Below are 48087 nucleotides of genomic sequence, written 5' to 3' on the forward strand. Positions count from 1 at the left end.
ACGTGCAGCCGGACGAACGCACAGAGAGGCCAGGACGATGCACCGCGTCTGCTTCACGCTCCAGGTCAAGCGCGACCGCATGGAGGAGTACGCCGAGCGCCACGCCGCGGTGTGGCCCGACATGCTGCAGGCGCTGCACGACACCGGCTGGCACAACTACTCCCTCTTCCTCCGCGACGACGGCCTGCTCGTGGGCTACCTCGAGACCCCCGACCTCGCGGCGGCCCAGGCGGGCATGGCCGCCACCGAGGTCAACGCCCGGTGGCAGGCCGAGATGGGTGAGCTCTTCGAGGAGCTCGACCTCCCGCCCGACCAGGGCTTCCTGCGGCTGACCGAGGTCTTCCACCTCGAGGACCAGCTCGCAGCCCACACCACGACGACACCAGTGACGGACCAGTGATGACTTCCTTCTCCCAGATCAGCGACCGGCTCGGCGAGCTCGCCATCGAGGTCCCGTCCTGGGCCTACGGCAACTCCGGCACCCGCTTCAAGGTGTTCGGCTCGCCCGGCACCCCCCGCAGCGTGGAGGAGAAGATCGCCGACGCCGCGGCCGTCCACCGCTTCACCGGCCTCGCGCCCACCGTCGCGCTCCACATCCCGTGGGACGCCGTCGACGACTACGGCGCGCTCGCGACGTACGCGAAGGAGCAGGGCGTCGCGCTCGGCACGATCAACTCCAACACCTTCCAGGACGACGACTACAAGCTCGGCGCCCTCACCCACACCGACCCGCGGGTCCGCCAGAAGGCGGTCGACCACCACCTCGAGTGCATCGAGGTGATGAACCAGACCGGCTCGCGCGACCTCAAGATCTGGCTGGCCGAGGGCACCAATTACCCCGGGCAGGGCGACATGCGGGCCCGCCAGGACCGGCTCGCCGAGGGCCTCCGCACGATCTACGACCAGCTCTCCGAGGACCAGCGGCTGGTGCTGGAGTACAAGTTCTTCGAGCCGGCGTTCTACCACACCGACGTCCCGGACTGGGGCACGTCCTACGCCCACGTGGCCGCCCTCGGCGACCGCGCGATGGTGTGCCTCGACACGGGCCACCACGCCCCCGGCACCAACATCGAGTTCATCGTGGCCCAGCTGCTGCGCCTCGGGAAGCTCGGCTCCTTCGACTTCAACAGCCGCTTCTACGCCGACGACGACCTCATCGTCGGTGCGGCCGACCCCTACCAGCTGTTCCGGATCATGGTGGAGGTGATCCGTGGTGGTGGCTACGGAGCCGGCAGCGACGTCGCGCTGATGCTCGACCAGTGCCACAACATCGAGGCCAAGATCCCCGGGCAGATCCGCTCGGTGCTCAACGTCCAGGAGATGACGGCCCGCGCGCTGCTCCTCGACACCGAGGCCCTCGACGCCGCGCGCGAGTCCGGCGACGTGCTGCTGGCCAACCAGGTCTTCATGGACGCCTTCTACACCGACGTGCGCGCCGACCTCGCCGCCTGGCGCGAGGAGCGCGGGCTGCCGGGCGACCCGATGCGCGCCTACCTCGACTCCGGCTACCAGCAGCAGATCGAGGCCGACCGCGTCGGCGGCTCGCAGCTCAGCTGGAACTGACCCTCCCACCCCTGCCTCGACCCGAAGGAACCTGCACCGTGAGTGACCTGAACCCCGCCGTCGACGCGCTCGTCCGGCGCTCGAACCGCTTGGGCTCCGACCCCCGCAACACCAACTACGCCGGCGGCAACACCTCTGCCAAGGGCACCGAGACCGACCCGGTCACCGGCGAGGACGTCGAGCTGCTCTGGGTCAAGGGCTCCGGCGGCGACCTCGGCACGCTGACCCCGTCGGGCCTGGCGGTCCTGCGCCTGGACCGGATGCGCGCGCTGGTCGACGTCTACCCCGGCATCGAGCGCGAGGACGAGATGGTCGCGGCGTTCGACTACTGCCTGCACGGCAAGGGCGGTGCCGCCCCGTCGATCGACACCGCGATGCACGGCCTCGTCGACGCCGCCCACGTCGACCACCTGCACCCCGACTCCGGCATCGCGATCGCCACCGCCGCCGACGGCCACGAGCTCACCACGACGATCTTCGGCGACCAGGTCGTCTGGGTGCCGTGGCGCCGTCCCGGCTTCCAGCTCGGCCTCGACATCGCCGAGATCAAGGAGAAGAACCCGCAGGCCCGCGGCTGCATCCTCGGCGGCCACGGCATCACCGCGTGGGGCGACACCAGCGAGGAGGCCGAGGCCAACAGCCTCTGGATCATCGAGACCGCGGCGTCCTACATCGCCGAGCACTCGAGGGCCGAGCCGTTCGGCCCCGCGCTCGAGGGGTACGCCGCCCTGCCGGAGGCCGAGCGGCGTGCCAAGGCCGCGGCCCTCGCACCGACGGTCCGCGGCATCGCATCGGCGGACCGGCCGATGGTCGGGCACGTCACCGACAGCGAGGAGGTCCTCGACTTCCTCGCGCATGCCGAGCACCCGCGACTGGCCGCCCTGGGCACCTCGTGCCCCGACCACTTCCTGCGCACCAAGGTCAAGCCGCTGGTCCTCGACCTGCCGGCGTCGGCCTCCATCGAGGACAGCATCGCCCGGCTCCAGGAGCTCGCGGTGGCCTACCGCGAGGACTACCAGGGCTACTACGACCGCAACGCCACGCCCGACAGCCCCGCGATCCGCGGCAAGGACCCGCTCATCGTGCTGGTGCCCGGCGTCGGCATGTTCAGCTTCGGCAAGGACAAGCAGACCGCCCGGGTGGCCGGCGAGTTCTACGTCAACGCGATCAACGTGATGCGCGGCGCCGAGGGGCTGTCGTCGTACGCCCCGATCGACGAGGCGGAGAAGTTCCGCATCGAGTACTGGGCGCTCGAGGAGGCCAAGCTGCAGCGGATGCCCGCGCCCAAGCCGCTCGCTACCCGGGTCGCGCTGGTCACCGGGGCGGCCTCCGGCATCGGCCTCGCGACGGCGCGCAAGCTCGCCGCCGAGGGTGCGGCCGTGGTCATCGCCGACCTGTCGCTGGAGAAGGCACAGGCGGCGGCCGCCGAGATCGGGTCCACCGACGTGGCCGTCGGGGTCCAGGTCGACGTCTCCGACGCCGCCGCGGTGCAGGCCGCGGTCGACGCGACCGTGCTGGCCTTCGGCGGCGTGGACCTCGTCGTCAACAACGCGGGCCTCTCGCTGTCGCGCTCGCTGCTCGAGACGACCGAGGCCGACTGGGACCTCCAGCACGACGTGATGGCCAAGGGCTCGTTCCTCGTCGCGCAGGCCGCGGCGAAGGCGATGATCGCGCAGGGGATGGGGGGCGACATCGTCTACATCTCCTCGAAGAACTCCATCTTCGCCGGCCCCAACAACGTCGCGTACGGCGCGGCCAAGGCCGACCAGGCCCACCAGGTGCGGTTGCTCGCGGCCGAGCTGGGCGAGCACGGCATCAAGGTCAACGGCGTCAACCCCGACGGCGTCGTGCAGGGCTCCGGCATCTTCGCCTCCGGCTGGGGCGCCAACCGCGCCGCCGTCTACGGCGTGGAGGAGCAGGACCTCGGCAAGTTCTACGCCCAGCGCACGATCCTCAAGCGCGAGGTGTTGCCGGACAACATCGCCAACGCCGTGTTCGTGCTCTGCTCCGCCGAGCTCAGCCACACGACCGGCCTGCACATCCCCGTCGACGCCGGCGTGGCCGCGGCGTTCCTCCGGTGACCGCGACCCTGCGCGTCGCGGCCGTCGACCTCGGCGCCACCAGCGGCCGGGTGATGGCCGCGCGCGTGGGGCCCGGGCAGCTGGAGCTGACCGAGGCGCACCGGTTCCCCAACGGCGGCGTCCCGGTCGGCGGGTCGCTGTTCTGGGACGTGCTCGGCATCCACCGCGAGGTGCTCACCGGCATCGCCGAGGTGGCCCGCACCGGCGACCTCCACGGCATCGGGATCGACTCGTGGGCGGTCGACTACGGACTGCTCGACCGCGACGGCGAGCTGCTGGGCAACCCCTACAGCCACCGCGACCCGCGCACCCGGGGCGTGCCCGAGCTCGTCGCCCGCACGGTGGGCGTCCGGGAGCAGTACGCCGTCAACGGCCTGCAGCAGCTGCCTTTCACCACCGTCTTCCAGCTCGTCGCCGCCCGCGGCACCGCTGCGCTGGAGTCGGCCCACACCCTCCTCCTGCTGCCCGACCTGCTGGCGTACTGGCTCACCGGCGAGGTCGGTGCCGAGCGCACCAACGCCTCGACCACCGGCCTGCTCGACGTCACGACGGGGGAGTGGGCCGGCGACCTCGCCACCCGCCTCGGTCTGCCGTGGTCGATCCTCCCCGCGCTCCGCGACGCCGGTTCGGTCGTCGGCCCGGTGCGGGCGCAGGTCGCCGCCGACCTCGGCATCGGCGACGTGCCGGTGGTCGCGGTCGGGTCGCACGACACGGCGTCCGCCGTCGTCGCCGTGCCGGCCTCCGAACCGGGCTTCGGCTACATCTCCTCGGGCACCTGGTCGCTGGTCGGCCTCGAGCTCGACGCCCCCGTGCTGTCGGAGGAGGCGCGCGCGGCCGACTTCACCAACGAGGGCGGCGTGGACGGCACCATCCGCTTCCTCAAGAACGTGATGGGCCTGTGGGTGCTCTCCGAGTGCGTGCGGGCGTGGAAGGACCGGGGCACCCCGGCCACCGACCTCGCCTCCCTCCTGGCGGGTGCGAGCACCGCTGCGCCGCTGCGCACCGTCGTCGACATCAACCACCCGTCGCTGCTCGGTCCGGGCAGCGCGACCGACCCGATGCCCGAGCGCGTCGTCGGCCTCGCGCGTGCCGCGGGGGAGCCCGTGCCGCAGACGCCCGGCGAGATCGCCCGGTGCGTCCTCGACAGCCTGGCGCTGGCCTACCGCCGTCACCTGCGCACCGCCGCGCGACTGGCCGGCCAGGACCTCGAGGTCGTGCACGTGGTCGGCGGCGGCTCCCACAACCACCTGCTCTGCCAGCTGACCGCCGACGCCCTCGGCGTCCCGGTGCTGGCCGGTCCCGCCGAGGCCGCCGCCCTCGGCAACGCGCTCGTGCAGGCCCGGGCCCTCGGCGCCGACCTGCCCGACCTCGCGGCCGTGCGCGCCCTCGTGCGCGAGACCCACGACGTACGCCGGCACGACCCCCGTGCCGGGCTCGACTGGGACGCCGCCGACCGGCGCGTCCCCACCCCCTGACCCGCACCGCCACCACCTAGGAGATCTCGTGGACCGCTCCCGGACGACCGCCCACCCATCCACGGCGATGACCCGTCGCACGCTGCTCGGCGCCGCCGCCGTGACGGCGGGCGTCGCGGCCGCCGCGCCGTCCGTCGCCGCGCCCGGGGGCGCCTCGGCCGCCACGCAGTGGCTGCCGAAGGACCTGGTCCGCCGGTTCGCCGAGCCCGGCACCGCGACCGCCGCGGGCTTCCGCTGGTGGTGGCCCCACGGCCTCGTCGACCCGGTCGAGGTCGCCCGCGAGGTCGACCAGGTGGCCGACGCCGGCTTCGGCGTGCTCGAGGTCGCCGACGTCACCCACAGCCTGCGCGCCCGCAACGTCACGATCGACGTCGCCGCCCACGGCTGGGGGACCCCGTCGTGGGTCGCCGGGGTCAAGGCCGCGCTGGCGCGCGCCGCGGAGCGCCGGGTCCGCATCGACATCACGGTCGGCCCGTCCTGGCCGGCGGCCGTCTCCACCATCACGCCCGACGACGACGCGGCGTGCACCGAGCTCGCCCACGGCCAGGCGCTCGTCGCCGCGGGTGCGACGTACGACGGGGTCGTCCCGGAGCCGGTGCTGCACGCCGAGGGTGCGGTCACGGAGCAGACGCTCGTCGCGCTGCAGGCCCACCGCTACACGCCGTCGACCAACACGCGGGTCCTGCCGCAGGTCGACCCCACCTCCTACGTCGACCTCCGCGACCGGGTCGTCGACGGCCGGCTCACCTGGACCGCGCCCGCCTCGCCCGCCGGCGGGTCGTGGGTCGTGCTGTCTTTCTGGCAGCGCGGGTCCGGCCAGGAGCCCGAGGCCGCGCCGCACACCGACCCGCGGTCCTACGTCGTCGACCACTTCAGCCCGCTCGGCTCGAAGGCCGTCGTCGACCTGTGGAACGACCGCATCCTCGACCGCGAGATGCGCGGCCTCCTCGGACGTGCGGGCGGCTACCTCTTCGAGGACTCGCTGGAGATCGAGACCGAGGCGACCATCTGGACGCCGCGGATGTTCGAGGAGTTCGAGGCACGGGCCGGCTACGACCTGCGTCCGTGGCTGCCGGTCGTGATGGAGCTCAAGGAGAAGTACCTCTACGACCTCGGTACCGGCGCCGGCGCCGCCACGACCGACAGCCTGCGCACCAATCAGGTCCGCGACGACTACAACCAGGTGCTGTCCGACCTCTACCGCGACCACCACCTGCTGCCGATCCAGGCGTTCGCCCGCTCGCTCGGCATGGGCCTGCGGGTCCAGCCCTACGGGCTCGAGACCGACACCGTCGAGCACGCGGCACTCCTCGACGTCCCCGAGACGGAGTCGCTCGGGTTCAAGAACCTCGACGACTACCGGGTGATGGCGGGCGGACGCGACATGGCCGGCCACACGATCCTGTCGTGCGAGGCGATCTGCTACAACGGCGCGGCCTACAACACGATGCTCGGCGGCAACAGCGCCAGCCCGACCCAGCAGAACCAGGCGCTGCTCACCCTCAACAGCATCTTCGCCGCAGGCGTCAACCAGGCGATGATCCACGGCTTCCCGTACGCCGACGCACCGGGCGCCACCTGGCCCGGGTTCGCCGCCTTCTCGCCCTACTACAACGGTGCGATCGGCTTCGGCGAGGCGTGGGGACCGCGCACCCCGCAGTGGCAGCACATGCCTGCCGTGGCGGCCTACCTCGCCCGCACGCAGCTCGTCCTGCAGACCGGCACTCCCCGCTACGACGTGGTGTTCCTGCGCCAGAAGGGCTGGACCTCCACCGGCATCGGCGCCTTCTGGGCGACCAACGACGGCATCCCGCTCGGCTGGACCCACTCGTTCGCCACCCCGGCCCTGCTCGACCTGCCGCGGGCCACCGTCCGCGACGGCCGGCTCGCGCCCGACGGCCCGGCCTACAAGGCGATGGTCGTCGGCACCGACCAGTTCCGCGGGCAGGTCGCCACGATCGCGGTCGAGACGGCGCGCCGGGTGCTCGAAATCGGTCGTGCAGGCCTGCCGATCGTGCTCCTGCGCGACTGGTCCGACCCGCGTCCGGTCGGCCTGCCGGAGGGCGACGCCGAGGTCGCGGAGATCCGGCGGCTGGTCGCCGAGATCACCGCGCTCCCGACCACGCGCACCGCCGCCACCGACGCCGACGTGCCGGTCGCCCTCGCCCAGCTCGGCGTCACGCCCGACGTCGACCACGAGCGGTCCACGGTCATGACCGTGCGCCGGGTGCTCGGCGACGTCGACCTCTACTACGTCGCCAACGCGCGCCACGCGGAGAACCGCCGCCTGACCCGGGTCACGCAGGACGTGTGGCTGACCACGACCTCGCGCCGTGCCGTGCCGGTCGTCCTCGACGCGTGGACCGGTGAGACCCGTCCCGTGGGTCTGTGGGAGCGCCGCGGCGACCAGGTACGGGTGCGCGTCGACCTCGCTCCCGGGCAGTCGACGGTGATCGCGTTCGCGGCCCCGCAGTCGGCCGAGGCCGCCGACCTGCACGCCGTGGCGACGTCGGCGCTCGACGTGCGCAAGGAGCCCGGGAAGCTCGTGCTGCGGGCCACGTCGGCCGGCGAGCAGACGGCGACGCTCGGCGACGGGCGCACCGTGCGCACCGTCGTCGACCGGGTGCGGCAGCCCATCGTGCCGTCGCGCTGGCGCCTCGAGGTCGAGGACTGGCAGCCGGGGGCGACCCCGACCGAGACCGTCAAGCCCGTGCGCACCCTCGAGCTCACCGCGCTGGTGCCGTGGAGCCAGGTCCCCGAGCTGCAGGACGTCTCCGGCATCGGCCGCTACACCACCGAGGTCGACCTCGGCCGCGACTGGGACGACCGCGACGGCGCGTGGCTGGAGCTGGGCGAGGTCACCGACACCTTCCGGGTGACGGTCAACGGGGTCGCCGTCGGTGGGTGCGACCCGCTGGTCCCGACCGTCGACCTCGGCGGCCTGCTGCGCCGCGGCACCAACACCATCGAGGTGGAGGTCGCCTCGACGCTGCTCAACCGGCTGCGCACCGTCACGCCCGCGGTCTACGGCGTCGCCCAGCGTCAGGCGTACGGCCTGCTCGGGCCGGTCCGCCTCGTCCCCTACGTGGACCAGCCGGTCCGGCGCTGAGCGACGACCCCCGTGGAAGGATGCGAGAGGTGAAGGTCGCCCTGCAGGTCACCTGCGTCAACGACGCGATGTTCCCCGACACGGGGAAGGCGGTCGTGCGGCTGCTGCGCCGGCTCGGGGTCGACGTCGACTTCCCGGCGGCGCAGACGTGCTGCGGCCAGCCGATGGTCAACACCGGCTACCTCGACGAGGCGGTGCCGGTCGTGCGCACCTTCGTCGACGCGTTCGCCGGCTACGACGCGATCGTCACGCCGTCGGGATCGTGCGCGGGCTCGGCGCGCCACCAGCACTCGATCGTCGCGGAGCGCTCGGGCGACGCGTCGCTGGTCGCGGCCGTGGCGGAGACCGGCCCGCGGACCCACGAGCTCACCGAGTTCCTCGTCGACGTGCTGGGCGTGACCGACGTGGGGGCCTACTTCCCGCACCGGGTCACCTACCACCCGACCTGCCACAGCCTGCGGATGCTCGGCGTCGGCGACCGGCCGACGCGGCTGCTGGAGGCGGTGCGCGGGATCGAGCTGGTCGAGCTGCCGCACGCGACCGAGTGCTGCGGCTTCGGCGGCACGTTCGCGGTCAAGAACGCCGACACCTCCGTCGCGATGGGCGCCGACAAGGCCCGCCACGTCCGCGACACCGGCGCCGAGGTGCTCGTCGCCGGGGACAGCTCGTGCCTGATGCACGTCGGCGGCATGCTCTCGCGCCAGCGGGCCGGCGTACGGGTGATGCACCTCGCCGAGGTCCTGGCCAGCACCGAGGAGGACGCACGATGACCGGGACCTTCGTCGGCATGCCGGCCTTCCCGACCGCGGCGCGCGCCGCGCTCGGCGACACCCAGCTGAGGCGCAACCTCGCCCACGCCACCCACACCATCCGCGACAAGCGCGCCCGCGTGGTCGCCGAGGTCGAGGACTGGGAGGAGCTGCGCGTCGCCGGCGCCGCGGTGAAGGAGGCCGCGCTGCGCGACCTCGCCACCCACCTCGAGACCCTCGAGGCCTCGCTGGTGCGTGCCGGCGCGACCGTCCACTGGGCGCGTGACGCCGAGGAGGCGTGCGCGATCGTGGCGCAGGTCGCCCGCGACCACGGCGCCGACGAGGTGGTCAAGGTCAAGTCGATGGCGACCGCCGAGATCGGCCTCAACGAGGCGCTCGAGGCCGAGGGCGTCGCCGCCTGGGAGACCGACCTGGCCGAGCTGATCGTCCAGCTCGGCGAGGACCTGCCCTCCCACATCCTCGTGCCGGCCATCCACCGCAACCGCGCGGAGGTGCGCGAGATCTTCCTGCGCCGGATGGGCGCGGTGGGCCGCCCGGCCCCGGACGACCTCACCGACGAGCCGGCCGTGCTGGCCGGCGCAGCGCGGGAGCACCTGCGGGAGAAGTTCCTGCGCGCGAAGGTCGCGGTCAGCGGCGCCAACTTCGCCGTCGCCGACACCGGCACGCTCGTCGTCGTCGAGTCCGAGGGCAACGGCCGGATGTGCCTGACCCTGCCCGAGGTGCTGGTCTCGGTCGTCGGCATCGAGAAGGTCGTCGCGACGTGGTCCGACCTCGACCCGATGCTGCGGCTGCTGCCGCGCTCGTCCACGGGCGAGCGGATGAACCCCTACACCTCGACGTGGTCGGGCGTGACGCCCGGCGACGGTCCGCAGGAGGTGCACGTCGTCCTGCTCGACAACGGACGCACCCGCGCGCTCGCCGACGACGTCGGCCGCCAGGCGCTGCGCTGCATCCGCTGCTCGGCCTGCCTCAACGTGTGCCCGGTCTACGAGCGGGTCGGCGGCCACGCCTACGGCTCGGTCTACCCCGGCCCGATCGGCGCGATCCTCAACCCGCTGCTCCACGGCGTCGAGGACGAGCAGACCGCCTCGCTGCCCTACGCCTCCTCGCTGTGCGGCGCCTGCTTCGAGGTCTGCCCGGTGCGCATCGACATCCCGTCGGTGCTGGTCGACCAGCGTGCCGCGGTCGTCGACTCGCACCGGGGCGACCGGGTGCCGAAGGCCGAGGCTGTGGCGATGAAGGCCGCCGCCTGGACCTTCTCGTCCGCGAAGCGGCTGGCCTGGGCCGAGCGCGCCTCCGGCCTCGGCGGCCGGGTGCTGGGCCGGTTCTCCCGTACGACGCTGCCGGGAGGCCGCGCTGCCGCCGGACGACTGCCCGGCCCGGGCGCTGCCTGGACCGGCGCCCGCGACCTGCCCGCACCGCCCGCCGAGTCCTTCCGCGCGTGGTGGGACCGCACCGATGGTGGCCGCACCGACGAGGGTCACGACGAGAGGGGGCCGGAATGAGCGCCCGCGACGACATCCTGCGGCGGGTCCGCTCGGCCCTGGACGGCGTGGCGCCGGTGACGGACCTGCCTCCCGCTCCGCGCGCGCCCGACCGTGGCGACCTCGTCGCGCTCTTCGCCGAACGGGTGGAGGACTACCGCGCCGTCGTCACCCGCTGCGCCGCCGACGAGGTGGCGGCCGTGGTGGCCGACGTGCTCGGGGCCGCGCGCGCCGTCGTACCTCCCGGTCTGGGGATCGACGTGGCCGGCTCGGTCGGCGACGACGGGCTGACCGCCGCAGAGCTCGACGCGCTCGACGCGGTCGTCACCCGCGCCGCCGTCGGCATCGCCGAGACCGGCACGATCGTGCTTGACCACCGCGACGACCAGGGCCGCCGCGCGATCACCCTCGTGCCCGACCTGCACGTCTGCGTCGTCGACGCGGGCCAGGTCGTGGCCGACGTGCCCGACGCGCTCGCCGTCCTCGACCCCGCGCGACCGCTGACCTGGATCAGCGGCCCGTCGGCGACCAGCGACATCGAGCTCGACCGGGTCGAGGGCGTCCACGGACCGCGGACGCTGCACGTCGTGCTGGTCGGGTGAGGACGGGCGTGCCGTGGCCGCGTTCGACCTGCGTCGCCTCGACCTGAACCTTGTCGTCCCGCTCCACGCGATCCTGGTGGAGAGGGGCGTGAGCCAGGCAGCGCGACGGGTCGGGCTCACCCAGCCCGCGGTCAGCAAGTCGCTGCAGAAGCTGCGGCAGCACTTCGGCGACGACCTGCTCGTGAGGAGCGGGCGCACGAGCGCCCTCACGCCCTTCGCCGCGACCCTCCTCCCCGAGGTCGAGGAGCTCGTACGCCGGCTGGGCGACGTACTGACCCAGCGCAACGACTTCGACCCCGCCCAGACGCGGCGGCACTTCACGCTCGGGGCGAGCGACTACTTCGTGGTGACCCGCGGGCGCGACCTCGTCAGCGCCCTCCGGGCGGCCGCGCCGCTGGCGTCCCTCGAGGTCGTCGAGCTGGCCGGGCCGCCGGTCCACGACCAGCTGGCGTCCGTCGACGCGCTGCTCCTGCCCGCGGGCCAGGACGACCACCTCCCGCCCACGGAGCACCTGCTGACGGACCGGTGGGCACTGGTGGCTGACCCGGCCGCGGCCGAGGAGGCGCGCGGGTGGAGCGTGGACGAGCTCACCGGACATGGGTTCGTCGCGACCTCCTTCCACGGGTTCGTCCCCGGCCAGCGGTTGCTGGCGCAGCTCGGTGTGCGGATCGACGTGCGGGTGACGGCGCCGACGTTCAGCGCGGTCCCCTTCCTCGTCGCAGGCACCGACCTGTTGGGTCTCGTCGGCGAGCGCCTCGCCCATCGCCTGGCAGGCGCGGCCGGCGTCACGGTGGTCGACGCGCCGTGGTCGGTGCCGCTGCTTCCGTACCAGCTGCACTGCGACCCGGTCCGTCGCAACGACCCGGGCGTGCGGTGGTTCCTCGAGCTCGTCGAGGACGTCGCCCGAGCCTGACGGCCCACATGACCGCGGGTGATGCGGTGCCACAACCACCAGTGGGGGTCGGGTGTCTTGTGACGCCCGCCACAGCATGTGAGTGTTCTGTCAGTGGTTGAAACGTTTCGATACACGGTCAGCCGCACCACGCGGTGGCCATCGCCACCCGACATCGACCGGGGTTGATGCGTTTCATCGACCCTCGCCGCAGTGGGTCCGCGAGCCCATTGCGTCGGTGCCGTGCGTCCGCGCGCGGCGGAGTGACCCCCTACCCCAAGGAGCACCATGAGTCCCACACCGTCGACCTCGAGGTCGACCTCCAGCGGCAGGCGGTCGGCCCTGGCCGCCGTCCTCACCGTCGCCCTCGGCATCTCGACCGCCGTCCTCGGCTCGATCGCCGGTCCCTCGGCCGCTGAGCCCACCGGTGGCTCCGTCACCGCCGCCCCGGTGCTGAGGTCCCCCGCCGTCAAGAAGACCTCGGCGTTCGCCGAGCAGCTCGAGAAGAAGTACGTCGATCCCGACCGCATCTACAGCACCGACGTGCGGTGGTGGCTGGGCGAGGCGTCCCACACCGACGAGACCCTCCTCGAGGAGATCCAGAACCTCTACGACGGTGGCTACCGCGGGGTCGAGCTCGCGATGCAGGGCGACAACGTCGCTCCGGACGCGATCTACGGCTACGGCAGCCCGATGTGGGCCCACAAGTGGGACCTCATGATGAACAAGCTGCTCGACCTCGGCATGGGGGTCTACCTCACGTCCGGCACCAACTGGGCGACGTCCAACGTCCCCGGCCTCGACCCTGACAGCCAGGCCGCGATGCAGAACCTGACGCTCGGCACCAGCACGGTGCCGGCCGGCCAAGCCATCTCCGTCCTTCCCACGCCGGCGGCCGGCGTGCAGAAGGCCGCGGCGAAGTTCGTCACGGCCTACGCCTACCGCGTCGTCGAGGGCGACACCCTCGACCCGGACAGCTTCGTCGACCTGTCGAAGCAGGTCACCCAGGGCGGGGACGCGTGGACCCAGAACCTCAGCTGGACCGCTCCCGCCGACGGCACCTACCGGGTCTTCGCGATGTGGACGCAGGGGACCTACCAGTCCTCGAGCCCCGCGGCGACCCCGAGCTACACCACCAACTACTTCGACGAGCGGGGTGTGGAGGCGCTCAAGGCCTTCTGGCAGACGCACTACCTCGCCGACCCGGCGCTGCGGGCCAAGATCCTCGAGGGTGACGTGCAGCTGTTCATGGACTCCCTCGAGATCCACCCGGGGGGCAGCAGCGAGTGGACGGCGAAGGTCGCGACCGCGCCCCAGTTCACCTTCTGGTCCGAGGACATGGCCGCCGAGTTCAAGAAGCGCAAGGGCTACGACATCACCCCGTGGCTCTTCCTCGTCAAGGGCGTCCAGTCCTTCTCCTTCGACGCCTACTTCGACCTCGACGACACCGGCAACTACCGGATCGCGGGGCAGGACGTGAAGCGCCAGCAGATCATCAGCGACTACCAGGACGTGCTGACCCAGCTCTACCGCGAGCGGATGCTCCGACCGCTGAAGGAGTGGCTGAACTCGGTCGGCATCGAGACCCGGGCCCAGATCTCCTACGGCAAGCCCCTGGAGATCTCCGAGCCGATCATGGACGTCGACTACCCCGAGGCCGAGAACTACAACCAGTACAACCAGCTCGACCTCTTTCGCCTCTGGACAGGCGGCGCCAAGCTGGAGAACAAGGTCCTCTCGACCGAGACCGGCGCCCAGATGCCGGTCTACTCCGCCACCCGGCAGGCCGACCTCACCGACGCCTACACCCAGTACGCGGCGGGCTTCCAACGGATCGTCTGGCACGTGTGGGGTGCGGGCTTCAGCTACGGCAACACCGCCTGGCCCGGTCACAACCCGACCGGCTTCCGCCAGCTCGGCTCGCGGAACCCCACGTCCGCGGACTACGACGAGTTCAACGCCCACCTCGGGCGGGTGCAGCAGCTGCTGCAGTCCGGCAAGGCACGTGCCGACGTCGGGTTCATCCGCCAGCAGTGGATCCACGGCATGAGCAAGAACGCCGGCATCGGGAGCGACAACGGGGTGATGAACTGGAACCTCGCGCACCAGGGCATCTCGTACCGCTCGACCCAGCTGCAGGACAACGGCTACACCTACGACTACTTCAGCCCGAAGTTCCTCTTCGACGACGACGTCCACTTCGACACGAAGACGAAGACGATCGAGAAGGCGGGCTACAAGGCGATCGTCCTCTACCAGGACTGGCTCGACATCGAGGGCGCCAAGCGCATCCTGGCGTGGGCCAAGCAGGGCTTGAAGGTCGTCGTGCTGGAGGACGCTGCCTCGCGCACGCCGTTCAACGACGGCAAGAACGGTGCGCTGAAGAAGGTCATGGACGAGCTCAGGACGCTGCCGACGGTGCGTCAGGCGACGGTCTACGACGACATCGACTACTTCAGCAACGCACCGGGCGGCTACGACGACAACGTCATGGAGAAGCTCCAGGACCTCGGCGTCCGGCCCTATACCGGATTCTCCGAGGAGAACCTGCAACTGCTCTCCCAGACCCGCCAGGACAACGCCGGCAACCAGTACACCTACGTGTACAACTTCGACGACGGGTCATACCACGCCAACAGCCTCAAGCCGAGCGTGCGCAACGCGGGCACCGGCCCGCACGCCTCGACCGACCTGGTCAAGCCCGGCACGTTCGTGCCCTACTCGATCGACCCGTGGACCGGTGCGGTCACCGAGCTCGCCGACTACCGGTGGGAGAACGGCTCGACGATCGTCTCGATCGAGCTCGACTACAACAACATCGCCTTGCTGGCGTTCGAGAAGGTCGACGCGGACCGGCTGCACGTCCTGTCGACCAACGCCGACTCCGCCTTCGCGACCCAGGACGGCGTGGCGGTCCGCACGACCCGCAGCGGAACGGTGACAGCTGCGCTGAGCAACGGCGAAGACGTCTCGGAGCAGGTCGAGGTGCCGCAGCCGTACGACATCAGGGACTGGGACCTCACGGTCCAGAAGTGGACCCCCCAACCCCGTGGCGGGTGACCTCGTCCGCACCGAGACCGTCGACGGTGTGACCACCACCAACAAGAGGACGTCGACCGTCACCACCCCGATCGACGTCAGCCTCGACACGCTGACGACCTGGGACCAGATCCCGGAGGTCGGGAGGAACGTCTCCGGCACGGGTCACTACGAGGCCACGTTCGACTGGGACGCCGACACGGCGTCCGGCGCCTACATCGACCTCGGTGACGGCTTCGTGGAGAGCATGGAGGTCTGGGTCAACGGCCAGAAGGTAGGCGGCGACGTGTCGACCAACCCGACCAAGGTGAGGCGTGACGTCGGCGGGGTGGGCAAGCCCACCATCGACGACGGCACGGGCACCCAGGTCCCGCTGGTCGGAGAGGACCTCTACACCGGCGGCGTCAGCTGGACCGACCCCGTCGCCGACATCAGCGACCTGCTGGTCGACGGTGAGAACGAGATCGTCATCGACTACGCCTCGTCGCTGTCGAACCTGCAGCTCAGCCGCGGCATCGGGACCGTGACGCCCCACTACCGCAACTGGTGGAACCTCAAGGTCGACTACTTCGCGTTCGGTCCGCAGCAGGCGAGGATCGTGCCGTTCGTTGACGTGGATTACGCGCCCGGCTCGGACCCGACGCCCGAGCCCACGACCAACCCCACCCCGACGAGCAGCCCGACGCCGACCTCGAGCCCGACGCCGACCGCACCGCCCACGACGGTGCCGACGCCCCCGGCGATGGAGCCGAAGGTGACGGTCAGGCGGACGGTGCGTGCCGGCGGTGCGATCAGGGTCCGTGGTCGCGACCTGTCGGTGCGCAAGGTCCGGATCACCCTGGGCGGCCGGAAGCTGGCCGTGACGAAGGTGGTCGACGGCCGGTTCGTGGTCCGGAAGGTCGTGCCGCAGGGGCTGCGGGGCCGCAAGGTCCTGCGCGTCCTCGACCGCGACGGTGAGGTCCTGTTCCGGACCACCGTGCGGATCAAGCGGGCGGCGGGCTGACCCCCACCCGCCCACCCGACGCAGGGGCCACGCCACCCGGCGTGGCCCCTGTGGCGTCGTCGACGTCAGCGCCGCCGGCGCGCCGTCGCCGACCGGGGCGGCGCGGAGCGCATGTGGGCGAGGACCGGGCGCAGCAGGTCGCCGAGCCGACCGGTCTGCGCGGGGGTGAGCGGGGCGAAGAGCTGGTCACGCAGCACCTCGACGTGACCCGGCAAGACGGTGGTGATCCGCTGCCGCCCCGCCTCGGTCACCGCGACGATGACGCTGCGCTCGTCGTCGGGGGACGGGGCGCGGGTGACGAGCCCGGCCTTCTCGAGCAGCCCGACCTGGTAGGTCAGCCCGCTGCGGCTGACGACCACCCCGTCCGCGAGGTCGGTCATCCGCTCGCTCCCGGCGGGGGAGTCGAGGGAGAGCCGGGCGAGCAGCTGGAACTGGACGTAGCTGAGGTCGCCGTCCTCCCGGAGCTGCTGCTCGACGGCGTGGCGGAGCAGCCCCGCCACGTCCATCAGCGCGAAGTACGCGCCGAGCTCGGTCGGGTCGAGGGCGTCGGGTGCGGGCATGCCCCCACCCTACAACTGCTTCGCATTCGAAAGAGTTGCTTCGAATGCGAAGCACCGCTACGGTTGAGGTACTTCGAATCCGAAGCACCCTGTCGAGAGGAACTCCCATGAAGGCCATCCGCTTCCACCAGTACGGCGACGCCGACGTCCTGCGCCTCGAGGACGTCGACCTGCCCGTCCCCGGCGCCGGCCAGGTGCGCGTCCGCGTCGCCGGCACGTCGTTCAACGGCGTCGACGCGAACATCCGCGCCGGCAACATGCAGGGACCGATGCCGCTGGAGCTCCCGCACGTCCCCGGGCTCGACGTCGCCGGCACGGTCGACGCGCTGGGCGAGGACGTCGAGGGCCTCGCCGTCGGTGACCGGGTCGTCGGCTTCCTGGCCTTCACCGTCGACGGCGCGGCCGCCGAGCACGTGGTGGTCGACGCGACGTCCCTGGCCGCGGCGCCCACGTCCGTCCCGCTCTCCGACGCCGCCGCGCTGCCGCTCGTCGGCCTCACCGCGTGGCAGGCGCTGGTCGAGCACGCCGGGCTGGCAGCCGGCCAGCGCATCCTCGTCAACGGCGCGAGCGGCGCGGTCGGCCTCTACGCCGTCCAGCTCGCGAGGTCGCTCGGCGCCCACGTCGTCGCCACCGGCTCGGTCGGCCAGCGCGCCCGGCTCCTCGAGCGGGGCGCCGACGAGGTCGTCGACCACACCGCCGCCGACGTGGCGGCGGTCGTCACGCAGCCCGTCGAGGTCCTGCTCAACCTCGCGCCGGTGGAGCCCGCGCAGCTCGCGGCGCTGGCCTCGCGCGTCGCCGACGGCGGCGTCGTGGTCAACACGACGGTCTGGATGCCCGCACCCTCCGACGAGGCGCGCGGCGTGCGGGGGATCGACCTCTACGTCCGCAGCGACGCCGACCAGCTGGCCGGCCTGGTCGGCCGCGTCGACCGCGGCGAGCTCGTCGTCGACGTCGCCGAGCGGGTCGCCCTCGCGGACCTGCCGTCGGTCCACGCCCGCGCGGCGACCGGCGGCCTGGCCGGCAAGGTGGTCGTGGTCGTCGACGACCGCGCCTGAGCGGGGGACGGCCCGGGCGCCCGCTTCTTGGGCCACCCGGGCCTTGGGCCGCCGGGTGCTCCGGAACACCACCGGGCCCCGCGCGAGGGGTACCCGGAGTGCCGGGAGGGGATACGCCCCTAGCGCCAGGCGTCGGACGCGCGCAGCGCGGTGAGCATGTCGTGCGCCGAGGGGGAGCGGCCCTTGGTGGGCGTGCCGTCCACGCTGGCGGCGGCGACGAGGTTGGTGGCGATGTCGCGCACCCGCACGTTGGCATCGGACGAGAAGGCCTTGAGCAGCGCGAACGCCGTCTCGGTCTCGACGCTGTAGAGCTGGGCCAGCACGCCCTTGGCCTGCTCGATGACCGCGCGGTGCTCGGTGAAGTCCTGGACCGTGGTGTCGACCTCCGCTGCCACGGCGTCGCGGCGGACGTCGGTGAGGTCGATGAGGTGGCCCTTCACGACGAGGGTGCCGTCGGCCTCGCGCTCCGGGTGCCCGGCCGCCATGACGACCCGTTCGTCACCCCGCGCGGTGCGGATGCGGTGGAGGAAGGTGATCGGCTTCTGCTGCTCCAGCAGCACCTCCCGCATCCTCCACCCGGCCTCACGGTCCTCGGGGTGGATGTGGCTCATCACGAGCTCCGTGGTCGGCACGACGGCGCCCGGGTCGAAGCCGTGGATCCGGTAGACCTCGTCGGACCAGGTCCACCGGTCGGTGTCGGGGTGGTAGGTGTAGAGCCCGACGACGGCATCGTGGGAGGCGCTGAACCTCCCGCCCGGGACGCGTTGATTCACGATCCGATTCTGGCCTGTCCGGCGTGACGGCTTCAACTGCTCGACGGGAGGGGGCGCGCGCCTAGGATGCGGCGCATGGGCGACAACCCGACGCGGCCGACCGCCACCCGGTCGCCGAGCATGGCCCAGGTGGCCGCGCGGGCCGGCGTGTCGCACCAGACCGTCTCCCGCGTCCTCAACGACGCCTCCCTGGTCAAGGAGGAGACCCGGCTCCGCGTCCTCGCCGCCATCGAGGAGCTGGGCTACCGGCGCAACTACGCGGCACGGATCCTGGCCACCAACCGCTCGCGTCGCATCGGCATGATCACCGCCCACCTCGGCCTCCACGGGCCCAGCATGATCGCGCTCGGTGTGCAGGAGGCCGGGTACGCCGAGGGCTACGACGTCTCGCTCGTCGGGCTGCCCGAGCTCTCCCGCGCGATGCTCGACAACGCGGTCGACCGGCTCAGCGACCAGGCGGTCGAGGCGATCGTGGTGGCCGTGGCCCACCGCGACGCCGCGGAGATGGTCCGCTCGCTGCGCCTCGCCGTCCCCGTCGTCACCGTGCAGGGCGTCGTCGCCGGTACGCCGCTGGCGGCCGGGATCGACCAGGAGCTCGGCGCGGAGCTGGCCGTGGGCCACCTCCTCGACCTCGGCCACCGCCACGTCGCCCACCTCGCCGGACCGTCCGACTGGGTCGAGGCCGAGCAGCGCCGGGCCGGCTGGCGGCGCGCCCACGAGCTGCGCGGGCTGCTGCCAGGCCCCGAGCTCCAGGGCGACTGGTCGCCCGAGAGCGGCCACCGCGCGGGCCTGCGGGTGGCCGACGACCCCCACGTCACCGCCGTCTTCGCCGGCAACGACCCGATGGCCCTCGGCCTGCTCAACGCACTGCACGCCCGGGGGCGCCGGGTGCCCGACGACGTGAGCGTGGTCGGGTTCGACGACGTGCCGGAGGCGGCGTACTACTGGCCGGCGCTCACCACGGTCTCCCAGGACTTCGCCGCGCTCGGGCGGGGTGCCCTGACGCTGGCGCTCGCCGCCGTCCGCGGCGACCACGAGGCCACGCTCGACCCGGTCGTCCCCACCCTGACCGTGCGCGCCTCCACCGCCGCCCCGCGCGACTAGACCGGCGGCCAGCCCGGTCCGCCCGTCCGCCCGGGCCGACGGGTGAACGCTCACATTTCTGCCGTTGACTTCCGTTGAGGGGGTTGACGGCGCGGAATGTTAGCGCTCACACTCATGCCACGTGACAACGGTCACACGGGCTCGACGGCCCCTTTGATGTGGAGGAAAGACAGTGGTGAAGAAGACCCTGGTCGCCGCGGTGGCGATCTCGTTGAGCACCTTCGCTCTCACCAGCTGCGGCAGCGACGACGCCGCCTCTGGCTCGGACGGCAGCGATGACGTCAAGATCACGATGGGCTTCGCCCAGGTCGGCGCGGAGAGCGGCTGGCGCACGGCGAACACGAAGTCCATCCAGGAGTCGGCGGCGGACGCGGGCATCGACCTGAAGTTCACCGACGCCCAGGGCAAGCAGGAGAACCAGATCCAGGCGATCCGCTCCTACATCCAGCAGAAGGTCGACGTCATCGCCTTCAGCCCCGTCGTCGAGACCGGGTTCGACGCCGTGCTCCAGGAGGCCAAGGCCGCCAACATCCCGGTCATCCTCACCGACCGCGCCGTCGACGCCGACCCGTCGCTCTACAAGACCTTCCTCGGCTCCGACTTCGTGGTGGAGGGCGAGAAGGCCGGCCAGTGGCTGGTGGACAACGCGAAGGACTCCGACGTCAACGGCGACGGCACCATCAACGTCGTCCAGCTCGAGGGCACCACCGGTGCCGCCCCGGCCATCGACCGGGCCGAGGGCTTCGCCGACAAGATCAAGGCCGACGACTCGATCGAGGTCACCGCCTCCCAGACCGGCGACTTCACCCGCGACGGTGGCAAGCAGGTCATGGAGTCGTTCCTGCAGTCCGACGACTCCATCGACGTCGTCTTCGCGCACAACGACGACATGGGCCTGGGCGCGATCGAGGCGATCGAGGCCGCCGGCCTCGAGCCCGGCAAGGACATCAAGATCATCACGATCGACGCCGTGAAGGACGGGATGACCGCCCTGTCCGAGGGCAAGATCAACTACATCGTCGAGTGCAACCCGCTGCTCGGCCCGCAGCTGATGGACCTCGCCCAGCAGGTCATCGACGGCGAGGAGGTCCCCGCCCGGGTGCTGACCGAGGAGTCGGCCTTCGACCAGGCGCAGGCCAAGGACGTCCTGGCGGACCGCCAGTACTGACCCGGAGTGCGGCCCGTGCCCGTCGGCGCGGGCCGCACGCCTGCCCCCGCACCGCACGAGAGGAACGAGATGACCCAGATGACCGAGCCGGGGACGCGCACCGCGCCTGAGGCGGACCGGCGACCGGTGATCGAGATGCGCGACATCTCCATCACCTTCGGCGCGGTCCGCGCGCTCGACGGCGTCTCGCTCCGCCTCTTCCCGGGCGAGGTGCACGCGCTGATGGGCGAGAACGGCGCCGGCAAGTCGACGCTCATCAAGGCCCTCACAGGGGTCTACGGCATCGACTCCGGCGTCATCGTGATCGGCGGTGAGCAGCACGAGTTCGCCACCCCCGCCGCCTCGCAGGCCGCCGGGATCAGCACGGTCTACCAGGAGGTCAACCTGGTCCCGAACCTCACCGTCGCGGAGAACATGATGCTGGGGCGCGAGCCCCGCCGCCTCGGCGCGATCAATGTCCGCGAGATGAACCGCCGCGCGCGGCGCACCCTGCTCCACCTCGGCATCGACGTCGACCCGCGCACCGTCCTCGACGAGCACCCGATCGCGGTCCAGCAGCTCGTGGCCATCGCCCGGGCCGTCGACGTCGAGGCGAAGGTGCTCATCCTCGACGAACCGACCTCGAGCCTCGACGCCGACGAGGTGGAGAAGCTCTTCACCGTCATGCGGCGCCTGCGCGACGAGGGGGTGGCCATCGTGTTCGTCTCCCACTTCCTCGACCAGGTCTACGAGATCTCCGACCGGATGACGATCCTGCGCAACGGCCGCCTCGTCGAGGAGCGGATGGTGGCCGACACCCCGCAGATCGAGCTGGTGCGGCTGATGATCGGCCGCGAGCTCGAGGTCCTCGACCGCCTCGACCGTGCCGCCCCACAGACCGACGCGGAGTCGGGGACGCCCGTGCTGAAGGCTGTCGGCCTGGGCCGCAAGAACACCCTGGAGGCGACCGACCTCGCGCTCTACGAGGGCGAGGTCGTGGGCATCGCCGGCCTCCTCGGCTCCGGTCGCACCGAGCTGGCCCGCCTGCTCTTCGGCGCCGACACCGCGGACACCGGCGAGCTGGAGGTCCGCTCGCACAAGCGGCGCCTGCGCAGCCCGCGCCACGCCATCGACCGCCGGATCGCCTTCTCCAGCGAGGACCGCAAGGCCGAGGGCGTGGTGGGCGACCTGACCGTCGCCGACAACATGCTGCTCGCGCTGCAGGCCTCGCGCGGCTGGCTCCGGCCGATCCCCCAGGCGGTGCGCACCCGGCTGGTCGCGGAGTGGATCGAGGCCCTCGACATCCGCCCAGCGGACCCGAACGCCCTGATGCGCAACCTCTCGGGCGGCAACCAGCAGAAGGTGCTGCTCGCCCGGTGGCTGATCACCGAGCCCGAGGTGCTGATCCTCGACGAGCCCACCCGCGGCATCGACATCGGCGCCAAGGCGCAGATCCAGGCCAAGGTCGCCGAGCTCGCGGCGCAGGGCCTCTCGGTGGTCTTCATCTCCGCCGAGCTCGAGGAGGTGCTGCGGCTGAGCGACCGGCTGGTCGTGATGCGCGACCGCCGCAAGATCGACGAGCGGACCAACGACGACGTCAGCGTCCGCGACGTCCTGGAGATCATCGCGGGCGAGGCCCGCGTGGAGGGGGACCCCGATGCCTGAGCCCGTGAGCCACCTCCAGCGCGTGCTGCGCCACCCGCTGCTCTGGCCGGTCCTGGCCCTGCTGGTGCTGCTGGCGGTCAACGTCGCGGTGAAGCCGTCGTTCCTCGGCGTGCGGATGCAGGACGGCCACCTCTACGGCAACGTCGTCGACATCGCCCGCAACAGCGCGCCCGTCATGCTGGTCGCGCTCGGCATGACCCTGGTGATCGCCACCCGCGGCATCGACCTGTCGGTCGGCGCGATCGCGGCCATCGCCGCGGCGGTCGCCTGCACGCGCATCATCGGCGCGGGCGACGAGTCCGCACTGAGCACGGCGGTGATGGCGACGACCTACGCCGTCGTGGTCTGCATCGTGCTCGGCGCCTGGAACGGCCTGCTGGTCTCGGTGCTCGGCATCCAGCCGATCATCGCGACGCTGATCCTGATGGTCGCCGGGCGCGGCATCTCGATGGCCGTCACCGACGGCCAGATCACCACCGTCAACAACCCGTTCTTCTCCGACCTCGCCTCGGGCTACGTCCTGACGCTGCCGCTGGCCTTCCTGCTCGCGGTCGCGATGGTCCTGCTCACCGCGCTGCTCACCCGGCGCACGGCGCTCGGCATGCTGATCGAGGCCGTCGGCATCAACCCCGAGGCCAGCCGGCTCGCCGGGGTGCGCTCGCGCACGATCATCTGGACGGTCTACGCCTTCTCCGGGCTGTGCGCCGGCATCGCCGGACTGGTCATCGCGGCCAACACCAACTCGGTCAACGCCAACAGCCTCGGCCTGTGGATCGAGCTCGACGCGATCCTCGCGGTGGTCATCGGTGGCACGTCGCTGATGGGCGGCCGGTTCTCCCTGGCCGGCACCTTCGTGGGCGCGCTGTTCATCGCCACCCTGGCCCGCACGATCCCCAACATCGGGATCCCCTCGGAGGTCAACTACCTCTTCAAGGCGGTCGTCGTGATCGCCGTGTGCCTGCTCCAGTCGCCGAAGGCGCGCGGCCTGCTGCGCGTGCGCCGGCAGTCCAGCCCGACCCTCGCGAACGGAGCCACTTCATGAGCGCCGTCACCGCCCCCACCACCTCCTCGGCGTGGGACCGCGTCCGGACCTACCGCCCGCCGCAGCGCTACCTGCCGATCATCGCGACGGCGGCCCTGTTCGTCGGCCTCCTCGGCGTCGGCGGCCTGCGCTACGACGGCCTGACCGACCCCCAGGTCTTCCTGAGCCTGCTCATCGACAACAGCTTCCTCATCGTCCTCGGGGTGGGGATGACCTTCGTGATCCTCACCGGCGGCATCGACCTCTCGGTCGGCTCGGTGGTGGCGCTCTCGACGATGATCGCGGCGAAGACGCTGCAGATGGGCTGGCCCCCGGTCGCCTCGATCGTCGCGGTGCTGGCGACCGGCACGCTGCTCGGGCTGCTGATGGGGCTGCTGATCCACTACTTCGACATCCAGCCCTTCATCGCGACGCTGGCCGGGCTCTTCCTGGCCCGCGGCCTGACGTACCTCATCAGCGTGGAGTCGATCTCCATCAAGGACGAGACGTTCATGCAGCTCGCCTTCAAGACGATCTACCTCGGCGACTACTACATCCGCTGGTCCACGGTCGTCGCGCTGGCGACGGTCGTGGTGGCCGCGTTCGTCCTGGCCCGCACCCGGTTCGGGCGCACCGTCTACGCCATCGGCGGCAACGAGGCGTCGGCGATGCTGATGGGCCTGCGGGTCGCCGCGACCAAGGTCGGGGTCTACGTCATCAGCGGCTTCTGCGCCGCGCTGGCCGGCCTGCTGTTCGCGCTCTACATCCTCTCCGGCAACAGCCTGCACGCCATCGGCATGGAGCTCGACGCCATCGCCGCGGTGGTCATCGGCGGCACGTTGCTGACCGGTGGACGCGGCTACGTCGTCGGCTCGCTGCTCGGAGTGCTGGTGCTCGGGATCATCAAGACGTTGATCTCCTTCGACGGCACGCTCAGCTCGTACTGGATCCGCATCATCACCGGCGTGCTGCTGCTGGCGTTCGTCGTCGTGCAGCGCTTCGCGACCAGGCGCAAGGCATGATCGAGGCCGCGGCGGGCGCCCGCCGCGTGCCGGTGATGGCCGACGTGGCGCGCCTCGCCGGGGTCTCCCACCAGACCGTCTCGCGGGTGGTCAACGGGCAGGACAACCTGCGCCCGGCGACCCGAGCCAAGGTCGAGGAGGCGATCCGCCAGCTGGGCTACCGCCCCAACACCGCGGCCCGCGCGCTGGTCACCCGCAGGTCGGCCACGATCGGCGTGATCGGCTCCAAGAGCGGCTACTGGGGACCCTCCACCGTGCACCGCACGATCCAGGCCGCGGGTCGCGAGGCGGGCTACTTCGTCAGCTCGGTCAACCTGCAGAGCCTCACCCGCGAGGAGCTCGTCGACGCCGTCGAGCACCTGCGCAACCAGGGCGTCGAGGGCATCGTGCTCATCTCCGCCACCGACGAGGCCCTCGAGGTGGCCCGCGCCCAGGAGCAGTGGGGCGTGCCGGTGGTCGTGGTCGAGGGCGACCCGGCGCGCACGCACTGGACCGTCGGCGTCGACCAGGTCGCCGGCGCCGAGGCCGGCACCCGCCACCTCGTCGAGCTCGGCCACAGCGACATCGTCCACCTCGCCGGGCCCCAGGAGTGGACCGAGGGCCGCGCCCGCCTCCAGGGCTGGCGCAACGCGATGTACGCCGCCGGCCTGCGGCCCTCCGAGCACGTGACCGGCGACTGGTCGGCCGCCAGCGGCTTCGAGCTGGGTCGCCGCATCGCCGAGCGCGAGGACGTGACCGCCGTCTTCGCCGCCAACGACCAGATGGCGCTCGGCCTGCTGCGCGCGCTGAGCGAGGCCGGCCGCGGGGTGCCCGGCGGCGAGCGCGGCGTGAGCGTCGTCGGGTTCGACGACATCCCCGAGGCGGCCTACCTGATCCCGCCGCTGACGACCGTCCGCCAGGACTTCGAGGCCGTCGGGCGCCGCGCGATCGAGATCCTGCGCGCCGCCCTCGCCGGCACCCCCGAGCCCGCCCGGCTCGTCGAGCCCGAGCTGGTGGTGCGCGCCAGCACCGCCCCGCCCGTCGAGAGGAACCCCTGAGCCATGACCGACCAGCGACCGGCCGAGGACGAGCACTACGTCGTCGGCGTCGACTACGGCACCCTGTCCGGGCGCGCCGTGGTGGTCCGCGTGTCCGACGGCGCCGAGCTCGGCGCGGCGGTCCACCCCTACCCCCACGCCGTCATCGAGCGGGCGCTGCCTGCCGACCTGGCCGGCGAGGAGCGCCCCCTGCCCCCGGAGTGGGCGCTGCAGGTCCCCGAGGACTACCGCGAGGTGCTGCGCGTCGCGGTGCCCGGGGCGCTCGCGGCGGCCGGCGTCGACCCGGCCCGCGTCATCGGGATCGCCACCGACTTCACCGCCTGCACGATGGTGCCGACGCTGGCCGACGGCACGCCCCTCAACGAGGTCGACGGTCTCGCCGACCGCCCGCACGCCTACGTGAAGCTGTGGAAGCACCACGCCGCGCAGCCGCACGCCGACCGGATCAACGACCTCGCCCGCGTCCGCGGTGAGGCCTGGCTGCCGCGCTACGGCGGGCTCATCTCCTCGGAGTGGGAGTTCGCCAAGGGGCTGCAGCTGTTCGAGGAGGACCACGAGCTCTACGAGCGGATGGAGCACTGGGTCGAGGCGGCCGACTGGATCGTGTGGCAGCTGTGCGGGACCTACGTCCGCAATGCCTGCACGGCCGGCTACAAGGGCCAGCTCCAGGTGCTCGACGGCGGGGAGGCGACCTACCCGTCGCCGGAGTTCCTCACCGCGCTCTCGCCCGGCTTCGGCGACTTCGTCACCGACAAGCTCGAGCACCGCATCGGCGCGCTCGGGGCCCGTGCCGGCACGCTGACCGCACAGGCCGCCGCGTGGACCGGGCTGCCCGAGGGCATCGCGGTCGCGGTCGGCAACGTCGACGCCCACGTCACCGCGCCCGCCGCGCAGGCGGTCGGCTCGGGACAGATGGTGGCCATCATGGGCACCTCGACCTGCCACGTGATGAACGCCGAGGTGCTCCGCGAGGTGCCCGGCATGTGCGGCGTGGTCGACGGCGGCATCGTCGACGGGCTCTGGGGCTACGAGGCCGGGCAGAGCGGCGTCGGCGACATCTTCGGCTGGTTCGTCGAGCACGGCGTGCCGGCCTACGTCCGCGACGCCGCCGCCGAGGCGGGGGAGTCGGTGCACGAGCACCTGACCCGGCTGGCCGCGCAGCAGGAGGTCGGCGAGCACGGCCTGGTAGCGCTCGACTGGCACTCCGGCAACCGGTCGGTGCTCGTCGACCACGAGCTGTCGGGGCTGGTCGTCGGCCAGACCCTCGCCACCCGGCCCGAGGACGTCTACCGCGCGCTGCTGGAGGCGACCGCCTTCGGCACCCGCGTGATCGTGGAGACCTTCCGCGACAGCGGCGTCCCGGTCGAGGAGTTCATCGTGGCCGGCGGTCTCGCGAAGAACGCGCTCCTGATGCAGGTCTACGCCGACGTCACGCGGCTGCCGCTGTCCATCATCGACTCCGAGCAGGGCCCGGCCCTCGGCTCGGCGATCCACGCGGCCGTCGCCGCCGGCGCCTACGACGACGTGCCCGCCGCCGCCAAGCAGATGGGCAAGGTGCGGCGCCACGTCTACCTGCCCGACGAGGACCGCGCGACGGCGTACGACGCGCTCTTCGAGCACTACGTCGCGCTGCACGACCACTTCGGCCGCGCCACCTCGACGATGCGGCGGCTCAAGGCGATCCGTCGCGACGCCGTCGCCCGCCGCTCCCGCACCGCCCGCACAGAAGGAAGCCCCTCATGAGCATGACCTCCGCACCCGTTCCCGAGGTCTGGTTCCTCACCGGCAGCCAGGGGCTCTACGGCCCCGAGACGCTCGACCAGGTGGCGGCCCAGTCGCAGGCGATCGCCGCGCGGCTAGCCGACGTCGGTGACCTCCCCGTCGAGGTGGTGTGGAAGCCGGTGCTGCTCGACGCGGCCTCGATCCACCGCCAGATGCTCGACGCGAACTCCGACCCCGCGTGCGTCGGGGTGGTCGCCTGGATGCACACGTTCTCACCGGCGAAGATGTGGATCGCGGGCCTCGACGCGCTGCGCAAGCCGCTGCTGCACCTGCACACGCAGGCGGGCATGGAGCTGCCGTGGTCGACCATCGACATGGACTTCATGAACCTCAACCAGGCCGCGCACGGCGACCGGGAGTTCGGCTACATCCAGTCCCGGCTCGGGGTCGCCCGCAAGACCGTCGCCGGTCACGTCGAGTCGCCCGCCGTGGCGCAGCGCGTCGCGCTCTGGGCGCGCGCCGCGCTCGGCCGCCACGAGCTCTCGCACCTCAGGCTGGCGCGCTTCGGCGACAACATGCGCGACGTCGCGGTCACCGAGGGCGACAAGGTCGAGGCCCAGCTGCGGTTCGGCGTCTCGGTCAACACCTACGGCGTCAACGACCTCGTCGCCGTCGTGGACCAAGTGGCCGACGCCGACGTCGACAAGCTCGTGCAGGAGTACGCCGACACCTACGCCGTCGCTCCCGAGCTGCTGCCCGGCGCGGAGCGGGAGGACTCGCTGCGCGTGGGCGCGCGGATCGAGCTCGGGCTGCGGGCCTTCCTCACCGCGGGCGGGTTCGGGGCGTTCACCACGAACTTCGAGGACCTCGGCGGGCTGCGCCAGCTGCCGGGCCTCGCGGTCCAGCGGCTGATGGCCGACGGCTACGGCTTCGGCGGCGAGGGGGACTGGAAGACCTCGGTGCTGCTGCGGGCGGCCAAGACGATGGCCGTCGGGCTGCCGGGCGGAACGTCGTTCATGGAGGACTACACCTACCACCTGGTCCCGGGGGAGGAGAAGATCCTCGGCGCCCACATGCTCGAGGTCTGCCCGACCATCACCACGCAGCGGCCCTCGCTCGAGGTGCACCCGCTGTCGATCGGCGGCCGGGAGGACCCGGTGCGGCTGCGCTTCACCGCCGACCCCGGTCCGGCCGTGGTCGCCGGGCTGTCCGACCTCGGCGACCGGTTCCGGCTGACCGTCAACGAGATCGACGTCGTGGAGCCCGACGCCGACCTGCCGCTGCTGCCGGTCGCGTGCGCGGTCTGGCAGCCCCACCCGTCGCTCTCGACGTCGGCGGAGGCGTGGCTGATGGCCGGAGCGCCGCACCACACCGTGCTGTCGAAGGCGATCGGCACCGAGGTGCTGGAGGACTTCGCCGAGATGACCGGCACCGAGCTCGTCGTCATCGACGCCGACACGACCCCGCGCGCGTTCCGGCGCGAGCTGCGGTGGAACGCGGCGTACCACCGGCTCGCGGAGCGTCTGTGATGGCCCGCCCCGCCGGACGGTCCGGCCTGGTGGACCCCGACCTCGCCCGCGAGGTGCTCCGGGCCAACCTCGTCATCCCGCGCGAGGGCCTGGCCACCCTGACCTGGGGCAACGTCAGCGGCCTGGACCGCGCGCGCGGCATCTACCTCATCAAGCCCTCCGGCGTGCCCTACGACGAGCTCGCCGTCGAGCACCTGGTGCCGGTCGAGGTCGAGACCGGGCGCGTGCTCGCCGGTGACCTCCGACCCTCGACCGACAGCGAGACCCACCGGCTGCTCTACCTCTCCGACCCCGGGCTCGGTGGGGTCGCGCACACCCACTCGACCTACGCCGTGTCGTTCGCGCAGGCGGGGCGTGCGGTCCCGATGCTCGGCACCACCCACGCCGACACGTTCAACGGTCCCGTGCCCCTGACCCGCGAGCTCACGGCCGCGGAGTGCGCCACCGACTACGAGCTCAACACCGGCCGGGTGCTGGTCGAGGCGATGCGAGCGGGACGCGGTCCGCTCGACGTGCCGGGCGCGCTCGTGGCCGGGCACGGCCCGTTCACCTGGGGCACCGACGCCGGCACGGCCGTCGAGCACTCCGTGGTGCTGGAGGCGGTCGCGGAGATGGCGCTGCACACGCTCGCGCTCAACCCCGCCGCTGCGTCGCCCGACCACCTCTTCGAGCGCCACTTCACCCGCAAGCACGGGCCGGGCGCGTACTACGGCAACCCGGACCGAGAGGTGGCTGGTGCCGGTGCCTAGGCTCGACGGCATGGAGACGCGACCCTTCCCCCGCACCCCGTTCACCGCCTCCGTGGTGGGCCTCGGCACGTGGCAGCTCGGCGCCGACTGGGGCGACGTCAGCGAGGACGACGCGCGCGCCGTCCTCGAGGCCTCGCTCGAGGCGGGCGTCACGTTCTACGACACCGCCGACGTCTACGGCGACGGCCGCAGCGAGACGGTCGTCGGCCGCTTCCTCGCAGACCACCCCGACGCCGGGATCACCGTCGCCACCAAGATGGGGCGACGAGCCGACCAGGTCCCCGAGAACTACGTCGAGGCCCACTTCCGCGACTGGCTCGACCGCTCGCGCCGCAACCTCGGCGTGGACACGATCGACCTGGTCCAGCTGCACTGCCCGCCGAGCGAGGTGATCGACGACGACGCGACCTACGACGTCCTCGACCGGCTCGTCGACGAGGGCGTCATCGCCTCCTACGGCGTGAGCGTGGAGACCTGCGCCCAGGCGCTGAGCGCGATCACCCGGCCCCACCTCGCGAGCGTCCAGATCATCCTCAACGCCTTCCGGACGAAGCCGCTCGACGAGGTGCTGCCCGCAGCCGAGGCCGCCGGGGTGGGCATCATCGCCCGCGTCCCGCTCGCCTCGGGCCTGCTGTCGGGCAAGTACGACCTCGACACGACCTTCGCGGCCGACGACCACCGCACCTACAACCGCGACGGCTCGGCCTTCGACGTCGGCGAGACGTTCTCGGGGGTGGACTACGCGACCGGCGTGGAGGCGGCCCGGGAGTTCTCCGCGCTCGTCGCCTCCGAGCTCGGCCCGGACGTGACGCCGGCCCAGGCGGCGATCGCGTGGATCTGGCAGCAGCCGGGCGTCACGACGGTCATCCCCGGCGCGCGCAACACCGACCAGGCCACCACCAACGCCGCGGCCGGCGCGGTGGGCACGCTCCCGCAGTCGTTCCTCGACGGGGTGCGCGACCTCTACGACCGCCGGATCCGCGCGCAGGTCCACGGTCGCTGGTAGTCGCCTACGGTGACCCCATGGACCTCCAGCGCCTCGTCGTCGCCGCCGAGGGCGCCTGGGAGGGACGGCCGGGTCGGCGTGGGCGACCGCCCGCGCACTTCCGGATCGAGACCTACCTCGCGCACGGCGGGCCCCAGGGCACCGTCGTGCGCGGGCGGGTGCTCGACAACCCGCTGGAGCGCGAGGCCGAGGAGGACGAGGGCGCACGGGCGGCCGCGCGCCGCACGCTCGGCACGTTCCTGACCAACGAGCTGCCCGACGTCCCGCTGCGGGTCACGGTCGCCGGGACCACCGTGGAGACGCGGACCGACCGCGACGGCTACTTCGTGGTGCGGGTCCCGACCGACCCGGCAGCGCTGGTGAGCCCGTGGACCGACGGCACGATCGAGCTCGCCGAGGCCTACCGCGGGATCGAGCCGCCGCGCAGCGCGCCCGTGCGGGTGCGCGTGCCCGACGCGTCCGCGCGGTTCGGCGTCGTCACCGACATCGACGACACGATCCTCGTGACCGGCGTGCAGCGGGTGCGGCAGATGCTCGTGCAGACCTTCACCGGCTCCGCGCTGACCCGGATGCCGTTCCCCGGCGCCGTCGCGCTCTACCGCGACCTCGCCGCCGGGGTGAACCCGGTCTTCTACGTCTCCTCCAGCCCGTGGAACCTCCACTCGTTCCTGCTGGGGTTCCTGCGCCACCGCGGCTTCCCGCTCGGGCCGGTCCTGCTGCGCGACCTGCTCGGCACCCGCGCCGGGCGCGAGCAGAAGCACCAGCGGATCCGCGAGGTGCTCGCGATGCACCCCGACCTGTCGTTCGTGCTGCTCGGCGACTCCGGCGAGAACGACCCCCGCGTGTACGCCGACATCGTGCGCGAGCACCCCGGCCGGATCCTCGCCGTCTACATCCGCGAGGTGCGCCTCGACCCCGGCGACGGCCGGGTCGAGCAGGTGTCGGACGCCTGGGACCACGACGTCCCGTTCGTGCTCGCCGCCGACTCCGACGCGATGCGCGCCCACGCGGCGGGGCTCGGTCTGCTCTGACCCGTCGGCCCGGCTACCGTTCGCCGGTGAGCACCACCATCCTCGTCGAGCACCCGTGGCTCACGACCGTGGCTCTCGCGGCGCTGGTGGTCCTCGGTCCCGTGGTCGGCCACCTGCTCGTCGCTCGTCCCCGCCTCAGCGGGTGGCTGGGCGTGGCAGCGCTCCTGCCCATCGCCGTGCTGACGCTGGCGCCGACGAGCCGGTCGCTCGCGGTCGGGTGCGCCATCGAGTGGAGCCTCCCGACGCTCGGCGCCGTCGAGCTGATGGCCAACGTGGTGCTCTTCGTGCCCGCGGTCCTCCTCCTCGCGGTGGCGACCGGGCGTCCCGTGCTCGTGCTCCTTGCCGCGAGCCTGGCCTCAGGGCTGGTCGAGCTGGTCCAGGCGCTCGTCCCCGCGCTCGGTCGCTCGTGCTCGACGAACGACTGGCTCTCCAACACGCTCGGCGCGGCGCTGGGGGCTGCCCTCGCAACCCTCGCCCTCGCGGTCGCCCGGAGGTCGGCCCGGGACCCGCTGGGGGGTCGGAGATGACCAGGTCGTGTCGGTGCGCAGTCCGTACGTCGTCACCGGTGGGACGTGCTGCTCAGGGCCGATCGGCGGTTCCGGGAAGGACGCTGCGCGCGGCATCCACCGCCCTGGCCAGCAGCGGGCGCTCGTCGCTGTCGCCTCCGTCGGCCCACTTCGGGTCCTGGGGGAGCGGACCCATCGGGTCGGCCTCCTCGGGCGGGGCAGTCCGCTCGGCCAACGCGCGCGCGAACGCCTCCTCGATGCCGACCGTCTCGTGGCCCTCGGGCAGCAAGGCGGCCACGAAGGCGTCGTCGGCGGCCACCATGTCGTGGTGCAGGCTCTCCACGAGGGCCTCGACGGTGGGGCGGGGGACGTCGGTCAGCCCGGCGACGAGGGTGCCGACCAGGGCGGTGGGCAGCAGCGGCACCTGGACCTGGGGGCGTTCGAGTCCCGCGTGGGCGGTGAAGGCGTCGAGCAGCGCCCCGTAGCGCATCCGGTCGGGTCCACCGATGTCGAAGTGACGCGAAGGACCCTCGTAGTCGAGCGCGCCGACCAGCGCCTCCAACGCGTCGACCACCGCGATGGGTTGCACCTCCGAGTCCATCCACGTCGGGATGGTGTGGACGGGGAGTCGCTCGCTGACCTGGCGGGCGATCTCGAACGACGTGGAGCCACTGCCGATCAGCACGGCCGCGCGCAGGGCGACCACCGTGGCCGGGGTGTCGGTGAGGATGCGCTCGACGTCGCGGCGCGAGGTGATGTGCTCGGACAGCTCCGCGTCGGGGACGTCGGGGACCATGCCCGAGAGGTAGACGACGCGGTCGATGCCGTGCGCGCGGATCGCGTCCGCGAAGTGCGTGGCTGCCCGGCGGTCGGTCTCGGCGAAGTCCTCCCCGCCCATGCCGTGGATCAGGTACACGATGGCGTCCACCCCGGCGCACGCGGCATGCACGTCGTCGGCGTCGAGGGCGTCCATCACGACGGTCTCGGTGCGGTCCGACCACCACGGCTGCTCGCGATCGGGGCTGCTCGTCGTCGTCCGGACCCGGTGGCCGCGATCCAGCAGCGTCGGCACCAGCCGGCTGCCGACGTACCCGGTGGAGCCGGTCACCAGCACAAGAGTCATGAGGTCATCCTGCCCGCAGCACCCACAGGGCCCGGGCGAACGTCACCGTCGGCTCGACTCGACGCTCTCCGTGGGACGGGCGGTACCCGACGTCCAGCGGAACTGGTCGAGGAGGTCTCGCAGCAGGGGCACCTGCTCGACGACGAGCAGGGCGCCGACTCCCAGCGCGGTCCCGACGACGTTGAAGGCGAGGTCGTTCAGGTCGGCGATGTGCCCACCGCCCAACGTGCGCGCCGTGACGTACTGCGTCAGCTCGATGCCCAGGCTCACCGCAGCTCCCGCGGCCAGCACCCGCGTCCACCTCGAGGCCGGCGAGGCCAGCGCGATCAGGATCCCGAGCGGGACGAAGACACCGACGTTCATGACCGCGTCCGCGACCTCGTACCCCACCAGCGGTGTGAGGTTCACCTGCTCGTCCCACGCGGCGCCGCTCGCCGGCTTGTCGAGGAAGAGCGGGAAGACCGTGTTGGCCACCACCCCTGCGGCGTACACGCTCAACGCGACCGCCACGGCGCCCCGCGCCGCCGACAGCAGCCGGCGGTCGCGCAGGCGCCACAGCAACAGGGCCAGGACGACGGCGGCGAGCGGGACGACGACCGGCAGGACCGGGACTCGGGCGAACAACGGGGACTGCTCCGCATCTTCTCGACAGCGTTGGACAGGCGGGACGCACCCGCGTCGGCCACCGGGAACACGATGGTCCCGCACCACGCCGGGCGCCTCCGCCTCAGGTACCGCTCCGCACGTCCTCAGGATGAGACGAACCGCAGGTGTGCGCGGCGTCTGGGATCCGCTCCTCGGCAGGTACGCACACGCACCGCGGCGGACCCAGACGCTCGTCATGGCGCTGGCAGAGCTGCCGGCGTGCGCACGTGCGGCGGTCCTGGCCTGTCCGGCAGCCGGGGCGGGGCAACATCCGCCGCACCTGCGTGCTCACCGGCTTTTTCCTCGACGCGCACGACCCATCGGCCGGGGCGCCGGGTTGCTGACCCGTTCGGCTACTCCCAGGCGGAGGAGCCCGCGCTGGTGCAGGCCTGACGAAGCGCGTCGAAGGCCTGGTCCATCGCCTGCTGGAGCTCCGGCCTCGGTCTGTCCCGGCCGTCCAGCGCGATCGCGTCGGCTGCCTCGGCCATCGGGCGGAGCACCTCTGCGGCACTCGGCTCCGCGACGTCCATCATCCCGTGCAGCTCGGACGCGAGGCTGCGGTTCTGGTCGACGGCGGTCAGGGAGCCCGAGCGGAAGGCGTCCTGCGCGTGGTCGCACAGCTGGACGACGTTGGCCGCGACGGCGGTCGCAGTGGGAGCCGGCGAGGTGCTCGCCGAGGTCGTCCCGGACGACGGAGCCGGGTCACCAGGAACGTCGTCCTGACCGCAACCAGCCAGGGCCAGCACGATCAGGGCGACGCCGAGGACGACCGAGGGGAACCGCAGCCTGGTGCTCACGGTGGCGACCCTAGGGCACCAGACGCCGCTCCGCTCAGGTCCAGTAGAGCTCGACGCCGTCGGTGATGGCGTCGGTCATGGCGGCGCCTTGTCCGGGGGTCAGCCTGGTGGTGCCGCGGTGGTCGACGAGGAGGGTCTGGCCGTGGGCGGTGGTCACACGTGCAGATGCGACAGGTCGGCATCCGGGCCCGCGGGCGGGGTACCGGGACGCATGGACACCCAGAGCCAGTTCGAGACGATCCACGACGGCGACCTCGGCGCCCCGGTCCTCGACGTCGTGCAGGAGGCGGTGGACGCCGCCTCGATCACCTACGCCCGGACGCCCGGGACCGACGTGGAGCAGACCCTGCGTGCCGAGCTCAGGAGCCGCGGCGTCCGGGCGCGATCGGAGGCCACGGTGCACGCGCTCGCCGACCGGATCCGCGCCGGTGGCGAGGTCAGCGTCGGGCACCACGACGGCTCGGTCGGCCTTCGCGACCCCGACACCACCGTGGCGGCGGCCGACCTGCCGCCCGGTGCGGTGCGCCGCGTCGGGTCGTGGGCGGTCGGCAACCGCGACGGCGAGCTGTTCGCGGTCTCGCGGAGGTGCCGGCACCAGCTGGCGGACCTGTCCGAGGGCACGATCGACGCCGACGGCTGCCTGGTCTGCCCGTGGCACCAGGCGCGCTACGACGTCACCAACGGCGAGATGGTCACCGGCCCGCGGGGCTTCTTCGGCTACCACGGACCGACCCCCGGGTACACCGAGCTCGTCCGCGGCTACGCGCGCGTCCTCCGCCTCCGGGTGGCCGACGTCGTGCGCCGTGGGGCCGACCTCGTCGTCGTGCGCCGCGGCTGAGGCGGGGCGTCAGGTCCCGCAGAAGGTGCGGTAGCGGCCGAAGGAGTCCGGTGCGGGCTCGGCGTACCGCTCCTGCCCGGGCCGCGACTCGAACGGCGAGGTGACCGCCTCCAGGAGCCGCTCGAACGGACCCAGGTCACCTGCCGTGGCCGCGTCGAGCGCCTCCTCGACGAGGTGGTTGCGAGGCACGTGGACGGGGTTGACCGCGTCCATCGCGGACGGGTCGGGCGACAGCGCGAGCCACCGCGTCGTCCAGGCGTCGATGCCGGCGAGGTCGAGGAACAGGCCCCGGGACGGCTCGGCGTCCCCGCGTGCCGCGTGGGCGAGGTGGCGGAAGAACGACGTGTGGTCCACGTGGTCGGCGGCCATCAGCGCCACGAGTTCGGTGGTCAGCGACGTCGCCGTGGCGTCGTCGACGTCGGCGGGCAGACCGAGCTTGGCCCGCATCCCGCGCGACCAGGCCGCGGAGTAGAGGTCGGGGAAGGCGTTGATCGAGCGGGTCGCCACGGCGACCGCCTCCTCCTCGCTGTCGGCGAGCAGGGGCAGCAGCGCCTCGGCCAGGCGCGCCAGGTTCCACTGGAGCACGAGCGGCTGGTTGCCGTAGGCGTAGCGGCCGTCGGTGTCGATGCTGCTGTAGACGGTGGCCGGGTCGAACGCCTCCATGAACGCGCACGGGCCGTAGTCGATCGTCTCGCCCGAGATGGTCGTGTTGTCGGTGTTCATCACCCCGTGCACGAAGCCGACGAGCATCCACTGCGCGACCAGCGAGGCCTGCGCCGCGACGACCGCGTCGAGCAGCGCGAGGTGCGGGTGCTCCGCGGAGGCGGCGTCGGGGTGGTGGCGCTCGATCGCGTGGTCGGCGAGCCGGCGCAGCAGGTCGAGGTCGCCGGTGGACCGGGCGTACTGGAAGGTGCCGACGCGCAGGTGGCTGCTCGCCACCCGGGCCAGCACCGCCCCGGGCAGGACGGTCTCGCGCTGGACCGCGCGGCCGGTGGCCACGACGCCGAGCGCGCGTGTGGTCGGGATGCCGAGGGCGTGCGTCGACGCGCTGACCACGTGCTCGCGCAGCATCGGCCCGACCGCCGCCCAGCCGTCACCGCCGCGGGAGAACGGCGTACGGCCGGACCCCTTGAGGTGCAGGTCGCGCACCCGGCCGTCCCGGTCGGCGAGCTCGCCGAGCAGCAGGGCGCGCCCGTCGCCGAGGCGAGGGCTGTAGCCGCCGAACTGGTGGCCGGCGTAGGCCTGCGCGCACGGCTCGGCTCCCTCGGGGAGGGCGGTGCCGGTCAGCAGCCCGATGCCGTCAGGGGTGCGCAGCCAGTCGGGGTCGAGGCCCAGCGACTCGGCCAGCGCCTCGTCGAGCGAGAGCAGGTGCGGCTCGGGCGTCTCCGCGGCCTGCCACGGCACCGCCAGCTCCGGCAGCTCGCGCGCGAAGCGGTGACCGAGCACGGGCAGGGTGGGCGTCGCGGCGCGGGAGTGGCTCACCCCTTCGACGATACGCCGGGGGAACAGGCCGTGGCGCTCGCGCAGGCACCGTCGTAGGGTCGGCCCATGGCCGACGACGTGGACCCGGGCGAGGTCGCCGGGACGGACATCTTCGACAGGGCGGACGGGCCGCAGCTGGTGTGCCGCGTGTGCGGCTCCCTGGTCTCCGCGCAGGACGACTACCGCCTCGCGCACGTCGACTGGCACGAGGCGTCCAACGGGGCGTGAGCCCGTCCTCAGGCGCCCTGGCCGAGCGGCTCGATCCTCCCGGCCCTGACCAGCTCCTCCAGGGCCACGCGGCACCCGGACTGCCACTGCCCCGAGCCGTCGTCGAACGACACCACCGCTTCGCCGTCGCAGCGCGTCGTCGACTCCTCGTGGTGGGAGCAGCGTCCGTCGGCGCCGGGCGATCCCGGTGCGTGCAGCGCGGGGTCGAAGACCTGGGACGGTGACGGGTGGGCTGCCATCACCACACCCTCCCACCCGCCGGGCCCGGTCTCCAGCGCCCGAGGGGTGGTGCCTTCACCACCGGGGGAGGGCCCGCTCGCTAGTGTGAGCGTTCACATGCTCGTCGCGACCGACCCGGAGGCTGACGCGTGACCCCTGAGGACCAGGTCCTGACCATCGGCCGCGCCCCCGGCCCCGTCGTGGAGGTGCTGACGCTCGGGGCGACGGTGCACCGCCTGGTCGTCGAGTGCGGCGACGGCGAGCGGCGCAACGTCGTCCTCGGGCACCCCGACCTCGCCGAGCGACGGGCCAGCGACGCCTACCTCGGCGGCACGATCGGCAGGTACGCCAACCGCATCGCGGCCGGCCGGTTCACCCTCGACGGCCGCGAGGTGCAGGTGGGCACCCACGACCGCGGCAACAGCCTGCACGGCGGCCCGGACGGCTTCGACGCGCGCGTGTGGGACGTCGTGTCGCACACCCCCGACGAGGTGGTGCTGTCGCTGGTCAGCCCCGACGGCGACCAGGGGTTCCCGGGCGAGGTCACCGCCACCGTGCGTTACCGCGCGGGCGCCGAGGTGGTGAGCGTGGAGATGGAGGCGACGACCGACGCCCCCACCGTCGTCAACCTCACCAACCACACCTACTTCCAGCTCGACGGTGAGGGTGCCGGGACGGTCGACGACCACCTGCTGACCGTCGAGGCCGATGCGTACACACCCGTCGACGCCACCGGCATCCCGCTGGGCGACCACGCACCCGTCGACGGCACCCCGTTCGACCTCCGCATCCCGACGCGCATCGGCGGCGCCGTGCGTAGCGACCACCCGCAGGTCGTCGGGTCACGCGGCATCGACCACGACTTCGTCGTGCGGGGCAGCGGCCTGCGGCCCGCGGCCGTGCTCGCCTCGCCTCGCACCCGCACGTGCGTCGAGCTGTGGACCGACCAGCCGGGCGTGCAGGTCTACACCGGCAACTTCCTCGACGGCTCGCGCCTCGGCACCAGCGGCGGGAGGTACCGCCAGGGTGACGGGGTCGCGCTCGAGCCGCAGCTCCATCCCGACTCGCCGAACCGGCCGGGGTGGCCGTCGGCGGTGCTCCGCCCCGGGGAGACCTACCGGGCCCGGATGGAGTGGCGCTTCGGCACCAGCCCGGCCGAGCCGGGGGAGGAGGCGTGAGCGGCGTGCGCACCAACTGGGCCGGCAACATCGCCTACAGCACCGGCGACGTGCGGGTCCCGGCCTCGCTGGAGGAGCTGCAGGAGGTCGTCGCGGGCGCGACGCGGGTGCGGGCCGCCGGGTCCGGCCACTCCTTCAACGACCTCGTCGACACCGACGGCACCCTCGTGTCCACGCGTGGCCTGCCGCGTGAGGTGGAGGTCGACGCCGAGGCGCGCGAGGCGGTGGTCGGCGCGGGGATGACCTACGCCGAGGTCGGCCCGCTCCTGCACGCGCAGGGCTGGGCGCTGCCCAACACCGGCTCGCTGCCGCACATCAGCGTCGGCGGGGCGACGGCCACCGGCACCCACGGGTCGGGCGTCGGCAACGGCTGCCTGGCCACGTCGGTCAGCGGCGTGGAGCTCGTCATGGCCGACGGCGAGGTGCTGCGGCTGCGCGCGGGCGACGACGACCTCCGCGGTGCCGCGCTGGCCCTCGGGAGCCTCGGCGTGGTGTCCCGGGTCTGGCTGCGGCTCGAGCCGACCTACGACGTCGCGCAGGACGTGCTGCTCGACGTCCCCACGAGCGTGGTCGCCGAGGACGGGGTGGCGCTGATGTCGTCGGCCCACAGCATCAGCCTGTTCACCACCTTCGGCACGCCCGGCCGGCTCGACTCGGTCTGGCGCAAGGCGCGGGTCGACCGGCCCGCGACCGGCACCTGGGGCGGCCGGGTGGCGACGGTGCCGGTGCACCCGATCCCGCGGCTGCCCGCCGACGCCGCCACGCCGCAGCTCGGCGTGCCGGGCCCGTGGCACGAGCGGCTGCCCCACTTCCGCGCCGACCACGTGCCCAGCGTCGGCGACGAGCTGCAGAGCGAGATGTTCGTCGCGCTGGAGGACCTGTCGCGGGCCTGGCCCGCGGTGGAGGCGGTGGCTCCGCGGCTGGCCGGGGCGCTCCAGGTCATGGAGGTCCGCACGATCGCGGCCGACGACCTGTGGCTGAGCCCGTTCCGCGACCGCGCGTCCGTGGCCTTCCACGTGACCTGGGTGAGCGACCTCGACGTCGTACGCCCCGCGCTGGCGGCCCTGGAGGCCGCGCTGGCCCCGTTCGACCCCCGCCCGCACTGGGCCAAGGTGTCCTCGGGCCCGGACCGGGAGCGGTTCGTCGAGGCGAGTCCGGGGGTCCGCGACTTCCGCGCGCTGGCCGACCGGCTCGACCCCGACCGGTGCTTCGTGAACCCGTTCGTCGAGCGGCTCGGGGTGCGCTGAGGTCAGCCGGCCAGGCGGTTCAGGACCGTCGTCATGTCGTCCTCGGTGTCGTTGCCGACCTTCTCGAACACGACCTTCATGACCGGGTCGGCGAGCTTGGCCGCGCCCTTCATCTCGATGTGCGCCTCGTAGGTCACCCGGCTGCCCGCGCCGTCGGGGTTCGGGACGACGGTGATGGTGTCGGTGGAGGTCGCCGTGTCGTTGCGGCCGACCAGCACGATGGTGTCGGCGCTCAGCTGCTCGAGCGTGTAGGTCAGCTCGGTGCTCACCCCCCCGATCTTCGAGGTGTTGTGCCAGGTCGACCCGACGACGACCGGGCCGGAGTCGTTGCGGGTGCACGACACCGTGCCGGGGTCCCACTCCTCGGCGTTCGAGAAGTCCTTGAGGTAGTCGAGGACGACGGCAGGGTCGGGGCGGACGTCGAAGGTGCGGCTCACGGTGGTCATGCGCTCGACAGTAGCCTCGGGCCCATGGCACCCCGCACCGCGACGAACGCCGATGTCGGCCTCGACGAGCTCCTCGAATTCGTGCGCCCGCGCCACCACATGGTGCTGATGACGCGCCGGAAGGACGGCTCCCCGCAGGCGTCGCCGGTCAGCGGCGGCGTCGACGACAGCGGCCGCATCGTGATCGCCACCTACCCGCAGCGCGCGAAGACCAGGAACGCGCGCACGCGGCCCGACGTCTCGGTGCTCGTGCTCTCCGACGACTGGGACGACGCCTGGGTGCAGGTCGACGGGACGTGCGAGGTGCTGGACGCCGTCGACGGCGACGAGGCGCTCGACGCCTTCGTCGAGTACTTCCGGAACATCGCCGGCGAGCACTCGGACTGGGAGGAGTACCGCGCCGCCATGGTGAAGCAGGGCAAGTCGCTGCTGCGGGTCACGCCCACCCGCTGGAGCACGGTGTCGACCGGTGGCTTCCCGCCCGAGCTCGCCTGACCGCGTGACGACGTCTCCCCGCCGGCTGGTCCAGCTGGTCGTCGGGTGCGTGGTGCTTGGCGTCGGCGTCTCGATGCTGCTCACCGCCGACCTCGGCTCCGACGGCTACTCCACCCTCGTCAACGGCATCGCGCTGAGCACCGGCACCGGCTTCCTGCTGTGCAACACCCTCGTCAGCCTCGCCTTCCTCGCGCTGGCCGCGACCCGGCGGGTCCTGCCCGGCGTCGGCACGGTCGTGCAGGTGGTCGTCGTCGGCGTCACCGTCGACCTGCTGCTCCGGGTGCTGGAGCCGCCGGACGGACTGGCGTGGCGCGCCGTGCTCCTGGTGGCGGCGTTCCCCGTGCTGGCGGCCGGCATCGCGGCCTATCTCGGGAGCCACACCGGCGCCGGACCGGCCGAGGCCGCCGCGCTCGCGTGGGACCCGCCGCTGCCCTTCCGCTGGAGCTACAGCGCCGTGCAGGGCGGGGGCGCGCTCGTGGGGTGGCTGCTCGGGGCCACCGTCGGCGTCGGGACGATCGCGGTGATCGTCGCGCTCGGGCCGTGCGTCGACCTCGCCAGCAGGGCGCTGCGGGTCGACGTGCACCAGGGCTAGGCGGTCGCGACCGCCGGCGCCGTCTCGTCGCCCACCAGCGCCTCGACCGCGACCATCAGCGCCGTGAGGTTGAACGGCTTGCGCAGGAAGTGGGGCTGGATGTCCGCGACCTCGGCGTCCGTGCCCATCTGGTGGTCGCCCGACATCAGCAGCGCCTTGGTGCGGGGGGTGCGCTGGCGCAGCGCGTGCAGCACCTCGGCCCCCGTGGCGTGCGGCATGTGCTGGTCGACCACGAGCAGGTCGAAGTGCTCCGCTGTCAGGAAGGCGATCGCCTCCGCGCCGTCGCGAGCCGTGCTCACGTCGTGCCCGGCACGCGCGAGGACGAAGCTCACGAACTCGCGGATGTCGTCGTCGTCGTCGGTGACGAGGATGCGCGTCATGCCGCCATTGTGGGTGCCCGCGGGCGCGCGTGGTGCTGGGGAGCGTATGCGTCTGCTCAAGAACTGCCGCAGAACCAAGGCACTGCCCGCGGGAGACGAAGGTCTCCCATGGGCACGGAACAGGCTTCCCGAGGCGCCGGTTGGGCCGGAGGTACACCCCGCACACCCCGGCACCACAGAGGAGCACCACCATGCGCAGCGTCGGACACGACACCTTCGGAGCACCCGAGCAGGTCCTCACCACCCGTGAGGTCCCCACCCCGGAGGCGGGCGCCGGGCAGGTGCTGGTGCGCACGATCCTCTCCCCGATCCACAACCACGACCTGGTGACGGTGACCGGCAGCTACGGTGTGCGCCCGTCCCTCCCGGCCGTGGGGGGCACCGAGGCCGTCGGCGTCGTCGAGGCCGTCGGAGAGGGCGTCGACGAGGCCCTCCTGGGCCGGCGCGTGTCCGTCGCCGGCACGCCCGGCACCTGGGCCGAGCACTTCGTCGCCGACGCGGCCGCGCTGGTGCCGGTGCCCGACGCGATGTCCGACGAGGCGGCCGCCCAGCTGATCGCCATGCCGTTCAGCGCGATCAGCCTGGTGGAGTTCCTCGACGTCGAGCCCGGTGACTGGATCGTGCAGACCGCCGCCAACGGAGCGGTGGGCAAGGTCGTCGCGGTGCTCGCCGAGGCCCGCGGCCTCCACCTGGTCAACCTCGTGCGCCGCAGCGAGGCGGTCGCCGAGCTCGCCGCGCTCGGCCTCGACAACGTCGTCGCCACCGACACCGAGGACTGGGTGGAGCAGGCCCGGGCGCTCATCGGCGAGGGCGGCGCACGCGCCGCGATCGACTCGGTGGGCGGCGACGTCGCGGGCGGGCTCGCCGAGCTGCTCGGCGAGGAGGGCCTGCTGGTCACCTTCGGTGCCGCGAGCAACCAGCCCCTCGTGCTCAGCAGCGGACCGGTCATCTTCAAGCACCTCACCGTCAAGGGCTTCTGGGGCGCCAGGGTCAGCAGCCGGATGTCGGCCGACGACCGCACGCGGCTGTTCGGCGAGCTCATCGGCCTCGTGCTCGACGGCTCCCTGTCGCTGACCCCCGGCGGCACCTACGGCCTCGACGACCCGGCCGGTGCCGTCACGGCCTCGCAGTCCGCGGGCCGCGCGGGCAAGATCCTGTTCCGTCCCTGAGGCCCTGACGAACGGGTGAGTCGCGCATCACGTACCGAGCGGTAACAAACGCCGGACGGGGTCGGGCGGGCGCTCCTAGCCTGCTCGCATGCGTGCCTTCCTCCTCCTGGTGCTCCTGCTCGTCCCGACCGTCTCGGCGTGCTCCGACGGAGGCGCGGCGTCCCCGGCCACGGCCGTGGACGCCGCCCACCAGGAGGACGAGGGGACGGCGGCCTGGCGGGCCGCCGTCGCCGCCGAGCTCGGCACCGACACCTTCGACCTCGCCGCCCTCCAGGCCGCGGCGGGCGTGGACTGCCAGCGCACCGACGCCGGGGCGTGGACCGTGCAGCTCGCCCTGAGCGGTGACACCGCCACCTCGGCGGTCACCCGCATCGGCCTCGAGCACGCGTGCCCCGACGTGGTGGCGGCGTTCGACGCGGGCGTCGCCGCCGTCGAGGCCGCCCCGGACCCGCTCGCGCTCGTGTGCGCGCCGGGCGTCGAGATCCCGGCGGAGGCCGAGATGCAGGTCGACCTGGTCTGCGCTCGACGCTGAGGGTCAGCTGTCGGGCCGGTCGACCGCTGGGTCGTTCGCGGGGTCGTTCACCGGGTCGGTGTCGGGGCTGGTCTGCGGGTCGCCCTGGGTGCCGGGCTGTGGCGTGGACGTGCTCATGGTTCCTCCTCCTCAGCCGCGGAGCGGGCTCTGGTCGATGCGTGCCACGAGGTCGCGGGGGTCGTCGAAGACCCACGAGGCGCCGGCCGAGGTGAGCCGCTCGGCCCCCACGCCACCGCTGCGCAGGCCGATGCAGCGGGCGCCGGCGGCCTCCGCGGCGAGGGCGTCCCACACCGCGTCGCCCACGACGATCGCCGTGCCGCCGCCGGCGCGCCGGACGGCCTCCTGCACGCTCTCGGGGCCGGGCTTGCTGGCGACGTCGTCCGAGCCGGTGATAACGGTGCCGATCCGACCCCGGGAGTCGACGAGCTCGAGCAGGTCGTCGACCAGGTCGGCCTCCGACGAGCTCGACAGCGCGACGCGGTGGCCGCGGTCGGCGATCGCGGTGACCAGCTCGGCGGCGCCGTCGAGGGCGTAGATGCTGCGCAGCGCCGCGCGGAAGTGCTTGTCGTGCAGCGCGCGGACGTCGTCGCCGACCGCAGCCTCCGCGCTCGCCCCGGCCACGTGCGCCACGAGCCGGTCACCGCCCATCCCGATCGCCTCGTGGATGCGCAGGGCGCCCACCGGGCGCCCGACGTCGCGGAAGGCGCACTGCCACGCCACGACGTGGTGGTAGACGGAGTCCACGAGAGTGCCGTCGAGGTCGAGGACGACGACGGGGAGCTCGCGCTGGGGGGTGCTCTCGGACGTGGGGCTGCTCACGCGGAGCCGTACCCCCGTCCCGAACCGGGCATGCGCCCGCCCTGCTGGGTGTGGTGACCCGGCAGGGCGCGGAGGACCATCGAGGGCGACGGCGGGACCACACGGGGCCGCCGACGACGATCTACCGACAGGACCGCCATGGAGCTGCTGCCCCAGAGCAAGGAGGCCCTGGACGAGTACGTCACGCTCTCGGTCGAGGACGTGGAGGGACTGCTGCGGGTCATCGAGGGATGGGCCGTGCGGAGCGTCCCTGAGTGCGTCGCGCTGAGCGTCACGCTGCTCGACGAGGACCTCACCTTCACCCTGGTCGACGACCCGGCCCGCACAGCGACCCGCGCGTCAGCGGCCGCACCCGCGAGCGCCGCCGAGCCGGAGGCGCCGGCGTACGCGCTCGACGAGGGCGAGTGGGCCGACATGGCGCGCGAGCGCGCCTTCGAGGGCATCCAGAGCACGGTGTCGCTCCCGGTGGTGCAGCAGGGACGGGCCGTGCTCACCATCGACCTCTACGCCTCGACCGCGCACGCCTTCCACGACCGCATCGACGGGCTCGTCTCGGCGCTGGGCGCCTGGCAGGCCGGCGCCGTGACCAACGCCGACCTCGGCTTCGAGACGCTCCGGCGCGCCGAGGAGGCGCCCGAGCGGTTGCGCGAGCAGCGCATCGTCGACGTCGCGACCGGGCTGCTCGCGGCGCGGACGGACGTCTCCACGCCGGAGGCGCACGACGCCCTGGTGCGGGCCGCGGAGGCCGCCGAGGTCTCCGAGGTGCAGGCCGCGAAGGTGACGAGGTCGATCCTGTCCTGAGGCCGGTCCTGACACCTGTCCAACCCCTGTCCGCCCTCTGTCCGAGGTTTGTCCAAAGTTTGTCCGGGGTTGGGCGCATACGGGGTCACCCTGCGGGGTACCACCGCGTCATGGAACGACAGACCCCGACCGCACTCCGCCACATCAAGGTGGCCGTCCTCGACGAGAGCGAGCTCGTCGTGCACGGCATGCGTGCCATGCTCGAGCCGCACTCCGCGGTCATCTCGGTGGTGCCCCACCGCATGGACGCCCCGAGCCCGATCTGCGACCTCACCCTCTACGAGCCCTCCGCCCATCGCGGCTCCCCGGGCGGGCGCGGCATCCCGCAGCGCTTCCCGAGCCGCATGGTCGCCTTCGGCTGGGACTGCAGCCCCGAGTCCGTCTCCACCGAGATGGCCCGCGGTGCCGCGGGATTCGTCAGCAAGGCGCTGCCGGCTCGACGCCTGGTCCGCGACCTGCTCCAGATCGCCGACGGACGGATCCTCGTCGACACCGGCGCCGTGGCGCCGCGCACCGGACGGCGCGCCCCCGACGAGTGGCCGCTCACCCCCCGCGAGACCGAGGTGCTCGGCATGATCGCCTCCGGCCGCTCCAACCAGGACATCGTCGAGGCGACCAACCTCAGCATCAACTCGGTGAAGTCCTACATCCGTGGCGCCTACTCCAAGATCGGCGTCACCTCCCGCTCGCAGGCGGTGCTCTGGGCCGTCCAGCACGGCCTGCTCCTGTCGCAGCACGAGGCGACGCCCTCGGCCGCGAGCATCCCCTCCCGCGTGCCGCCGCAGGCCCGCGTCGCCCCGCAGTCGCGGATGGCGCCGGCCCGGGTCGCCCCGGCCCGGCGAGTCCCCGCCTGAGCTGTCCTCCCGGTCAGGAGCCGGGCGCGTCGTACGCCTCCTCGGGGGTGGCCTCGTGCCCGGTCCTGCCGTGGGTGCGCCGCAGCTGCTTCATCTCCGCCTCGAAGACGTGGCGGCGACCGCCGACGAGCTCGTCGAGCGCTCGCTGCTCGAGGCCCTTGGTGCGGGCGTAGAAGGTGTCGTCGAACGCCTCCACCATCTGGAAGGACCACATCCCCGGCAGGGGGTTCTGGCCCAGCACGTCCCGGTCGAAGTCGTCGGCCAGGGCGTCGTGGCCGGCCTCGCGGAGCATCTTCGTGGCCTCCTCGAGGGTGGTCTCGGCGCTACCCATGAGGCGGTGGAAGGCATACATGTGGCCGCGGGCGTCCTCGACGTGGTCGAGGGCCGCGGAGAGCTTGCCGAGCGCCTCGACGGTCGCGTCGCTCACGCCCTCGGGGCGCTGGTGCTCGGGATCGGGTGCAGTGTCAGTCATGGCGGCGTGGTTCCCACCGGCGGCGCGAGCCATGCGCGCCCACCCGCAGGGACGGGCGCGTGCGACGCAGGCGCATGCGGACGGCACGCCGGGGGCACTGGGCCCGGCATGAAGGCAGTCACCTGGCAGGGACGTCACGACATGCAGGTCGTGGAGGTCCCCGACCCTCAGATCGAGGAGCGCACCGACGTCGTCGTGGAGATCACCTCCACCGGCCTGTGCGGCTCCGACCTCCACCTCTACGACCCGCTCACGCCGTTCATGACCCCCGGCGACATCGTCGGTCACGAGCCGATGGGCGTGGTGCGCGAGGTCGGCTCGGCCGTGACCACCCTGGAGCCCGGCGACCGGGTGGTCGTGCCGTTCAACATCAGCTGCGGCACCTGCTGGACCTGCTCGCGCGGGCTCTACAGCCAGTGCGAGACCACGCAGAACCACGACTACGGCACCGGCGCGAGCCTGTTCGGCTACAGCAAGCTCTACGGACAGGTCCCCGGCGGCCAGGCAGAGATGCTGCGGGTGCCCTTCGGTGACACGCTCCCGATCAAGATCCCCGACGGCCCGCCCGACGACCGCTTCCTCTTCCTCTCCGACGTGCTGCCCACCGCCTGGCAGGCGGTCGAGTACGCCGCCGTGGAGGAGGGCGGCACGCTGCTCGTCCTCGGCGCCGGGCCGATCGGCGACATGGCCACCCGCATCGCGCGCCACCGCGGGCTCGACGTGATCACGGTCGACGCCGTGCACGAGCGCCTCGCCCGGGCCCACGCCGCGGGCGCCGACACCATCGACTTCTCGCAGGTCGACGACGTGGCCGAGCGGGTGCGCGAGCTCACCGACGGCCGCGGCGCCGACGCGGTCGTCGACGCGGTCGGCATGGAGGCCCACGGCTCGCCGATCGCCCAGGCCGCGCAGAAGGCGGTCGGCCTGCTGCCGAAGAAGGCGCAGGAGAAGCTGATGCTGCGGGCCGGCTCCGACCGGCTCGCGGCCCTGATGACGGCGATCGACGCGGTGCGCCGCGGCGGCACGATCAGCATCTCCGGCGTCTACGGCGGAGCGACCGACCCGCTGCCGATGTTCCAGCTGTTCGACAAGCAGATCCAGCTGCGCATGGGCCAGGCCAACGTGCGGCGCTGGAGCGACGACATCCTCACGCTGCTGCAGCAGGACGAGGACGTCCTCGGCGTCGAGACCTTCGCCACCCACCACCTCCCGCTCGAGGAGGCGCCCGAGGCCTACAAGCGCTTCCGCGACAAGCAGGACGGCATGGTCAAGGTCGTGTTCACCCCGTGAGGCTGCCGAAGCCCCGCGGGGCGATGAGCGAGTGGGTCGTGGCCCGGCTCTCCACCAACAGCGACGCCGACACGGGCCCGATGCCGGCCGCCGCCGACTCCGTCGACGACGAGGCGATCGCGCTCTGGACCCTCCACGAGCTGTCCTACCACGGGTTCGAGGACGCCGACCCCGTCGCGGAGTGGGCCCCGGGGCCCCTGGTGGTGCGTCAGCAGCTCGAGGCGTCCCTCGAGCGCAGGCTGCGCGAGCGCTGGCTCGCCGCCGATCACGTCGTCGACCCCGAGCACGACGTGCCGACGGCGCTCGAGGCGCTGGTCGCCGCCGACGACGGTCCGTCCCTCGCCGACCACGTCCGGCGACACGCCGACCGTGACGAGGTGCTCGAGCTCCTCCGGCAGCGCTCGGTCTACCACCTCAAGGAGTCCGATCCCTCCGCGTGGGTCGTGCCGCGGCTGCCGGTGCGCGCCAAGGCCGCGCTCATGGAGCTGCTCTTCGACGAGTACGGCGACGGCGACCCGAACCGGCTGCACCACCA

The 48087-nt window shown here is 72.7% G+C and carries 48 protein-coding genes; 36 read left to right on the forward strand and 12 right to left on the reverse strand.

Going from position 1 to position 48087, the window contains the following annotated elements:
- Nucleotides 1-37: 37 nt before the first annotated feature.
- The 11 genes from ACFFJG_RS12135 (at nucleotide 38) to ACFFJG_RS12185 (ending at nucleotide 16018) form a co-directional block, all read left to right on the forward strand.
- Nucleotides 38-400 carry an L-rhamnose mutarotase gene (locus ACFFJG_RS12135; protein ID WP_378518987.1) on the forward strand — a complete coding sequence of 121 codons (363 nt, stop codon included), beginning with the start codon at nucleotides 38-40 and terminating at the stop codon, nucleotides 398-400.
- A complete protein-coding gene (gene rhaI / locus ACFFJG_RS12140; RefSeq protein ID WP_378518988.1) occupies nucleotides 400-1563 on the forward strand; it encodes an L-rhamnose isomerase in 1164 nt (387 codons plus the stop codon). Before ACFFJG_RS12135 ends, rhaI begins: the two co-directional genes overlap by 1 nt.
- 38 nt (nucleotides 1564-1601) lie before the next feature.
- A complete protein-coding gene (locus ACFFJG_RS12145) occupies nucleotides 1602-3644 on the forward strand; it encodes a bifunctional aldolase/short-chain dehydrogenase (RefSeq protein WP_378518989.1) in 2043 nt (680 codons plus the stop codon).
- Nucleotides 3641-5119, forward strand: a complete 1479-nt coding sequence (locus ACFFJG_RS12150; RefSeq protein ID WP_378518990.1) for a rhamnulokinase — start codon at nucleotides 3641-3643, stop codon at nucleotides 5117-5119. The genes ACFFJG_RS12145 and ACFFJG_RS12150 overlap by 4 nt, the downstream gene beginning before the upstream one ends.
- 28 nt (nucleotides 5120-5147) lie before the next feature.
- A complete protein-coding gene (locus ACFFJG_RS12155; RefSeq protein WP_378518991.1) occupies nucleotides 5148-8228 on the forward strand; it encodes a glycosyl hydrolase in 3081 nt (1026 codons plus the stop codon).
- 68 nt (nucleotides 8229-8296) lie between these two features.
- Complete coding sequence (locus ACFFJG_RS12160; protein ID WP_378519486.1) at nucleotides 8297-8998, forward strand: (Fe-S)-binding protein; 702 nt, start codon at nucleotides 8297-8299, stop codon at nucleotides 8996-8998.
- Entirely contained in the window at nucleotides 8995-10503 is a 1509-nt protein-coding gene (locus ACFFJG_RS12165; protein ID WP_378518992.1) for a lactate utilization protein B, read from the forward strand. Before ACFFJG_RS12160 ends, ACFFJG_RS12165 begins: the two co-directional genes overlap by 4 nt.
- Nucleotides 10500-11084: a LutC/YkgG family protein gene (locus ACFFJG_RS12170; RefSeq protein ID WP_378518993.1), complete on the forward strand. Its 585-nt coding sequence runs from the start codon at nucleotides 10500-10502 to the stop codon at nucleotides 11082-11084. The genes ACFFJG_RS12165 and ACFFJG_RS12170 overlap by 4 nt, the downstream gene beginning before the upstream one ends.
- A 13-nt stretch (nucleotides 11085-11097) precedes the next feature.
- The gene (locus tag ACFFJG_RS12175) at nucleotides 11098-11997 is read left to right on the forward strand and encodes a LysR family transcriptional regulator (protein WP_378518994.1); all 900 of its coding nucleotides are present in this window, start codon (nucleotides 11098-11100) and stop codon (nucleotides 11995-11997) included.
- Nucleotides 11998-12264: 267 nt separating this feature from the next.
- Entirely contained in the window at nucleotides 12265-15036 is a 2772-nt protein-coding gene (locus tag ACFFJG_RS12180; protein WP_378518995.1) for a glycosyl hydrolase, read from the forward strand.
- 28 nt (nucleotides 15037-15064) lie between these two features.
- Nucleotides 15065-16018: a hypothetical protein gene (locus ACFFJG_RS12185; RefSeq protein ID WP_378518996.1), complete on the forward strand. Its 954-nt coding sequence runs from the start codon at nucleotides 15065-15067 to the stop codon at nucleotides 16016-16018.
- A 65-nt stretch (nucleotides 16019-16083) separates the two neighbouring features.
- Here the strand turns inward: ACFFJG_RS12185 and ACFFJG_RS12190 are convergent, their stop codons facing one another.
- Complete coding sequence (locus tag ACFFJG_RS12190; RefSeq protein WP_378518997.1) at nucleotides 16084-16578, reverse strand: MarR family winged helix-turn-helix transcriptional regulator; 495 nt, start codon at nucleotides 16576-16578, stop codon at nucleotides 16084-16086.
- 107 nt (nucleotides 16579-16685) lie between these two features.
- Between ACFFJG_RS12190 and ACFFJG_RS12195 the strand changes: the two genes are divergently transcribed.
- On the forward strand, nucleotides 16686-17633 hold the full coding sequence (locus tag ACFFJG_RS12195; RefSeq protein ID WP_378518998.1) for an NADP-dependent oxidoreductase: 948 nt from the start codon (nucleotides 16686-16688) through the stop codon (nucleotides 17631-17633).
- 119 nt (nucleotides 17634-17752) lie between these two features.
- Here the strand turns inward: ACFFJG_RS12195 and ACFFJG_RS12200 are convergent, their stop codons facing one another.
- Entirely contained in the window at nucleotides 17753-18406 is a 654-nt protein-coding gene (locus ACFFJG_RS12200) for a PAS and ANTAR domain-containing protein (protein WP_378518999.1), read from the reverse strand.
- 75 nt (nucleotides 18407-18481) lie between these two features.
- Between ACFFJG_RS12200 and ACFFJG_RS12205 the strand changes: the two genes are divergently transcribed.
- The 12 genes from ACFFJG_RS12205 (at nucleotide 18482) to ACFFJG_RS12260 (ending at nucleotide 31966) form a co-directional block, all read left to right on the forward strand.
- On the forward strand, nucleotides 18482-19510 hold the full coding sequence (locus tag ACFFJG_RS12205; protein ID WP_378519000.1) for a LacI family DNA-binding transcriptional regulator: 1029 nt from the start codon (nucleotides 18482-18484) through the stop codon (nucleotides 19508-19510).
- A gap of 175 nt (nucleotides 19511-19685) precedes the next feature.
- Nucleotides 19686-20678 (forward strand): ABC transporter substrate-binding protein, encoded by a 993-nt coding sequence (locus tag ACFFJG_RS12210; protein ID WP_378519001.1) that lies wholly within the window; start codon nucleotides 19686-19688, stop codon nucleotides 20676-20678.
- A gap of 69 nt (nucleotides 20679-20747) precedes the next feature.
- A complete protein-coding gene (locus ACFFJG_RS12215; protein WP_378519002.1) occupies nucleotides 20748-22322 on the forward strand; it encodes a sugar ABC transporter ATP-binding protein in 1575 nt (524 codons plus the stop codon).
- Nucleotides 22315-23364 (forward strand): ABC transporter permease, encoded by a 1050-nt coding sequence (locus ACFFJG_RS12220; RefSeq protein ID WP_378519003.1) that lies wholly within the window; start codon nucleotides 22315-22317, stop codon nucleotides 23362-23364. The genes ACFFJG_RS12215 and ACFFJG_RS12220 overlap by 8 nt, the downstream gene beginning before the upstream one ends.
- Nucleotides 23361-24365 carry a galactofuranose ABC transporter, permease protein YjfF gene (yjfF, locus tag ACFFJG_RS12225; protein ID WP_378519004.1) on the forward strand — a complete coding sequence of 335 codons (1005 nt, stop codon included), beginning with the start codon at nucleotides 23361-23363 and terminating at the stop codon, nucleotides 24363-24365. Before ACFFJG_RS12220 ends, yjfF begins: the two co-directional genes overlap by 4 nt.
- Nucleotides 24362-25402: a LacI family DNA-binding transcriptional regulator gene (locus tag ACFFJG_RS12230; protein ID WP_378519005.1), complete on the forward strand. Its 1041-nt coding sequence runs from the start codon at nucleotides 24362-24364 to the stop codon at nucleotides 25400-25402. Before yjfF ends, ACFFJG_RS12230 begins: the two co-directional genes overlap by 4 nt.
- A 3-nt stretch (nucleotides 25403-25405) precedes the next feature.
- Nucleotides 25406-27145, forward strand: coding sequence for a ribulokinase (araB, locus tag ACFFJG_RS12235; RefSeq protein WP_378519006.1), 1740 nt, complete (start codon nucleotides 25406-25408; stop codon nucleotides 27143-27145).
- Nucleotides 27142-28653, forward strand: a complete 1512-nt coding sequence (gene araA / locus ACFFJG_RS12240) for an L-arabinose isomerase (protein WP_446686226.1) — start codon at nucleotides 27142-27144, stop codon at nucleotides 28651-28653. The genes araB and araA overlap by 4 nt, the downstream gene beginning before the upstream one ends.
- A complete protein-coding gene (gene araD / locus ACFFJG_RS12245) occupies nucleotides 28653-29402 on the forward strand; it encodes an L-ribulose-5-phosphate 4-epimerase AraD (RefSeq protein ID WP_378519007.1) in 750 nt (249 codons plus the stop codon). Before araA ends, araD begins: the two co-directional genes overlap by 1 nt.
- A gap of 10 nt (nucleotides 29403-29412) precedes the next feature.
- A complete protein-coding gene (locus ACFFJG_RS12250) occupies nucleotides 29413-30408 on the forward strand; it encodes an aldo/keto reductase (protein WP_378519008.1) in 996 nt (331 codons plus the stop codon).
- Between the two features lie 17 nt (nucleotides 30409-30425).
- Complete coding sequence (locus tag ACFFJG_RS12255) at nucleotides 30426-31439, forward strand: App1 family protein phosphatidate phosphatase (RefSeq protein WP_378519009.1); 1014 nt, start codon at nucleotides 30426-30428, stop codon at nucleotides 31437-31439.
- Between the two features lie 26 nt (nucleotides 31440-31465).
- Entirely contained in the window at nucleotides 31466-31966 is a 501-nt protein-coding gene (locus tag ACFFJG_RS12260) for a VanZ family protein (RefSeq protein ID WP_378519010.1), read from the forward strand.
- Nucleotides 31967-32018: 52 nt separating this feature from the next.
- Here the strand turns inward: ACFFJG_RS12260 and ACFFJG_RS12265 are convergent, their stop codons facing one another.
- From ACFFJG_RS12265 to ACFFJG_RS12280, 4 genes are all read right to left on the reverse strand, one after another.
- Nucleotides 32019-33068 (reverse strand): NAD(P)H-binding protein, encoded by a 1050-nt coding sequence (locus tag ACFFJG_RS12265; RefSeq protein ID WP_378519011.1) that lies wholly within the window; start codon nucleotides 33066-33068, stop codon nucleotides 32019-32021.
- Between the two features lie 42 nt (nucleotides 33069-33110).
- Nucleotides 33111-33692 carry a VanZ family protein gene (locus tag ACFFJG_RS12270; protein WP_378519012.1) on the reverse strand — a complete coding sequence of 194 codons (582 nt, stop codon included), beginning with the start codon at nucleotides 33690-33692 and terminating at the stop codon, nucleotides 33111-33113.
- 374 nt (nucleotides 33693-34066) lie between these two features.
- Complete coding sequence (locus ACFFJG_RS12275; RefSeq protein ID WP_378519013.1) at nucleotides 34067-34510, reverse strand: hypothetical protein; 444 nt, start codon at nucleotides 34508-34510, stop codon at nucleotides 34067-34069.
- Between the two features lie 34 nt (nucleotides 34511-34544).
- Nucleotides 34545-34667, reverse strand: coding sequence for a hypothetical protein (locus ACFFJG_RS12280; RefSeq protein ID WP_378519014.1), 123 nt, complete (start codon nucleotides 34665-34667; stop codon nucleotides 34545-34547).
- Nucleotides 34668-34721: 54 nt separating this feature from the next.
- Between ACFFJG_RS12280 and ACFFJG_RS12285 the strand changes: the two genes are divergently transcribed.
- The gene (locus ACFFJG_RS12285; protein WP_378519015.1) at nucleotides 34722-35348 is read left to right on the forward strand and encodes a Rieske (2Fe-2S) protein; all 627 of its coding nucleotides are present in this window, start codon (nucleotides 34722-34724) and stop codon (nucleotides 35346-35348) included.
- 9 nt (nucleotides 35349-35357) lie between these two features.
- On the opposite strand, the gene ACFFJG_RS12290 is transcribed toward ACFFJG_RS12285, so the two are convergent.
- Nucleotides 35358-36830: a protein adenylyltransferase SelO gene (locus ACFFJG_RS12290; RefSeq protein ID WP_378519016.1), complete on the reverse strand. Its 1473-nt coding sequence runs from the start codon at nucleotides 36828-36830 to the stop codon at nucleotides 35358-35360.
- Nucleotides 36831-36896: 66 nt separating this feature from the next.
- On the opposite strand from ACFFJG_RS12290, the gene ACFFJG_RS12295 reads away from it, so the two are divergent.
- Complete coding sequence (locus ACFFJG_RS12295) at nucleotides 36897-37058, forward strand: hypothetical protein (RefSeq protein WP_378519017.1); 162 nt, start codon at nucleotides 36897-36899, stop codon at nucleotides 37056-37058.
- Nucleotides 37059-37066: 8 nt separating this feature from the next.
- Here the strand turns inward: ACFFJG_RS12295 and ACFFJG_RS12300 are convergent, their stop codons facing one another.
- A complete protein-coding gene (locus tag ACFFJG_RS12300) occupies nucleotides 37067-37297 on the reverse strand; it encodes a hypothetical protein (RefSeq protein ID WP_378519018.1) in 231 nt (76 codons plus the stop codon).
- 129 nt (nucleotides 37298-37426) lie between these two features.
- On the opposite strand from ACFFJG_RS12300, the gene ACFFJG_RS12305 reads away from it, so the two are divergent.
- Both ACFFJG_RS12305 and ACFFJG_RS12310 read left to right on the forward strand, forming a co-directional pair.
- The gene (locus ACFFJG_RS12305) at nucleotides 37427-38455 is read left to right on the forward strand and encodes an aldose epimerase family protein (protein WP_378519019.1); all 1029 of its coding nucleotides are present in this window, start codon (nucleotides 37427-37429) and stop codon (nucleotides 38453-38455) included.
- Nucleotides 38452-39702, forward strand: coding sequence for an FAD-binding protein (locus ACFFJG_RS12310; protein ID WP_378519020.1), 1251 nt, complete (start codon nucleotides 38452-38454; stop codon nucleotides 39700-39702). The genes ACFFJG_RS12305 and ACFFJG_RS12310 overlap by 4 nt, the downstream gene beginning before the upstream one ends.
- A gap of 2 nt (nucleotides 39703-39704) precedes the next feature.
- Here the strand turns inward: ACFFJG_RS12310 and ACFFJG_RS12315 are convergent, their stop codons facing one another.
- Nucleotides 39705-40148: an SRPBCC family protein gene (locus ACFFJG_RS12315; RefSeq protein ID WP_378519021.1), complete on the reverse strand. Its 444-nt coding sequence runs from the start codon at nucleotides 40146-40148 to the stop codon at nucleotides 39705-39707.
- Between the two features lie 24 nt (nucleotides 40149-40172).
- On the opposite strand from ACFFJG_RS12315, the gene ACFFJG_RS12320 reads away from it, so the two are divergent.
- Both ACFFJG_RS12320 and ACFFJG_RS12325 read left to right on the forward strand, forming a co-directional pair.
- Nucleotides 40173-40643: a PPOX class F420-dependent oxidoreductase gene (locus ACFFJG_RS12320; RefSeq protein ID WP_378519022.1), complete on the forward strand. Its 471-nt coding sequence runs from the start codon at nucleotides 40173-40175 to the stop codon at nucleotides 40641-40643.
- A gap of 4 nt (nucleotides 40644-40647) precedes the next feature.
- A complete protein-coding gene (locus ACFFJG_RS12325; RefSeq protein WP_378519023.1) occupies nucleotides 40648-41235 on the forward strand; it encodes a DUF6198 family protein in 588 nt (195 codons plus the stop codon).
- Here the strand turns inward: ACFFJG_RS12325 and ACFFJG_RS12330 are convergent.
- Nucleotides 41232-41615, reverse strand: coding sequence for a response regulator (locus ACFFJG_RS12330; RefSeq protein ID WP_378519024.1), 384 nt, complete (start codon nucleotides 41613-41615; stop codon nucleotides 41232-41234). The genes ACFFJG_RS12325 and ACFFJG_RS12330 overlap by 4 nt on opposite strands.
- Nucleotides 41616-41806: 191 nt before the next feature.
- Here ACFFJG_RS12330 and ACFFJG_RS12335 point away from each other — a divergent pair, with 191 nt between their 5' ends.
- Complete coding sequence (locus tag ACFFJG_RS12335; RefSeq protein WP_378519025.1) at nucleotides 41807-42784, forward strand: zinc-binding dehydrogenase; 978 nt, start codon at nucleotides 41807-41809, stop codon at nucleotides 42782-42784.
- An 88-nt stretch (nucleotides 42785-42872) separates the two neighbouring features.
- Nucleotides 42873-43316, forward strand: coding sequence for a hypothetical protein (locus tag ACFFJG_RS12340; RefSeq protein WP_378519026.1), 444 nt, complete (start codon nucleotides 42873-42875; stop codon nucleotides 43314-43316).
- A 129-nt stretch (nucleotides 43317-43445) separates the two neighbouring features.
- Here ACFFJG_RS12340 and ACFFJG_RS12345 read toward each other — a convergent pair whose 3' ends face one another.
- Entirely contained in the window at nucleotides 43446-44135 is a 690-nt protein-coding gene (locus ACFFJG_RS12345) for an HAD family hydrolase (RefSeq protein WP_378519027.1), read from the reverse strand.
- Between the two features lie 138 nt (nucleotides 44136-44273).
- Here ACFFJG_RS12345 and ACFFJG_RS12350 point away from each other — a divergent pair, with 138 nt between their 5' ends.
- Nucleotides 44274-44936 carry an ANTAR domain-containing protein gene (locus ACFFJG_RS12350; protein ID WP_378519028.1) on the forward strand — a complete coding sequence of 221 codons (663 nt, stop codon included), beginning with the start codon at nucleotides 44274-44276 and terminating at the stop codon, nucleotides 44934-44936.
- Between the two features lie 110 nt (nucleotides 44937-45046).
- A complete protein-coding gene (locus ACFFJG_RS12355; RefSeq protein WP_378519029.1) occupies nucleotides 45047-45790 on the forward strand; it encodes a helix-turn-helix transcriptional regulator in 744 nt (247 codons plus the stop codon).
- A 13-nt stretch (nucleotides 45791-45803) separates the two neighbouring features.
- Here the strand turns inward: ACFFJG_RS12355 and ACFFJG_RS12360 are convergent, their stop codons facing one another.
- Nucleotides 45804-46262 (reverse strand): hypothetical protein, encoded by a 459-nt coding sequence (locus ACFFJG_RS12360; protein ID WP_378519030.1) that lies wholly within the window; start codon nucleotides 46260-46262, stop codon nucleotides 45804-45806.
- A 108-nt stretch (nucleotides 46263-46370) separates the two neighbouring features.
- Here ACFFJG_RS12360 and ACFFJG_RS12365 point away from each other — a divergent pair, with 108 nt between their 5' ends.
- Nucleotides 46371-47552, forward strand: a complete 1182-nt coding sequence (locus ACFFJG_RS12365) for a zinc-dependent alcohol dehydrogenase (RefSeq protein WP_378519031.1) — start codon at nucleotides 46371-46373, stop codon at nucleotides 47550-47552.
- Nucleotides 47549-48087: iron-containing redox enzyme family protein (locus tag ACFFJG_RS12370; RefSeq protein ID WP_378519488.1), on the forward strand; the 539-nt coding region annotated here is incomplete at its 3' end. The genes ACFFJG_RS12365 and ACFFJG_RS12370, both read left to right, overlap by 4 nt.

This window comes from Nocardioides zeicaulis (assembly GCF_042432345.1).
Classification (GTDB): Bacteria; Actinomycetota; Actinomycetes; order Propionibacteriales; family Nocardioidaceae; genus Nocardioides; species Nocardioides zeicaulis.

Bases quoted from the DNA above. Each gene is read 5' to 3' on its own strand.
- ACFFJG_RS12135 (WP_378518987.1), top strand. From the start codon at position 38: ATGCACCGCGTCTGCTTCACGCTCCAGGTCAAGCGCGACCGCATGGAG.
- rhaI (WP_378518988.1), top strand. From the start codon at position 400: ATGACTTCCTTCTCCCAGATCAGCGACCGGCTCGGCGAGCTCGCCATC.
- ACFFJG_RS12160 (WP_378519486.1), top strand. From the start codon at position 8,297: ATGTTCCCCGACACGGGGAAGGCGGTCGTGCGGCTGCTGCGCCGGCTC.
- ACFFJG_RS12165 (WP_378518992.1), top strand. From the start codon at position 8,995: ATGACCGGGACCTTCGTCGGCATGCCGGCCTTCCCGACCGCGGCGCGC.
- ACFFJG_RS12170 (WP_378518993.1), top strand. From the start codon at position 10,500: ATGAGCGCCCGCGACGACATCCTGCGGCGGGTCCGCTCGGCCCTGGAC.
- ACFFJG_RS12180 (WP_378518995.1), top strand. From the start codon at position 12,265: ATGAGTCCCACACCGTCGACCTCGAGGTCGACCTCCAGCGGCAGGCGG.
- ACFFJG_RS12190 (WP_378518997.1), bottom strand. From the start codon at position 16,578: ATGCCCGCACCCGACGCCCTCGACCCGACCGAGCTCGGCGCGTACTTC.
- ACFFJG_RS12195 (WP_378518998.1), top strand. From the start codon at position 16,686: ATGAAGGCCATCCGCTTCCACCAGTACGGCGACGCCGACGTCCTGCGC.
- ACFFJG_RS12205 (WP_378519000.1), top strand. From the start codon at position 18,482: ATGGGCGACAACCCGACGCGGCCGACCGCCACCCGGTCGCCGAGCATG.
- ACFFJG_RS12215 (WP_378519002.1), top strand. From the start codon at position 20,748: ATGACCCAGATGACCGAGCCGGGGACGCGCACCGCGCCTGAGGCGGAC.
- ACFFJG_RS12220 (WP_378519003.1), top strand. From the start codon at position 22,315: ATGCCTGAGCCCGTGAGCCACCTCCAGCGCGTGCTGCGCCACCCGCTG.
- yjfF (WP_378519004.1), top strand. From the start codon at position 23,361: ATGAGCGCCGTCACCGCCCCCACCACCTCCTCGGCGTGGGACCGCGTC.
- ACFFJG_RS12230 (WP_378519005.1), top strand. From the start codon at position 24,362: ATGATCGAGGCCGCGGCGGGCGCCCGCCGCGTGCCGGTGATGGCCGAC.
- araB (WP_378519006.1), top strand. From the start codon at position 25,406: ATGACCGACCAGCGACCGGCCGAGGACGAGCACTACGTCGTCGGCGTC.
- araA (WP_446686226.1), top strand. From the start codon at position 27,142: ATGAGCATGACCTCCGCACCCGTTCCCGAGGTCTGGTTCCTCACCGGC.
- araD (WP_378519007.1), top strand. From the start codon at position 28,653: ATGGCCCGCCCCGCCGGACGGTCCGGCCTGGTGGACCCCGACCTCGCC.
- ACFFJG_RS12250 (WP_378519008.1), top strand. From the start codon at position 29,413: ATGGAGACGCGACCCTTCCCCCGCACCCCGTTCACCGCCTCCGTGGTG.
- ACFFJG_RS12255 (WP_378519009.1), top strand. From the start codon at position 30,426: ATGGACCTCCAGCGCCTCGTCGTCGCCGCCGAGGGCGCCTGGGAGGGA.
- ACFFJG_RS12265 (WP_378519011.1), bottom strand. From the start codon at position 33,068: ATGACTCTTGTGCTGGTGACCGGCTCCACCGGGTACGTCGGCAGCCGG.
- ACFFJG_RS12285 (WP_378519015.1), top strand. From the start codon at position 34,722: ATGGACACCCAGAGCCAGTTCGAGACGATCCACGACGGCGACCTCGGC.
- ACFFJG_RS12295 (WP_378519017.1), top strand. From the start codon at position 36,897: ATGGCCGACGACGTGGACCCGGGCGAGGTCGCCGGGACGGACATCTTC.
- ACFFJG_RS12300 (WP_378519018.1), bottom strand. From the start codon at position 37,297: ATGGCAGCCCACCCGTCACCGTCCCAGGTCTTCGACCCCGCGCTGCAC.
- ACFFJG_RS12315 (WP_378519021.1), bottom strand. From the start codon at position 40,148: ATGACCACCGTGAGCCGCACCTTCGACGTCCGCCCCGACCCTGCCGTC.
- ACFFJG_RS12320 (WP_378519022.1), top strand. From the start codon at position 40,173: ATGGCACCCCGCACCGCGACGAACGCCGATGTCGGCCTCGACGAGCTC.
- ACFFJG_RS12330 (WP_378519024.1), bottom strand. From the start codon at position 41,615: ATGACGCGCATCCTCGTCACCGACGACGACGACGACATCCGCGAGTTC.
- ACFFJG_RS12335 (WP_378519025.1), top strand. From the start codon at position 41,807: ATGCGCAGCGTCGGACACGACACCTTCGGAGCACCCGAGCAGGTCCTC.
- ACFFJG_RS12340 (WP_378519026.1), top strand. From the start codon at position 42,873: ATGCGTGCCTTCCTCCTCCTGGTGCTCCTGCTCGTCCCGACCGTCTCG.
- ACFFJG_RS12350 (WP_378519028.1), top strand. From the start codon at position 44,274: ATGGAGCTGCTGCCCCAGAGCAAGGAGGCCCTGGACGAGTACGTCACG.
- ACFFJG_RS12355 (WP_378519029.1), top strand. From the start codon at position 45,047: ATGGAACGACAGACCCCGACCGCACTCCGCCACATCAAGGTGGCCGTC.
- ACFFJG_RS12360 (WP_378519030.1), bottom strand. From the start codon at position 46,262: ATGACTGACACTGCACCCGATCCCGAGCACCAGCGCCCCGAGGGCGTG.
- ACFFJG_RS12365 (WP_378519031.1), top strand. From the start codon at position 46,371: ATGAAGGCAGTCACCTGGCAGGGACGTCACGACATGCAGGTCGTGGAG.